A 57,671-nucleotide genomic window follows, 5' to 3' on the forward strand; every position below is an offset into this window, starting at 1 on the left:
GGACCAGGCAGTGGCGGATCTGTACCGCCGTTTCCGGATATAAGGAGGCGGTGTGTATGAGAAAATATCTGTCCTTTTTCAGAATCCGTTTCTCCATGGGCCTTCAGTACCGGGCAGCGGCGGCAGCGGGAATCGTGACGCAGTTTGTATGGGGTGGGATGGAGGTGCTGGTGTTTCGGGCCTTTTACCGGGCAGACCCGGGAGCATTTCCCATGACACTGCAGGCGACCTGTTCCTACATATGGCTTCAGCAGGCTTTTCTGGCCCTGTTCATGGCCTGGCTTATGGAGAATGAGATTTTTGACTGCATTAAAAACGGAAATGTGTCCTACGAAATGTGCCGTCCCATGGATATCTATACCATGTGGTTTACAAGGAGTGCTGCCAACCGGATATCCAAGGCGGTTCTGCGGTGTATGCCAATCCTTTTGGCTGCGGGATTCCTGCCTGCCCCTTATGGAATGACACTGCCGGTCTCCCCAAAAGCAGCGGTTCTGTTTTTGACGGGAATGCTTCTGGGCTTTTTGGTGGTTGTAGCTTTTTGTATGTTAGTCTATGTGGTCACATTTTTTACGATTTCACCGGACGGAGTACGGATGGTGGCTGTCTCCGCAGTAGAGCTGCTGGCGGGGAGCATCATTCCCCTTCCGTTTTTTCCTGACTCTGTGAGAACGGTTCTGGAGCTTCTGCCTTTTGCCTCCATGCAGAATGTGCCGCTGCGCATTTACAGCGGCGATCTGGCAGGCGAAGCCGCGGTTTTGGCGCTGGCGCTGCAGGTGTTCTGGCTGGCAGTTCTGGTCCTCTTAGGCAAACTTCTGATGCGCAGGGCAGAGAAGAAGATCACAGTGCAGGGAGGATGAGAGGATGGGATATCTACGGTTATATAAGAAGTATCTGCAGATTCAGATACAGAGTATGATGCAGTATAAAGCGTCCTTCTGCCTGACGGCTGTGGGGCAGTTTCTGGTGTCCTTTAATGTGTTTCTGGGCGTGTATTTTATGTTTCAGAGGTTTCATGAGGTGGAGGGATTTACATACAGTCAGGTGCTTCTGTGCTTTGCTGTCACACTGATGGAATTTTCCCTGGCGGAGGCATTTGCCAGAGGGTTTGATACGTTTTCTTCTATTATCAGCAATGGGGAATTTGACAGGATCATGGTGCGTCCGAGGAATGAAATATTTCAGGTGCTGGCAAGTAAGATCGAGCTTACCAGAATCGGAAGAATGCTGCAGGCTGTGGTGATGTTTGCCTATGGAATTGCCAAAAGCCATGTGGAATGGACCTGGGATAAAGTGCTGACTGTGGTGTTTATGCTGCTTGGCGGAACGGCTGTCTTTACAGGGATTTTTCTGATATATGCTGCGATCTGCTTTTTTACCATTGAAGGGCTGGAATTCATGAATGTGCTTACGGACGGGGCGCGTGAGTATGGGAAATATCCGGTTGCCATTTATGGGAAAAGGGTGCTGCAGTTCTGTACTTTTGTTGTGCCCTATGCACTGATTCAGTATTATCCGATCTGCTATATCCTTGACAAGGACAGCAGGGGATTTTACATGTTTCTGCCGCTTTTGGGAGGCGTATTTTTGCTGCCGTGCTTCGGGCTGTGGAAACTGGGGGTGAGGCATTATAAATCGGTTGGAAGCTGAGAATAAAACGAACCCCTCCCGGCAGCATGGGATGCTGTGCCAGGAGGGGCAGTGATGCAGCTTACATATCTCCGACGATATCCTGCAGCGCCTCTAAAAAGCGAAGCGCCAGCTTGCTGATCATCATATGTTCATTGCGTATCTGTCCCACAGTAAGTTTTTCCTGGCCGTATATGGGAATATAGACCCAGCTCTCATCATGCAGGGTGCCAGGATAAGGGCCTGCTGTGATACAGTAGGCGTCACTGTTAAGCATCAGACTGGTGGCGCTGGACCGGTCTGACACGATCAGATGTTTTTTGATGTGAAAGGGCTCCAGTATAATTTCCGACATGGAATAAGTATTACTGTGGCTCTGATTATAGGAAAGAAAAGGATACGGAGCCAGATCCGGCAGGGTAAGGCCCGTCCTCTTTCCCAGGGGATGATCTCTCCGCATACAGGCATAAGGCAATGTTTCAAATATGGGTTCAAAGATCAGATGCGCCTCTTTGAGGACACGTCTTATGACCGTGCTGTTTAACGGGCTCAGATACAAAAGCCCCACCTCACTTTTCAATGAATGTACATTATCAATGATGTCCTGAGTCTGTGTCTCAATGTACATAAATTCATATAATTCGTCTTTTACGGAATCAACTACCTTTGAAAACGCCTCAGAGGCAAAGGGATAGTGCTGGGAACTGACCGTAAAATAGTGTTTGTTCACACTTCCGATCTCGTATCTCTTTTCCAATGTATCCATCTGCTGAAGTACCTGTCTGGCATAAGCCAGAAACTCAGTGCCTTCGTCTGTAAACAATACACCCCGGGGTGTGCGGACAAATAATGATTTTTGAATTTCTTTCTCCAATTCGGCAATGGCCTTTGAGAGGCTGGGCTGGGCAATATATAATTCCCGGGCGGCTTTGCTCAGCGAGCCGCATTCGGCTATAGAAGCCACATATCTTAATTGTTGTAGTGTCATAGAAACCTTCCTTCAGCATATCGCTGATAATATCACGAAAAATACACACTCTAAACACAAGATGACTGTAAACTTGATGGATTGGAAATTAGTTTGAATCATTCTATCATAGAGTACCTATAGTTTCAAGTTATGGCTGGTAAATCCTTTTAACTATTTGAATTTTTGCTAGTTTCATTTTATCATAAGTTTAATCAGAAAAACATAAAACTATTTCAAAAAACAAAAAAATATTTCATAGAATTACAAAAGTGAAACAAAGTTCTTATGAAAGAAGGGTGTCCGGAAACTTTTCTATTATGAGAATGGAAAAGTTTATGTTTTTTTGCGCCGGTTGGGTAAACAGAATCACAATGTTATATCAGCGCTGATATAGTATAACGGCAAGGGCTCACCGTGAAGGTGTTTGACAAAAGTAGGGAGGTAAAAGATGAAGAATGTAGAAACAAAAAAACACAAAAAGGGTTCGATCAACAGTCTGGCGTTCTGGCCCGCTTTTGCAGGCTTAATACTATTACTGCTTATAGGAATCTTTTTTAAAGAACAGTTAGCTTCTGTTCTGAATACCATGCTGTACAGTATGGCGGATAAAATAGGGTGGGTCATTAACCTGTTCGCCCTGGTATGTTTTTTGATCGTCATGTATATCATGATAAGTAAATTTGGCGATATCAAGATCGGAGGAAAAGACGCGAAGCCGGAATTTACCAAATTTCACTGGATCGCCATGACTATCTGCGGAAGCATTGGCACAGGGCTGTTGTTCTGGGCCATGGGAGAACCGCTTTATAACTTTTTTGAGCCGCCGGCATATGCCGGCTGCCAGCCTGGAACTCGTGATGCTGCGATCTTCTCGATCTCTCAGGTTATGTGGCAGTGGTCTTTTGTTGAATTTGCGCTGTATGGAGCCTGTTCTGTGGCCTTTACGGTTGCTGTTTATAACCGCCGTAAAAAACTTCAGTTCAACTCCGTATTAGACCCGGTTTTCGGCCGCCGTCAATGGCTGGAGACACTGATTCATGGAGTCATGATATTTGCCATGGTCGGAGGATGCGCTAACTCCATGGGTGTTGGTCTGATGCAGATCGGTGCCGGACTGGAATCTGCATTTGGAATCAGCCAGTCAAATTTTGTGTATTTTTTAGTAGCTGCCTTTATCGGTGTGATGTTTGTCATTATGAGTGTTTCCGGTATTCATAAAGGACTGAAATATGTATCTACAATCACATTTTTCATTTTCTGCGCCCTGCTGGTTTATGTATTTATCTGTGGTGATACTGCATTTATCGGCAAACTTACCACAGAGTCCTTTGGTAAGATACTGGATAACTGGGGGTCTAAGACGTTAGTCAACAATACCCTTTCAGATGATACCTGGTATGCCAACTGGATCGTCCAGTATTGGTCTTCTTTTATTTTGTACTGCCCGGTATTTGGTATGTTTTTCTGCAGGATGGCAAAAGGACGTACCCTTCGGGAGTTCCTGGTAGTCAATGTTATTATCCCTGCGATCTTCTGTATCACCTGGATAGGTATCTTCGGCGGACAGACCATCAGTCTGCAGACCAGCGGTACCATGGATGTATGGGGAATGGTGCAGGATTACGGAATGCAGGCAACGGTATTCCAGATCATCAAGTCACTGCCGATTGGAAATATCGTGCAGATTGTATTTATCATAGCGATCATTGGTTCCTTCACAACAATGGCAGACCCCATTGCTTCCGTGCTTGCCACCATGTCTGTACATAATCTGACCGTGGATGATGAAGCACCGAAAAAATTCAAGATCATCATGGGTCTGCTGATCACAGCTACCGCCTATACGACCGTTGCAACAGATGGTGTCAATGCGGTAAAAGCCATGTATGTTATCCTGGGGGCGCCGATTATGCTGATTGTGGGAATCTGTATTTTTTCCTTCTTTAAGCAGGCAAAAGAGATCCAAAAATATCCCAATGACATGCTGCCGGAATCAGAAAAAAGTGATGAAGAATAAAAATAGTATGAGAAAAGAGAGGTATTCCTATGAAATTAACACCATATGAACAGGACATGCTGGATGGAAAATTCGGCCGTTTTAAACAAATCGCATTGGAAAATGTTTTAAAATATGCCCGTGTCGTGGGCGCGGAAGAACTGGTTGAGATTACAAAATCCACACTGTATTTCGGGGCACATTCCTATCTGGAGACCTGCGATGCAGATACATATGATGAGATATTTGCCAAAATGTATCTCTGTACAGATGAAAAAGTGGAATTAGGCGAATTTGAGAAGACCTGTTACTGTCAGACCTGTGTTGCGCCCTGCGATCAATATGATTATAAAGTGACACATCTTCCGAAAGAATTGTTTGACAGAAATACAGAATATTTAGGACGTACACTGAAGGCAGGCTGCTGCATCGCCGGTTCCTGCACGCCGTATCTGAACGGCTGGGTGCCGTTATTCGGAGAACATGTGGTGACATCTGAATCCAGCAATATCACCATGAGCAATTCTGCATTCGGCGCAAGATGCAACGCAGACGGAGAAGAGGCGATCACATGGATATCCATCTGCGGCCGTGCTCCTAAATGGGGATTTTATCTTCAGGAAAACCGTTACGCGGATACGGTATACCACATTGAGTGTAAATCAGAGACAAGATTTGACTGGGATATCATTGGCTACACAGTAGGGCGTATGCTGCCCTCCGCCGGAGTTCCTGTTTTGACCGGAGATTTCCACAGACCTACCCTGACCATGTTGAAACAGTGCTTTACCGCAATGGCTACTACGAGCGCATGTGAAATGTGCCATATTGTCGGTGTGACTCCCGAGGCGCGTTCCCTGGAAGATGCCCGAGGAAACAAACCGCTCAGAGGCGAATTTACCATCACACAGGAGGATTATGAGGAATCCCGCCGCCAGATCTGCAGTGCGGGAGAAGGCAAGATCAACTTTGTACTGATGGGATGCCCGCACTACAGCCTGGAGGATATCCAGCAGGTAGCAAATTATATAGAAGGGAAAAAGGTAGCGGAAGGTGTAGAACTCCATGTCTGGACAGATATGTCTACGCTTGCCATGGCAAAAGCAAGCGGTTTTGTAAAAACAATTGAGGAGGCAGGCGGAAATGTATTGTCAAGCAGCTGTGCTATGGTCATGGATCCTGCAGCTTTTGCGCATGTCACTGCCATGGTGACGGATTCCGGTAAACAGGGACATTATATGCACTCCTGCTTTGGAGCAGGCAAGCATGTCCCGATCTATTATGGCGATATCTATCAATGTATTGACGCCGCTGCAGCAGGCTATTGGAAAGGAGAAGCATAATGGAAAATACGATGATCAAAGGACGCGGAGCCTATGAAGGAGTCATGGAAGGAGAAGCGCTTGTTCTTCCTGACAGTGTACAGGGATGGGCCGGTTTAGATGAAAAAACGGGTATCATCATAGAGGAAGCAAACAGCAAATTCGGCGCGTATATCGGGGGAAAGATCCTGATCCTTCCCTGTGCTAAGGGAAGCAACGGGTGGGCCAGCCATTTTTATTCTGCCTCTGTGGCAGGCCACAAGCCCATCGCATGGGTCATTGAAAAACTGGATTCCCGCTGTGCTGCCTGTATTGTGGAACTGGGAATACCCGCAGTTGTGGAGACTGAAACAGAGGCCTGCAAGATCATTCATGACGGAGACTACATTCGCGTGGACGGCAACAAGGGAACCGTAGAAATATTAAAACGGGCAGAATAAAATTTTTAACTTTCTGAATATTTAAAGAAAGACATCCATAACCTTATGATGAATGAAATAATGAATAAAGTATTTCATGCATTGGAGGGATTATGGATGTTTTTTTATTATGATGCCACATATCTTCTGGTCTTAGCAGGTGTAATACTCTGTGTCATAGCATCTGCAAATGTGAACCAGACCTACAAAAAGTACAGTACCGTGGGAAATGCCCGGCACATGACAGCGGAACAGGCAGCCAGGACCATACTGGACCGTGCGGGAATCAGCCAGGTGAAGATTGAGAGGGTCGGCGGAAATCTCACAGACCATTATGATCCCAGAAGCAAAGTACTGCGGCTGTCTGAAACCGTCTACGGCTCAGAGTCCGTGGCAGCCATCGGCGTGGCGGCCCACGAGTGCGGCCATGCGATCCAGGATGATGTGGGGTATGTACCGATCAAGATCAGAGGCGCGATCGTTCCGGTCGTAAGTCTTGGTTCTGCCCTCTGCTGGCCGCTGTTCCTCATCGGCCTTCTCATGGGAGCACCGGGTCTTGTAAACGCGGGTATTATTTTATTTTCTCTGGTGGTGGCCTTTCAGCTTGTTACCCTGCCTGTGGAATTCAACGCGTCCGGCAGAGCACTCAGGATTCTGGACGGTGCCGGAATCCTGGAGGGAAATGAACTGCAGGGGGCCGGGAAAGTTCTGCGCGCAGCAGCACTGACCTATGTGGCCTCGGCACTCTCATCTATCCTGCAGCTTTTACGTCTGGTACTGCTTTCCGGCAGACGGAGAAATTAGGCCGCTGCTGTTTACAGCCGTTGTCCCGCAGGGGGAGTTATGCACATACGCATAAAAATACCGAGTTTACTTTTTCTCCCTCCGGCAGTAGAATAAAGACAAGAGGAATAGTCCGGAGGAAGCATATGGCAGAGGGATACGAACATTCAGAGGAAAAAGATTACCTGGAAGAGATGCTTGACAATTTCGCAAAGGCAACAGAGCTGGGAATCATAGCAGTGAACACTTACGGGGAGGTCTTCCTTGCCAGTAAAGACTACTACGAGTGCGCATACTGCCGTCAGGTGCAGGACACGGAGGTGGGAAGAGCACGCTGCAGGCGTACCTATAAAAAGGCCTGCAGGCAGGCATTCCTGTGGAAAGAACCGTATTTTTTTGCCTGTCATGCCGGCCTTGTCATGTGGGCAGTCCCCATCTATGCGGATGGAACAGAAGTGGGAGCTGTCATGTGCGGACAAGTCCTTCTGTGGGAGCCGGATCATGTGTTCTGTCAGGACGCGGAAAAGTTCTGTCTGAGCGAAAAGGACCGCAGAGAGATGGAGCAGAAGGTAAAAAAGCTGCGCGTGATCTCCGCAGACCAGTGCCAGTCCTCTGCCAACCTTCTCCAGGTCATGATGCAGTATCTCTCAAAGACGCAGAACGCCATTTTCATGGACCAGAAGAATCTCATGAGCTGGCGTGATGCCATGACCACCAGGATCGAAGAGAGAAAGAAGACACTGAAAAATGAAAAATTCGACTGGTCTGTCTATCTGAAAAGGGAAAAACGGTATCTCCAGTACGTCCGTATGGCGGACAAAGAAAAGATACAGAACATGCTGGAAATGTTGTTCACGGATATCGAGATCTTGTGTTCCTACGACAAGGCTCTTGTGAAGTCAGCCCTGCACGATTTCATGGCTGTGACCGCCAGAGCCATCGTGGAGGCAGGGGCGGACAGCGAAGTCGTCATGAATGGTGTAAAACATTACAGGCAGGACATGAAGCATGTGGAAAACATTGAGGAAATGATGGAGATCACCTACCGGATGCTGAACCGGTGGTTTGACAGTATTTACCTTCTGGGGACAGATGACCATATCAGTGTCATGAAAAATGTCAGGGATTACATAGAAGAGAATTACAATAGGAAGATTACCCTGGATGACATCTGCAGCCACGTATTTTTGAGCAGGTCTTATCTCTGTACCTTATTCCGTCAGAAGACCGGAGGAACCATCAGCGATTATATCCTGAGGGTCAGGATCGAAAAGTCCATAGAGCTGATGGGGAACAGGGAACTGAGCCTGAAGGAGATCATGGAACAGTGTGGGTTTGAAAGCCAGAGCTACTATACAAAGACATTCCGAAGGCTGATAGGAGTCAATCCGGGACAGTACAGGAACAAATTCTTATAGGAGATGCAGAATGGATATATATGAAGAAATCAGGCGGAACCTTCTGGGCGGGAAGGCGGATGAGGTGGTAAATCTGATCAGAAAAGCCATTGCTGTCTGCTATCCTCCGGAGTCAGTGCTCAAAGAGGGACTGATTCTGGGCGTGGATACACTGGCGTACAAGTTCCGCAACAGTGAGGTCTGCGTGCCGGAGGCGCTGCGTGTGGCCCGTGCCTTAAATGCCGGCCTCAGATGTCTGACTCCCTATCTGGATCAAGGGGGTGCCAGGCAGTGCACTGCGGTCATCGGTACCGTGGAGGGGGATGTCCATGACATCGGAAAGAATCTGGTCAAGATATACCTCTCCACTCTGAATATAGATATGGTGGATCTGGGGGTGGATGTCAGCAAAGAGGAGTTTGTGGAGGCAGCAGTGGAACATGACGCCAGGCTTGTCATGGCGTCTGCACTTCTGCCCACAACGGTCTGTGAATTGAAGGGTGTCATAGAGGAGCTTAAGAAGGCAGGCATAAGGGACAAGGTCATTGTCTTCGTGGGAGGCCTGTCTGTCAGCAAAGAGTATGCGGAAGAGATAGGAGCGGATTATTATACCAGGGATGCCATTGAACTGCGGGACTTCCTGAACAAGAATCTGTCCAAACTCCTGAAAGAAATATAGAGCAATAAATAGCAAAATACAGCAAAAGTAACAGACCCTGTTCTGTGGTATTCTTGATGTATCAAAAGAAGATACGTATCGGGAATGCAACAGAACAGGGTTTTTTATGGAGGAGGTAAAACATGAGACCATCGATCAAGTATTTAAGCGACGCGGAAGTAGTACGGGTACATGAAAAAGCATTGGAGATGCTGGAAGATCTGGGAATGAAATTTGAGGGGGCAGAGGCAAGAGAATACTTTGCAAAAGCAGGGGCAGAAGTGTCCGGACAAATCGTGAAAATACCGCGCAGCATCATCGAGGAAGGATTAAAGACGGTTCCAAAGCGAGAGGAATTCGTTTTATATGGAAGGACACCGGATAAAGATGTGCATGTGAAAGACAGGGTGCCGTCACTGGCTGCCATGACCATGGCTACCCATGTGCTGGACCCGGAGACAGGACTGCGCAGGAAAGCTACAGACAGAGACCTTGCCCTGATCACAAGGATCATGGAAAAACTGGACACCGTGACCATTGCCAGTGCACTGGTCACACCCCAGGATGTGCCCATGGCGGCATCCGACTGGTATACCTGGGCGACTTCCATTAAAAATACCACAAAACACATCACCGGCGGAGCTGTAGGAAAAGAGGGTGTGCGGGATGCCATCAAGATGGCCAGTCTGGCAGTGGGAAGCGAAGAAGAATTCCTGAAACGTCCTTTCATCTCCTTCTGGGTCCTGACTATGCCGCCGCTCCGAGTGGATGAAAATACATCCAATGTATTGATGGAGGCAGCCGTGCATAAGGTACCGTCAGTGATCAGCTCCGGCGGAATCCTGGGCATGACATCCCCCATGTCCGTGGAGAGTGCACTGGTGCATACCCATGCGGAGACATTAGCCTGCATCGCACTGTCCCAGCTTGTCAATCCGGGGGCGCCTGTGATCTATTCCAGCTATGTGCGCAGCATGGATATGAAGACCATGTGCATCAATATGTCCTCACCGGAGAGTATTATCATGAAGGTAGGCATGTCACAGATGGGAGATTATGTTGGGCTGCCGACCAAGATGCCGGCCAATCTGCGGGACGGCAAGGTGCTGGATGCACAGGCCGGATTTGAGACCGGTATGGGCGGACTCGCCGGAGCACTGAGCTGTGATTTCATCGTTTCTATGCAGCTTGACATGGACCTTATGGTGGACTTTGCGGATATGATCTATTCCGATGAGTGCATGCAGATCCTGCAGAGAATGGCCCGTCCGCTCAGCTTTGACGATGAGACACTGGCCTATGACAATATGGAGGAAGTCGGCCCCGGCAACACATTCCTGGAGACTGACCACACCTTTGAACATTTCAAGGATGAAATATGGATGCCGAGATATATGGAGAGAGGCACCTGGGAGAACTGGGAGGCGAACGGAAGCCGTGATATCCGTGATATCTGTGCGGAAAAAGTGAAGGATATGCTGGAAGAGCTGCGTGACTATGAGATCCTGCCAAAAGATGTGAGGGATGCCATAGACGCTGTCGCTGCCGGTTCCTCGGAGAAGGCGAAGAACATCAAGCGTTAGAGGGGAGAGGATGCTTATGGATAAGACAAAAGGCAAGACCATAGGGCTGCTGGCCATGGTGGTAGTCGTCACGATTTACGGTGTGTCTTATATTTCCAGGGCTGTAATCAGTGAATACCTTCCTACGGTAGTGATTCTGGTCATTCAGATGGCAGTCATGACGATTTTGTTTACCGGATTTAATCTCGTGACCGGAAAGAATATGAAAGTGAAGAAAAAGGATTGGGGCATTATCATCCTGTCCGGCCTGGTCGGTACGACATTCTTCCATGGGTTCACTATTTTAAGTGTTACATCCATAGGGGCTACGGTTTCCTCCCTGCTTTTTGGATTTGCCGCTGTCTTTGCGCTGATCATGGAAATCGTTCTGTTTCACAGGAAGAAGACAAAGCTGGGAATCCTGGGTATATTGATCTCTCTTGTCGGTGTGTATATTCTGATGGGAGTGAAGATCGGGGATCTGATGGCAACCAATTTCAAGGGATATGCGCTGTGTCTTTTGAGCATCATTTCCTGGGTAGTCTATTGTTTCCTGACAGACAAGATATCGGATGGATATGAGAAGACCGTATTGCTGAACTACCAGGCACTTGTGGGGGCTGTCACTACGCTGCCGTTTTTATTCTTCTATCATGTGGAGCCGTCCGTCCTTGCAAAGCCGTCGGTGTTCATGAACCTGATCGTGCTGGGAGTATTTAATTCTACGATTGCTTATTTTTTGAATATATTTGCGATCAAAAGGATCGGTGTACTGCTGTCAAATCTGATGATGGATTTTCTGCCGGTAGTGACCATCGTGATTTCACTGGTACTATACAGTACAATACCTACTGCGAACCAGATCATCGGTGGAATCATCATTCTGGTCTCTGTGTTTATGCTGGATAAAGACCAGAGGAATCTGGACGCGCAGGCGTAAAAAGAGAAGGCGGCAGGTTTTCCCTGCGGTGTAAAACAAAAAAGGATCCTTATCCCATACATCCGGATAAGGATCCTTTTTTTGCTGCCTGCTGATGAAATAATATGCTACCGCATGACATATCCAAGAGTCGCGGACAGCCTTCTTACAGCAGCGATAAGTGTTTCACTTATTGCATGCTCCTCCTCCTCGGTGAGCGTGGTGCCGCTGATACTGATCGCACCCAACGGCGTATTGGTATAATTCATTACAAGAGCGCCCACACAGAAGATGTTATATTCATTTTCTTCCCTATCCAGCGCATAATGCCGCTGTTTCACTTCACTGATATCCTGAAGTAAAGCGTGGACATCCGTAATGGTGTGTTCTGTGAGACGCTTTACATTAAATTTTTCCCATTTCTCAATAATCTCATGGTTTGAATATGTGGACAAAATCGCCTTGCCGGCACTTGTGCAGTACAGAGGAGAACGCCGTCCAACGTTTGTATAGACGGAGAAGGAAGGTGCAGTCTGTCCAATGCTCTGTACACATAAAAGCTGATTGTTATCCTCAACAGAGAATTGTGCAACCCGCCCTGTCTCTCGGCTCAAATCGGCAAGTGTGGAGTTGATCAGTGAAATCTGATCCAGATTCTGTACGGCGTTGATACCCACTTCATATGCCTTTAATGTGAGACTGTATTCATTGTTCGGTCTCTTCTCAATATAACCATTTTCCACCAGCGTATATACTAAACGTGACAGGGAAGCCTTGCTGATGTTCATCTTTTCATGTAATTCAGCTAATGTCATATTGCCTGAACGGGATATTGTTTCGAGAATTTGGAAAGCACGGTCTATAGCCTGAATCGTTTCCATTTTCTGTATTGCCTTGCTCAAAGTATATCCTCCTTATCCTGATTTCTGAAATTAATAATTTATTTCATTATACATTTATATGAATGAGTGTGCAAGAGAGATTTTGAACATTAACTTAATATAATGATTTATTGCGCAGAAAACAGAATATTAATTTATAAAAATGAAATAAATTATGAGTAGTACAATGTGCATAAAAGCAGATAAAAAACATTATGCATAATTTTATAATATTATATTTGTAAAATGAATTATAATATAGTAAAATGAAATAAATAATAAAAATAGAAACTTAAAATAAAATTATGAAATAAAGGAGAAGGAAAATGGAAGAAATGAGAAGAGTATCGCTGTCCATGTTCAGCGATAAGGATCTGCAGAGAGTTCACGATTACTCTATGAAGCTTCTGGCAGAGAACGGTGTCAATATCACCAGTGACAGAGCACTTGAACTTTTTAAGAAACATGGTTTCCGTGTAGACGGCACACAGGTTTACATGACAGAGTCGCAGGTCAGGGATGCGCTGGAGAAAGCTCCTTCGCAGTTTGTGATGCATGGACTTGATTCCAAGAAGAGCATTAACCTGGGCGGAGGCGATTATGGCGTACCGGGTCCCATCGGACCGGTGAATGTAACCGATCTGGACAATGGCATCCGCCGCGGTACGCTTCAGGACGTGATAAATCTGGTCAAGATCTACCAGGGCAGCAAAGTCATGACCATGAACTCCAACAATGGTGTAGAGGCCAACGATGTGGACCCGGTCAACCGCCATCTTGAGATCATGCGTGCTCTTTTGAACCATACGGATAAACCCTTCTATACCAAGCTGTTTTCTTATGAAGAAATGCATCAGGCTATTGATATGGTAGAGATCGCTGCAGGTGAGAAGTTAGAGCCGGGTGGAAAAGTATATCTGGCACCGGGGTCTGCGCCTTCTATGAGTCCGATGTCCTATAGCCGTGAGGTGGCTGACAATATCATTGCGCTGGCTGAGCGCGGACAGGCTGTTACCATGGGGACTGCCACAAGTACAGGGGTGACCGGTCCTATCCGTATCTTTGGCACGATCACCATGCAGAATGCGGAGATCCTGGCAGGCATTGTTCTGACACAGCTTGTGAATCCAGGCAATCCTGTAGGCTACGGAGTGGGTGCCTGCCCCGGCAATATGAAGGGTGCGACTTACTGCTGCGGTTCTCCGGGACGTGTGATGCTTCAGATCGGTTCCATGGAGATGGGCAAAAGGTTCTATAACCTGCCGTCCAGAACGATACCCTACAGCACAGATGCCCTGAACTGTGATATCCAGTGCGGTATTGAATCTTATGAAGGTACCATGGCGAATATCCTTTCGGGTGCAGATTACCAGTTATCTGAGATTGGAACCCTTGACAGCCTTATGACTACTTCCTATGAAAAAACCATTATCGATGAGGAGATTACCAGCCGTCTGCTCTATATCAGAAACGGTATCGACGTATCGGAGGAGGCTGCTTCCTTAGAGTCCATCATGGAAGAGGGCAGCGGCGGACAGTTCATTACCAGTGACGATACTCTTGATTATATGTATAGCGCATGGTACCCGGATTATACGGACTGGGACAGTAATTATAAGAAGAGGCCAATGGAGGATTATACCTATGTACTCCGCCGTGCCAATGAGGAATGGAAGCGCCGTCTGGAAGAGGCACCGGAAACTTTACTTGATAAGAGTACAGCCGAAGAAATCGATGCATATGTAGCAAAGCACAGCAGATAACAGGGCATGACATTTTAAGAGAGCTGTGCGTGTTCTTTCGGCCAGAGCAATTTTCAAATACGCTCTGCTATGCAGCAGGAGATACAGATTACATGAAACTGAGATATGGGCAGGGGTCCTGAACTGAAGGATATATGGTACAGGAACCTGTCCATATTATGCAAATGGAGTCGGAAATCAAATATTAAAAAAATAAATGAAATATACCGAAAGGAGATTGAATCATGGCAAAAGCAAAAGCAACTGCGGACACCAGCTTATGCAAGGGCTGCCGCCTGTGTGTAGGGGTATGTCCGGTGAAAGCCATTGAGCCTCTCACTGAGATCAACAAAAAAGGATACGAGATCATCAGAATCGATGAAGAAACCTGTATCGGATGCGGACAGTGCTATAAGATCTGTCCCGATTATGTATTTACCATTGAGTAGAAGGAGGCAGAGAAGATGAGTAAAGGATTTCAATTAATGAAAGGCAATGAGGCGATCGCTGAGGCCGCTCTCCGTGCAGGATGCCGCTTCTATGCAGGTTACCCTATCACGCCCCAGAGTGAGATACTGGAATACATGTCAGCCAACATGGCGGACCGCGGGGGCGTCTTCATCCAGGGGGAAAGCGAGATTGCAAGTATGAGTATGCTGTGGGGAGCTGCAGCATGCGGTGAGCGTGTAATGACAAGCTCTTCCGGTCCGGGGTATGATCTGAAGCAGGAAGGGATCTCCTATCTTTCCTCCTACAATCTTCCGGCGGTCATCATAGATGTCATGCGCTACGGTGTAGGCGACGGTGAGATCACAGAGGGTCAGGATTCCTACTGGCTGGCGACCAGGGGCGGCGGCCATGGAGATTCCAGGCAGCTTGTCCTCACACCGGGTTCCGTGCAGGAATGCGCAGAGCTTACATACGAAGCTTTTGACCTGGCTGAAAAATACCGCACTGTGGTGATCATCTTAAGCGATGGCGGAATCAGCCAGATGATAGAAAAGGTAGTCCTTCCCGAACCGAAGGAACACGACAGAAGTAAATTTGACTGGGCGATCAAGGGTGAGAAGAAAAAAGATGAACCGAAAGTAAAGGTCACCAATCTGGACCGTTCCATGGATTACAGTGCATACGATGCGATGGTACGGAAAAAATTCTCCGATATGTATCACAATGAGCAGCGCTGGGAGAATTTCATGACAGAGGATGCCGAGCTTATCCTTGTTGCCTATGGAATCTCTTCGAGAATATGCAAGTCAGCAGTGAGAAGAGCCAGAGAAGCAGGCATGAAACTGGGCCTCATCCGTCCCATCACGGCATGGCCTTATCCGAAAAAAGCCTTTGAAAATCTCCCGGAGGGATTAAAAGGGCTGGTAACTGTTGAGATGAGCCTCTCCTCCCAGATGGGACTGGATATCCGTCTGGCCACAGAGTATAAGGTTCCCCTCTACGGTTATCTGACATCAAAATATGTTCCCACAACTCAGGGAATCGTAGACTTCTGCAAAGGGGTACTGGCAGGAGATGTTAAGGAACTGGAGGTATATTGATATGGCAGCTAAAATGACAAAACCGGAAATGATCAACCAGCAGGTGGGATGGTGTCCCGGCTGCGGCCATGGTATCATACAGCGCCTGATCGCAGAGTGCTGCGAGGAACTGGGGCTTTGTGAAAAGACCATCCAGGTCGTGGATATTGCCTGTGCTTACTGGTCTATTGACACTCTGAACTGTGACGGCATCGCAGGTCCTCACGGGCGCTGCGCGGCAGTGGCCACAGCAATCAAAAAGGTTTATCCGGATTCCAATGTCTACGTCCATGCAGGGGATGGGTGCTCTTATGTGATCGGCCTTTCCGAGACCTGCTACGCGGCCCAGAGGAATGTTCCAATAACTATGATCGTGGTAAATAACGGAATATTCGGCATGACCGGCGGTCAGATGTGCCCGGCGACCACTCTGGTGGGAGACAAGACAGTCAGCAGTAAAAAAGGAAGAGATGACAAGGTGGCAGGAGAGCCGTTCGATATGCTGAACATCCTTCAGAATTATAAAATCGCATATGCGGCTAGAGGTTCCCTGTGTGATCCTAAACACATTGATCAGACGAAGAAGATGTTAAAGAAAGGCTTTGAGAACCAGAGGGACAAGAAAGGATTTTCCATTATAGAGATCCTTTCCCCATGTCCGACTAACTGGAAATTATCGCCGGCAGATGCCATGAAGAAGATGAAAGAGGAAAATGAAAAGGTATTCCCGGTGAAAGTATATGTAGATAATGGGGGTGACGAATAATGGCTGATATTATGTTTGCAGGTATCGGTGGTCAGGGCGTATTGACAGCCGGAAAGATCCTGATCGAGATCGCGGCAGAGCACGGCAAAAATGTGAGCTGGACCAGCGAGTATTCTGCGGAGATGCGCGGAGGCATTGCCCTCTGCCGTGTGGTGGTATCCGATGAGGAGATAGGAAGTCCTTACCCGGATTACCTGGATGTGCTGTGCTGCATGAATGAGGACGCGTATGACAAATATGTGTCTGATATGCGGGAAGGAGGCTGCGTGATCATCAACCGCTCCGTATTCGGAGAAAAGCAGTTCCCGGAAAATGTGAAGGTATATGGTGTGGATGCTATGGAAATTGCCTCAGAACTGGAGAACCAGAGAGGCCTGAACCTGGTAGTCCTGGGGGCCATGATCAGGGCTACCGGCATGATGGATGTAAATGAGTTTGCAGATACACTGGAAGCTTATTTCAATAAAAAAGGCAAAGCAAGTGACAAAAACGTGCAGTGCTTTATGATGGGATATGAAAAAGCGGAGAAGATGCAGTGAGGGCTGATATATGGATTTGAGAAAATTATTGAAACCAAGGACAGTTGCCATCGTAGGTGCCAGTGAAAAAGCGGGATTCGGCGGTGATACCACCCGCAATTACCTCAAATTCTCCGGGAATCTGGATCATCTGTATCTGGTGAATCCGGGAAGAGAGGAGATCTTCGGCCACAAGGCATACCACTCCCTGTCAGAGATAGAGGGAGATGTAGACCTGGTCATTCTGTGTACCCCCCAGAAGACTATACTTTCCTTATTACGGGAAGCGGCAGGGAAGAACTGCGGCGGAGCCGTGGTCTTTGCCAGCGGATACAGTGAGACGGGAGCGGAGGGGAAAGAGCTTCAAAGAGAGCTGGTCCGGGAAGCCGACCGCCTGGGAATCGCGGTCATGGGGCCGAACTGTGCGGGGTTTGCCAATTTCATTGACGGTATCTTTGCGTTTGCCTTTTTGGTGGAGGAACGGGACCGTTCCGGCAATATCGGTATGATTTCCCAAAGCGGACAGATCGTGCTTGGAGGGCTGGACAGTCCAAATATGGGATTCTCCCATGTGATCTCCTCCGGCAACTCCTGTAATGTGAAGGTGGAAGATTATCTGGACTTTCTGGTGGAGGATGAGGATACAAAAGTCGTGGCTGCATACATAGAGGGCGTGTCAAAACCGGAGAAGCTGGTGGAGACATTCCGCAAAGCGGCAATAAAGAAAAAACCGGTTGTGGTATTGAAGACAGGCCGTTCCGGCAAAGCGCAGGAGCTGGCAAAATCCCACACAGGCTCCCTTTCCGGGGCAGATAAAGTCTTGAGAGCTGTATTTAAGCGGTACGGTGTCATAGAGGCCAGGGATCTGGAAGAATTATGCGGTCTGGCTGCTGCATTTTCCTGGCTGGAAGAGCTTCCTAAGGGGGAGAGATGCGTATTCATGAATGTTTCCGGCGGCGAAGCCGGAGTCATGGCAGACCTGACAGACGAGTTCGGAATCCGCCTGGCAGAATATCATCCGGAGACGAAAGCATATCTTCAGACTCTTGTTCCGGATTATGGTTCCGTAAATAATCCTTTTGATATGACAGCGGGAATCGGATACAACACCCCGGTCATGGTTCGGGCCATGGAGGCCATCTCAAAAGACGATCATGTGGATGCCATCTGTATTGCCTATACCATCACGCCGGAGATCTGGGATGACACTATCTCCCACATGGTGGAGGCGGTATCCATTGCCAAAGAGAATCCGGATATGAAACCGGTATTCTGGATTCCGTTCATTGAGCACACAAGGCATCAGGCGAGTGCGGATATCCTGCAAAAAGCAGGCGTGCCTCTGCTCCCGTCAGGGCGCTACGGATGCCGAATCTTAAAGCAGGTGCTGGATTTTGCCAATTTTGAATACCAGGATACAGAAGCGGCGGTTCCCGAAAGAACACATGGGCCTTCCCAAGGACTCAGCGAGTACGAGAGCCTGAATTACCTGAAAGCACACGGCGTTACGATTCCGCCCCAGGCTGTGGCTGCCACAGCAGATGAGGCGGTAAAGGCAGCCGGGAATCTGGGATATCCCCTGTCCGTGAAGATACATTCTGCTGATATTCAGCATAAGTCTGATGTGGGCGGTGTGAAATTAAATATCAGGGATGAGGCAGAGCTTCGCCTGGCATTTGAGACGGTGATGGATAACTGCAGGAAAAACGCGCCGGATGCGAAGCTGGAAGGTGTACTGCTAAAACCCATGCTCAAAGCCGGAGTGGAGATGATCATCGGTGTGAACAACGATAAGGATTTTGGCCCTATGATCATGGTGGGAATGGGCGGTGTGTTCGTGGAGCTGTTCAAGGACGTGCAGCTCGCACCGGCGCCGCTCACCAGGGAGCAGGCAAAAAAAATGTTGGAGAGCCTGAACTCTTATCCCCTGCTGAATGGCTACCGCGGTAATCCGGTATGTGATAAGGAAGCGCTGGCGGATATGCTGGTGAGCATCAGCGAGATGGCAGCTAAGGGAAAGGACAGCATAAAAGAACTGGATATAAACCCGGTGTTTGTGACGGAAGAGGGCGTAGCCATTGCAGACGCACTGCTTGTACAGTATATAGATTGATAAAAAATAAGCGGAGGAAAGAATATGGAACTGAAAGAATTAGTGAGCATGGAAGCATCCCCGGCACTGGGGCCTTACTGTCACGGAAGAAAATACGGCAATATGATCATTACCTCAGGCCAGATTCCTCTTACAAAAGACGGGGAATATGTATATGAGATCAAAGCGGCCACAACGCTGGTGCTGAACAACCTGCTCAGCATTGTAGAAGCGGGCGGCGGATGCAGGGAAAGTGTGGCCCGTGTTGACGTGTACATCAACAGTCTGGACGATTTTGCTGCCATCAATGAGGCCTATGCGGAGTTTTTCGGCAGCCACAGACCCACCAGAGTGTGCGTACAGGTGGAGGCGCTCCCGGAAAATGTCCCTCTGGAAGCATCCATGATCGCTTTTGCTGAGGAATAGATCTGTATACACATTCCAGAGAACATAAAGGAGATTGATAATGAATAGAATCGCATTAAAGGGCGGCCTGCTCATTGACGGCACAGGGGCCGCGGCAGTAAAGGACAGCCTGGTGCTGGTGGACAACGGTAAGATCACATATGCCGGCCCGGGAAAAGCGGTACCTAAGGGATATCATATAACAGATATTTCCGGTAAGACAGTGATGCCGGGATTGATCGATGCACATCTGCATTTTTCCGGCAATCTCACAGACAATGACAGTGACTGGGTGCTGGAGGACAATATCCAGAAAGCGGTGGTGGCTGTACAGCAGTCACATGAGTGCCTGGAAACAGGTCTGACGACCGTGGGGGAAATCTCAAGATTCGGCATCCATATCCGGAATATGATAGAGGCGGGTGTCATGAAGGGGCCGAGAGTAGTGGCCTCAGGCCTTGGATTCTGCGCCACATGCAGCCACGGGGATTCTCATAAGGTATCTATAGAGATGAACAGAGAATCTCATCCGTGGGCAGAGTGTGTGGACGGGCCTTGGGATCTTCGCAAAGCCGTGCGTCGGCGTCTCAGGGAAAACCCGGATGCTATAAAAATCTGGGCTACGGGAGGCGGTATCTGGCGCTGGGAGACGGCTATGGACCAGCATTATACCATGGAGGAAGTGCAGGCAGTTGTGGATGAGTGTAATATGCGTCACATTCCTGTCTGGTCCCATTGTTTTGGAAGCGCGTACAATTCTGCTAAGGCAGGAGTTCATTTGATTATACATGGACAGTCACTGGATGACGAGACACTGGATATTATGGCGGAAAAAAATATTGCTTTTTGTCCAACCATCAACTTTATGCCAGCATGGTTTGATACGTTCCCTCCAAAATACGATCCAAAGCTCCACGACAAATATCCGGGAAATTCAGTGAAAGAGAAAGAATTAAACCGTATTTATGATAATTTGAGAAAAGCCAGCGCCAAGGGTATTATTCTCACAATCGGTTCGGATTCTTTTAACTCTCAGATGACGCCTTATGGAGAGACGACTGTCGGGGAATTGTACGCATTCGTAGAGAAAGCGGGAATCAGCGAGATGGATGCCATTGTGGCCGCTACCATCAACGGTGCAAGAGCCCTTCGTGTGGGAGATATTACAGGCTCTCTGGAGGAGGGCAAAAGCGCTGACCTGCTGGTTATAGACGGCAATCCCCTGGAAGATATCAGGACCATAGCGGCAGAGCATATGGATGTGATCATGAAAGAAGGAGATTTTGTAAAAAACCGCCTGGAAAAGTAAATATAGAATAGAAGCAGACCGGCAGGGAATGTATCATTCCGCTGCCGGTTTTTTGTCACTGCATTTCCCTGAAAAGAACATAATTTTACCATATAAAATACAAATTCTCCCCCATATTTTCCAAAGCCGTTTTTTGTTACAATAAATCCATCAAGAAAAGAGGTAACAAACCGCGGAAACTGTTACAAGATGATGGAGGATAAGAAAAAATGGAGAATTTTGTTGCATCACCGGAGCGGCTGATCATCGGCGCCCTTCTGGGATTTGCCGTGCTGCTGTTCATGATCATTAAGCTGAAGGTACAGCCGTTCCTGTCAATTATGCTGTCTGCCCTGATTATCGGCCTGGCAGTAGGTATGCCTTTTACCATGATTACAGATACTTTATCTGAGGGTGTGGGAACCACGCTTCAGACCATAGCCGTATTGATCGGACTGGGTTCCATGTTCGGAGCAATCCTGCAGGTGTCCGGCGGTGTGGAGGTGATCGCCCAGACACTGCTTGATAAGTTCGGAGAGAAAAAGGCTGCCTGGGCGTTAGGCGTCACGGGCCTTATTGTGGGAATGCCGGTATTTTTTGAGTCAGGCCTTCTGATCCTCATTCCCATTGCGTTTGGAATTGCGAAAAAAACCAACCGTTCCATTTTCCACTATGCCATTCCCCTGCTGGCCGGACTTGCCATAGGGCATGCCTTTATACCGCCCACACCGGGTCCTGTGCTGGTGGCAGAGATGCTGAATGTAGAATTGAGCTATGTGATCATCCTGGGCATCATCATCGGGATTCCGGCCATGATCCTGGCCGGCCCTGTGTTCGGAAAATTCGCAGGGGACCGATATAACTTTCCGGTGCCGTCCTCCTTTGAGCAGAATGAGAAGAAGATGGTGGAGGGAAAACTTCCGTCCTTCGGCACCGTGGTGGCCATTATACTGCTTCCGCTGTTTCTGATCATTCTGAATACCCTGTCATCCGTGATTCCGTTTATGAAGCCGCTGAATCCGGTACTGACCTTTTTGGGAACCCCTGTGATCGCCCTTCTGCTGTCCACGATCACGGCCATGGTGCTGCTGGGAATGCGCCACGGCTACACCAGGGAGGAGCTGACAAAGATCATGACAGAATCCCTGTCATCCGCCGGAAATATCATTCTGCTGATTGCAGGCGGCGGTATGCTGCGCTTCATTCTCCAGAATTCCGGTATCGGTGAAGCCTTCGGAAATTTCGTGGGAGGCCTTCCCCTGCCGCTGGTACTTGTGGCATTTTTGATCGCTGCTGTGGTGAGAATCTCCGTTGGTTCTGCCACGGTATCCATGACAATGGCTGCCGGGATCATGGCATCCATGCCGGCCATTGCGGATCTGTCACAGATTCAGCTCGCCACTATCACCATTGCCGTGGCAGCAGGCGCTACTGCCTTCAGCCATGTAAATGACTCCGGGTTCTGGCTCTCCAAATCCCTCTTTGAGGTGGATGAGAAGACAAATCTGAAGACCTGGACCGTGATGGAAACGATCATAGGCATCGTCGGTGTCATAGGCGCCACGATCATCTGGTTTATTGTACAGTAAGATTAAAAAAATAAGAGAGGTAAAAAATTATGAAGTTATCATTTCGTTGGTATGGAAAAGAGGACAAGGTCACATTGGAAAATATCCGTCAGATTCCGGGTATGCACTCCATTGTGACTGCAGTCTATGATGTCCCTGTGGGAGAGGTCTGGAGCCGGGAGAGTATAGCGGAGCTTAAAAAGCAGACAGAGGAGGCTGGCCTTCACTTTGAAGTCATTGAGAGCGTTCCCGTACATGAGGATATCAAGCTGGGCAAGCCGGCAAGAGACCGCTATATTGCCAACTACTGTGAAAATATCAAAAGACTTGCAGAGGCAGGCATCAAATGTATCTGCTATAACTTTATGCCCGTCTTTGACTGGACCAGGACACAGCTTGACCATGTGCTGCCGGACGGCTCTACCTCCCTTGTATACTACCAGGAGCAGATAGACCAGGTAAATCCTCTTGCCAGTGACAGCGACCTGACACTTCCGGGCTGGGATGCCAGCTATACCAGGGAAGAACTGAAACAGGTGGTGGCTGAGTACAACAGCATGTCCGAGGAGAATCTGTGGGATAATCTGAAATACTTCCTGGAAGCAGTGATCCCCACAGCCGCATCCTGCGGTGTAAATATGGCGATCCATGAGGATGATCCCTGTTGGAGCATTTTCGGCCTTCCGAGGATCATCACCTGTGAGGAGAATCTGGACAAGTTCCTGAAATTAGTGGACGACCCGCACAATGGCATCACTCTCTGTACCGGTTCCCTGGGCTGCAGTGCAGAAAATGATGTGGTCAAAATGGCCGGAAAATACGCCGCCATGGGAAGGATTCACTTTGTCCATGCCAGAAATGTGGCCGTCCTGGAGGACAACAGAGGATTTGAGGAGAGGGCACATCTGTCAGCATGCGGAAGTCTGGACATGTTTGCCATCCTGAAGGCCCTTCATGACAATGGATTTGACGGTTACATCCGTCCGGATCACGGCCGCATGATCTGGGGAGAGACAGGCAGAGCGGGATACGGCCTGTACGACAGGGCACTGGGAGCCACATACTTAAACGGTATCTGGGAAGCCCTGGATAAAATAAACAGATAGAGAATACGGACCGGCATATGGGGAACAGAATGATTTCTCATGGGCCGGTCTGTTTTCCTGTTCCCAAAACCTGTGGTATGATAAAATAGAAAATGGAAACGGAGGGAGCAATATGAGAAAAATACGATTTCTATCTGCTGTCCTCCTGCTGGCATTGGCCCTTACAACAAGCGGATGCGGCAGCAGGGATACAGAACGGGAAGAACCTTCAGAGACAAACACCATGCAGACAAATGACCGGAAAGTGGCATTTGTACAGAAAAGCATGAACACATATTTTCATCGTCTGTTAGACGCCTCTCTCAGAAATGATACCCAGGAAGCGGGATGGGAATTCCGGGAGGCAGTGGCGGATTACGACCAGACACGGCAGAACCAGCAGATGCTGAACTTCTGCGCCGGTAACCCGGATGTGATCGTGGCGGCGTCTATCGACAAGGACGGTATCAACTCTGCTATTGAGCAGATAAATGAAAAAGGCGTTCCCGTTGTTCTGGTAGATACGGAATCCACAGGCGGACAGGTCAGTCTTACCATAAATTTTGACAACTATAAAGCCGGAAAAATGGCGGCACAGGAGATCGTCAGGCTTCTCACAGAGAAATACGGGGAGCCAAAAGGCATTGTCTGCCATGGCTACGGCAGTGAGGAGAGCAGCGCCTGGAAAGCCAGAAAACAGGGATTCGAGGAGGAAATCGGAAAATACGAAGAGATCCGGTGTATCTCCGCTGATCTGAAAGGCGACCCGGAGGAGGCCAGGTCATGGCTTACTGGTGTTCTGGCGGATGGCACGCAGATAGACGCAGTCCACTGTTCCAGTGACCATCCGGCAAGAGGTCTTGTGCAGGCTCTTAAGGAGGCGGGAATGTGGAAAAAGATAGGGGAGGCGGGACATATTATCTTTGTCACCATTGACGGGGACCCATTTGCCGGAAAACAGATCCGCGGAGGGTATTACGACGGCAGTGTAGTGCAGGATGCCCTGGCGTACGGGGATGTGCTGGTGCAGATGCTGGATGGTTACATTTTTTCCGGAAAAGCGGTGCCTGTGGGGGAATATGCCCTGGCGGATACCTGGTTCAATACCTATGAAGTGCAGGAGGATGAGCGGGGAAGACACGCGGTCATACCGCCGTATTATATGAACCGGGACAACGTGGAAGACGGGCGGCACTGGTATAAAAAAGCAGAGGAGCAGTGGGGCTATGCATACAATGATTCGCCGGATACGGAAACTGAAAATTGAAAAACGCCTGAGGACCTTCTTCTTCCTGGCATCCATTGTACCTGTCCTGATCCTGGGAATCTGCAGTGCTGTACGTTCCTATGAGGAAATGAAGGGTATGGCTGTGGAATATTCTGCCGCCATGGCAGACATTTCTTCCGGAAACATGGAGCAGCATTTCTCAAAATACATCAGCCAGATAGAGGCCGTGGAGGAGAACGAGACGCTTCTGCGGCAGCTTTCAGTCTACAGCAGCGCGGACTGGGATGAGAAAAAGAGGACGGAGAACGAAATGCGCCTTCTGATAAACAGTATTTTCGGGCAGAACCAGGAGGTAGATACTGTGGAGATCAGCAGTGCCGACGGGGCGAAGTTTTATTATCCATCGCCGGTCACGCAAAAGGAATCCCCCCTGCTTGCCAGGACAAAAGCCTCGGAGGGGCCGCTGTGGAGCTTTATCCCGAAAGAAATCGGTACAGACCGGGAGAATTATATTGTGATCTCCAAGACAATGGAACCCTACGGTAATATTGTCCTGGCCCTGAAAAAGGATTATGCGGAGACGCTGTGCCAAAACGCAGGGGCGGGAAAGCAGTGGAAAACAGCCATATTTGACGGAAGCGGCGTGCTGGTGGCAGGGGAGGATGCCTTTGACCGGATGTCCGGGGAGAAGGGGAACATCACTTCCACGGACCAGGGAAGGATGTTCACCTCCGGCCATGTGATCACAGCCATGCAGTGGAAGATCGTAAACGGAGTGCCCTATTCTTATCTGCTGGGTGGTGTCTATCAGCAGACTGCTGTTCTGGTGGTTTTGCTGGCAGCAGGACTTCTGGTGGTATTCTTTCTCTCGAGGATCATGACAGCCAGTATCACGGAACCTCTCGGAAGGCTGACGAGAGCTATGGAACGTGACGGGTGGAGTGAACTTCTGACAGACGGAGGAAGGGATGAATACCATGAACTGATCCGGGGCTTCAACCGGATGAATGAGCGCCTGGGGCATATGGGAAATGAAGTGCTGCAGATGGAACTCAAAGAGAGCCGTCTGGAACGCATTAAAAAAGAGACGGAGCTTTCCGCTCTGCAGAAACAGATCAATCCCCATTTTCTCTACAATACCCTGGAGACAATCTATTGGAACGGGCAGTATGAGGGAGCAGAGGAAATCAGTGATGTGGTGATCGCGGTGGGGAATTATTTCCGCACCATTATCAGCAAAGGGCAGGAGTACACAACGGTAGGGCAGGAGGCTAAGAGCGTGGAGAACTATCTGTTTCTTCAGAACCTGCGCTTTGGGGACAGGATCAAAATCTCCTGGAAAATCCAGGAGGGAATAGAGGACTGTCAGGTAATGAAACTGATCCTTCAGCCGGTCATGGAGGACATGATCAATGAGGCACTGGAAGAACGGGCAAAGGAAATTCAATTTTATGTGGAGGGAAAGCGGGAAGAGGACAGGATACGTTTTTTTGTAGGCGGTGTGCCGCAGACCACTGCACAGCATTTTCAGGAAAAACAGGATTTGCCCGGCTGTGACAATGTGGATCAGCGCCTGAAGCTTTATTTCGGAGAGGCTTATGGGATAGCAATAGAAGAAAGCGGGATCAACATTCTGGTGCCCATAAAGGAGGGGGATGTATGACGGAAATATTGAGAAAACTATCCATAAAACGCAGGATGGTCCTCTTCTTTTGCCTCCTCTGCCTTTTCCCTATACTGCTTCTCCTCTGCTTTTCCGGGTGGAGCGGCCGGTATCAGGCGGAAAATGGTAAGCAGCGGTTTACGAACATGTATCTGGAACAGGGGCAGAACCAGTTAAATGCCTATCTGGAAGAGTATGAGCAGAAAGTCAGATATCTGATAGAAAACCCGGATCTGCTGGCTGATGTCTATCTGTATCATGAAAACAGCGGTTATCGGGAGGAAACCACTGCGTCCAGAATAGAGAGTATCCTGTACCATGCCTGCAGGGAGGAGGCATTCTTTGACTATGGGATTATTTTATCAGAGGACGGCAGTGTGTTCTTAAAAGGTCAGGATATGGAGGCGGAGGCTAGTTATTTTCAGAAGCTTATGGAATCCGAAGGGGAGAAAATAACTGCGAATAAGCCGGTTTTCCTTACAGGGGAAGACGGAAATGTGTATCTGGCAGGTCTTTTGAGGCCCGGTCTGGAGCCGAAACAGATTACGTGTTATCTGATCCTCAGATGTAATATGGATGCGTTCGGGGAAATAGTTGCACTGCTGAAACGGACACAGGAGCAGAGATTCAGCCTGATGGGGGAAGAGGGACAGGTATTATTTAGTGATGCGGAGGCTGCTGTTGAGGCAGAGGCTGCTGATGATGCAGAGGCTACAGATGAGGCAGAGGCTGCAAATGATGCGGAGGCTGCCGATGATGCAGAGCTTTCGGATGAGACAAAGACCTCGGTGGATGCAGCGGCCCCGGAGGCGGTGGATACCATACGCTTGAGAAATGGCTGGAAACTTACCATTTCCGGTGATACCATCTCTTCAAAAAATCCTTTTGGTATTCAAGGACTGCTGGCCCTCATCCTTCTTCTTTTTTCAGCGGCCTGCATGTATCTGCTGGCAAAAAGCCTGACAATCCCTCTTGGGCAGATCATGGAAAAAATGTACCGCGCAGGTCTGAAAGGGGATACACAGGAAGCCACAGAAGAGAAAAGTACAGCAGTTCCGTCCGGCGATGAGCATCACATGCTGGAACAAAAACTGACAGAGATGATCGGAAAACAGCGGGAACTGCGCGATAAGATGTATATGAGCAGAATCGGTGAGGAGAAGATTCAGATGCGCATCAAAGAGCTGGAACTAAATGCCATGCAGCAGCAGATCAATCCTCACTTTCTTTTGAATGTGCTGGAAACCATTTACTGGATGGCTGAGGAAAAAGGATATGAACAGACAGAGGAGATGATCGCCGTCCTGGGTGATTATTTCAAACTCTGTGTCTCAACTGCCGGGGAGTTTGTGACCATCCGGGAGGAGATAGAAAATGCAAAAAGTTACCTGCAGATACTTGCCATATTATATGAAAAGAATTTTGAAGTCCAATGGGAGACAGACCCGGATATCCTGGACGCCAGGACCATCAAACTGATCCTCCAGCCTGTCATAGAGAACGCCTTTGAACACGGGATACGCAGTATGAAACAGGGCGGCCGCATTAGGATCACGGGCCGCCGCACGGAACACGGAGTAGAATTCTGGGTCGAGGACAACGGAAGAGGCATGACAGAAGAACGCCTGAAGGAAGTGACAGATTATATGAAGGACAGCAATTATGATCCGGCCAGAAGCGTTGGCACCAAGAACGTGAATCTGCGGATCCGTCTCTATTACGGGGAAGCATACGGTCTTTCCTATGAGTCAAAAGAAGGTATGGGGACTCGGGCTGTCATAAGGATTCCCTGGGAGACCGGGGCCCGTACACAGGGAGAAAATGTCATCAGAAGCTGATATGGGAGCAGAAAAGGAGGCTTGAAATCATGTATAAGATCATGTTGGTGGAAGATGAAGCCATCATCCGCCGGGGAATCAAAAGAGGTGTCAAATGGGAGGAAAACGGATTTGAGATAGCAGCAGAGGCAGAAGACGGGGAGGAAGCGCTGAAGCTTTTGGAGGAGACCGGCGTGGATGTGATACTCACGGATGTAAAAATGCCGGGAATGAATGGCGTGGAGCTGTCCAAAAAGGTGAAAGAACAGTATCCGCAGATAGAAATCGTCATTCTGAGCGGCTTTGCCGAGTTTGAATATGCGAAGGCGGCTGTCTCCTTCGGGGCCTTTGAATATATGGTAAAACCTGTGAGAAAACAGGAGATTGAAGCGGTCTTCGGCAGACTGAAAGAAAAGCTGGACCGGCGCTCCCGTGAGGAGGCAGAGGAACAGCGCCGCATGCTGGTGTTAAATGAGGGCATGGAAAAGCTGAGAGAGACACTTCTTCTGGAACTTCTGGAGGGGGAGAGGAAAGCCTATACAAACCTGGAGGAAGAGATCATGCGTCTGGAGCTGGAGCTGTCCACCCGGAATGTACAGGCGGCTGTCATACGGACTGCAGTCTCTCAGGACGCTGAGACAGAAGAAATCAAACAGGCGTATCGGAAAATCTTACGGGAGTATGTCCCGGACGGGGTTTCTGTGATACGCAGTGCACAGGAGATGGTGCTGGTCTTTTCTGATTTGGAGATGCAGAAAGAAAATCTGCTCGCTGTCAATCTGAAGAGGGCAGCAGAAAAGATGAAAGAGGAATGCTTCGGTGAGGCCAGACCTGAAGTGCGTGTTGGAATCGGAATGATATACCCCTCCATCACCCATCTGTACAAGTCCTATGCCCAGGCGAAAAAAGCCATAGATTCCAATTTCCATGAGGCAGGCCAGATTGTAAATCTTTTCCGGGACGGAATTGAATATGAGTTTGAAAAACAGTGGATTCAGGAATACCCCAGAGAGATAAGCAGTATCACGGAGCTGGTACTGGCAGGAAAAGAGGAAGAGGTAAGGTCTTCCATCGAAAAAATGTTCGCGGAGTTCGAGCACAAGAAAATGAATCCGGAGCTTATAAAAAACTATTGCTATGTCCTGGGAATCATGCTGAAAAATGCGGTCTACGGCATTCTGAAACCTGCACAGGAGCAGAGTTACCCGGACGGCTCTTTTGAGACAAGGGTGAAGAATGTCTTTTCCATGGAAGAATTAAAAGAGATCATGCAGCGGGCAGCCGGAGGCATGGTGCTTATGATGAAGGAAAACGGCGTGGAGGAACCGGCCAGGGACAGGCTTGTAATCGGCCAGGCAAAGGCTTATATAGCCGAGAACTACAGCAAAAAGATATCACTGGACGAAATATGCCGGAATCTGTATCTGTCAACGACCTATTTTTCTTTTATCTTCAAAAAGGAGACGGGACAGAATTATATGGAATATCTGACCGGTATCCGGATGGAAAAGGCAAAAGAACTGCTTGGTACCACCACAAAAAAGGTCTATGAAATTGCCGGGGATGTGGGATACAGTGATTACAAATATTTCACGGCACAGTTCAAGAAATATACAGGGATGTCTCCGAAGGATTACAGACTGGGTGACAGGGCGGGACGGTAACAACAGAGTATCATTAAAAAATCCAGGGCAATGCATTTGGCGGCATTGCTCTGGATTTTTTGTTTTTTCTGTCTTTCCCCAATTCTTAATATTTGAACCGTTAATTTTCGAATTTATAAGACTAAAATATACATAAACATGGATTCTTGGCGTTTGAGTTATAACACAACTGTTGACAACATGCTATAATAAATGGAAACTGTCGAATTTTGTAATTAGAGAGGTAACATTTATGGTAAGAAGTATAAAAAAGCAGATAGGAGTCAGAGGAAAGATATTGTTGTCATGTCTGGGATTGATATTATGTGCTTTGTTACTGCAAACACTGGTTTTCCAGTATCAGTCATCCAGGTTAATATATAAACAGACATTGGAAATCAGCGAGAATGCCATCAATAATATGAAAGAAGAGATGAATAATACATTTGATGTTCTGCACAATATGATGATGCAGATATATAATTACAGAGACTATATCAATGAGGTTTCGGAACCACACGATTATAAAAAAATGCAGTTAAAATATGCAGATTTAGCACATGATTTTGCGAGTGAAACGTTTGACACCTCTTACAGACTCAGGATGTTATATCTGTATGATGCAGGCAATCAATTGATAAGCCGTTATAAGTATGCATCCAGTAGCCATCTTTCCTATCCGATTGATATATATAAAGAAGATGCCGGGAATAATGTGCAGACCGTCCGGGAGTATATAGATTCTGATGATAAGGGCCTGTTGATTTCCAGTTATTATGATGAAAGACAGAAGAGAGATATTCTGCGTACAGTAATGAAGATTTTTACAGATAATGGGAGGACATGTACCGGATATATTGTCTGTGATTTTGAAGAACATTTTATGGAAAAGATGATGAATAAATATCGGTTATTTGATGAGCAGATGATGTGGATACAGCCAATTGGGGACAGGCCCACCGTTGTTTATGACACGGTGATGAAGGAAGGCAGAGAATTTTTTGAACAGGTATCAGAGGACACTAAAAAAGGACTGGATATAGAAAATAAAGAGTATTCATTTTCTTATATGACATTATTTAGTGTAGACTCGGCAAAATACAATCTGCGTATTATATCCCTGGTACCGGATGCTTTGCTAAAAGAAAGTCAGAAAATTATGAATCAGGATTTATTTATCACTGCTGTACTTGTGACAGCGCTATTTGTCTGTATATCGGTAGGTATTTCGCGTCTGATATCAAAACCGCTGGTATATATGACGGGAATGATGCGGCGCATTAGTGAAGGGGAAAAGGAACTTCGTCTTTCTGTAAAAACAGATGATGAATTTGGGGAGTTGGGAAAAGCTGTGAATGAAATGTTGGACCAGATTGAAAAATTGAATTATCAGGAGTATTCATCCAAGATTTTACTGAACCAGGCTCGTTATAAAGCACTTCAGGCACAGGTAAATCCCCATTTTTTATATAATACGTTAAATACCATGGGAGGTATTGCAAAAGCGAAGAAATGTCCTGAGATATCAACTATGTGCAGGGCTTTGTCGAATATATTCCGTTACAGTCTCGGGATGAAAGAGCTGCAGGTTGCCCTTGAGGAAGAAATACGTTATGTGAAGAATTATATGTATATAATGGATATTCGTAATCAGAACGAAATTGATTTTCAAATAGATATAGAGGAACAGCTTCTTGGGAAAAAAATACCCAAAATGTCACTGCAGCCGTTAATTGAAAATTCCATCCTGCACGGACTGAAGAATAAAGAAGGAGATAAAAAGATAATATTGGGTGGTGAACCAAGAGAGAATTATATGGTGATTACAGTTTACGATAACGGAATCGGAATGGACACTGAAGAGATGAATAAAATGCTTTGGAATAAGGAGTATGATGCATTAAGCCAGGATAGTACTGTAGGACTGGCAAATATACATCACAGAATACAGCTGCTATATGGAAATGTATTTGGAATTAGATTTAAAAAGGCAGAAGACGGCGGAACACTGGCTGAATTATGGCTGCCAAAAAACATGGAGGAGAACCAGTAGAGGCAGATATAGGGGGATGGAGAATGGATAAATATACAGTTTTGATTGCAGACGATGAATTTTGGATTCGTGACAGTCTGAAAAAGATGCTGGAGGAGAGCAAATTTGATTTTTATGTGCCGGAGCCGGCAAAAGATGGATTAGAGGCAGTAAAAAGAGCAGAGGAAGAAAAACCGGATATTATTTTGACAGATATCAACATGCCCGGAATAAATGGAATCCAGTTGATACAAATGTTAAAGGAGAAGTCTTCGGATATAGAAATTATTGTAATAAGTGGATATCAGGATTTTGAATACGTCAGAGATGCGTTGGTATTCGGAGCCATAGACTATCTTTTAAAGCCCATAAATCTGGCATCTCTGGAGGCTGTGCTGGAAAAGGCAGCTATGAATATTCTTCACAGAGATGAAGATAATCAAAAAAAGAGCGTCAGGCAAAAGGATATGCTGCGTTATTCTTCTTATCTGCAGGATCAGGAATACAGTTTAATGGTCTCCCATTATGACAGTTTCGCAGTGATAGAAAATCAGATATCCGAATTGGAACTGGATTATGTGGGATATTGTCTGGTTCTTGTTAATTTAAGCGGTTTTACACGTTTGTGCAGAAACAGTGAGGGGAAGGAGCTGCACGAAGAAATATATAAGATAAAGGAGTACATCAGAAAAAAACTGTCAGGCAGTATGGGAATTGTATTTCATAATATCTATGTGTCGGATGAGTTTGTGATTATCTGTGATTCTTCTCAGAATGAGATGCATAGGCTGGGAGAAGAACTGGCCAGAGAACTTCCTGTCAGGGAAAAATGTTACTGCACAGTGGGAATCAGCAGGTATACTTTTTCATGGAAGAAGATCAAGGAGGTTTATCTCTCCACAAAAGTAGCACTGCTATCAAAAGAATACAGAAATTATAATTATGTGGGCATAGTTGATGAGGAGGAAAAAACAGAGGGAAGAAAAAGGATTTCTCCGGAACAAGAGCGAAATTTGATACAGTCTGTCAGAATAAAAAATAGAAAAGAGATATTGTCTATATTGGAGGATATACATTTAGCGGACTGCGGAAAGGAAAAGTGGAGTTTTCTGGAGGTGAAACAGACAGTTAATAAAATCGCCTGGATTTTTATGGAGGATGAGGAGGTTATGAAAAACCAGCAGAAAAAGATAGAAATGGAATATTTATTTGAATATTTAAATATGGTGCTGGAGAATTATAATATCCATATCGTCTTTCAGGTGCTGGAAGAGATGGCAGACAAATTACTGGAGCAAAGTCAGGATATACAGGACGAGAGCGAATCTATACAAGATATAGTTTTTCAATGTCAGGAATATATTAAAAATCATTTTTATGAAGATTTATCGCTTTCCGGATTGTCTGAAAAATATCATGTGAGTGCACCGTATTTTTCAAAAGCATTTAAACAGGTTTCAGGCGAAAATCTTATGTCTTATATTTCCAGAGTGAGAATGGAGAAAGCGATTCAATATATGGAACAGGGGATTTCACTGACAGACATTGCCGAACGGGTGGGATATGACGATTATTCTTATTTTAACAGAGTGTTTCGGAAAATTACGGGAAAGGGACCCAGAGAATATAAAGCGGCATGGGAAAGTGCAGCACATGAACGTGCCAGCACTCTGGAAGGATAAAAAAGTACCAGTATTCTGGATAAAATAATCCTAATAATAGAATACAGAATATTGATAAGATAATCCTATCAGAAAATTAAAGGAGGATTGTTTTATGAAGTGGAGAAAAATGACAGGTCTGCTGATGACCGGAAGTATTGCTGCCGGGATGCTTTTTGGCTGTGGGGGAAAAGATGAAGGAAATACTACTGACACCAAAGGCGAAGAAGTTCAGGAAAGTACCGCAAAGGATGAGAAAGAACCTGTAACACTTAGAATTTTGCTGGCGGCAGGTTCAGGTACCGGGATGGATGAAATAATTGATGAAGCTTTGGCAGAGAACTATCCGGAGATTCAGGTGGAATGGGAGATGATAAACTGGAATGACCTGAATACAAAAATGCAGACATATATTCAGTCTGGCCTTCCGGATATAATTGTAGGAAAAGCAACAGATGCAGTAACATACGGTAAGATGGGGATTTTAGGTGATTTAGCAGGTAAGCCGTATCTGGACAATGTTAATGAAGTGGGAACAGAAAGTGTTACGGTAGACGGTAAGGTATATGGGCTTGCATTTGATGCTATGTATCAGGGGATTATCTATAACCGGAAAGTATTTGAAGAGAATCATGTTGAGATACCCACTACTTATGAAGAATTGGACGCTGCGATCCAGACATTTAAGGATGCGGGAATCACACCTTTTGCCACACATTTCGTGGATACTTGGAGTATAGGCAATCTGGCCATGCAGTTTGCCATGGGTGATGTTTTCAGCAAAGATCCACTTTGGGGTGACAAGTTTAGAAGCGGAGAAGTCTCCTTTGTGGACTCACCGGAATATCGGCAGGCATATGAAAATATTAAAAAAATATATGACAATACATGGCAGGACGAAACATTTTCCATCGAAGAGACAGCAAGTGATGCAAAATTTATCGAAGGAGAGGCGGCAATGAAAGCACCCGGATTTTGTCCAACAGACACGTTATACACTCTTGATGAGAATTTTGATTACGGTCTATTTCCTTATCCTAATGCAACAGGGGATGCTAAACTATTGTTCCAGGCAGATACTACATTTATGAAAAATGAAAATAGTGATGAGGCTGTAAATGAGGCTGTGGATAAGGTGTTTACACTGCTTACAGAAAATAAAGAAATGGTTGGGGAAATCTGTGATATTACTATGAAAGCTCCTATGATCAAAGATGTGGAGACTACATATCCGGATCCAAGCAGAAATGATATAGAGAAGTATGCAGATGCAAATGAAATCGTGAATGTGGATATAGGAAATAACCAGCTTCAATGGGGCGGTTTCCAGGATGAGAATGCCAAGGCTATCGCTGAGTGGCTGCAGGGTGACATCACAATTGACGCGGCACTCAAGGCTGCAGATGACAGAAAAGATAACAGTCTGCAATAGGTAGCGGCTTGCAGAAAGGAGGTCGCACCATTGAGAAAAAGGACATTGAACCAGCGCATGGCAGGACAATATGCAATACTTGTACTTCCGGGCCTGATATTATTTACCCTGGGTATGATGATACCCTTGTGTATGGCTTTTTCCTATTCCTTTACCAGTTGGAACGGGTTGGATGCCACTAAGAAATGGGTAGGGTTGGATAATTATATAAAACTGTTTCAGGATAAATATGTAAGAGATGCGTGGCTGTTTACTATAAAATTTACTGTTCTTAACACAGTGATACAGAATATAGCTGCACTGCTCCTTGCGCTTCTTCTGGACAGTACCATAAAAGCAAAGTCCCTGTTCCGCACTATTATTTTTATTCCGTGTCTGATAAGTGCTATTATCGCAGGCTTTGTATGGCTCCGTATCTATGGAAGTGTACTTCCGGCCCTGAATGAGATACTGGGTACAGATATAAATTTCATGTTATTTGGCAGTAAAGAGACAGTACTCACCGGGCTTGTGATCGCAAACAACTGGCAGTGGGTGGGATATTGGATGCTGATCTATTTGGCAGGACTGCAGTCTGTGCCTCATGAGCTTCTGGAGGCGGCGAAGGTAGACGGTGCCAATGCAGTACAGAAATTTCTAAAAATCACTTTGCCGATGCTGGCACCAGCTATTACAATCTGCGTGGTGGGAATTACCACAGGATCACTGAAAGTCTATGATTTATTGGTAAGCTCCACAAAAGGTGGGCCGGGATATGCGTCCACATCCATTATCATGCAGATTTATAACACTGCTATAGCTGGCAGACAGTATGGATATGGATCCGCTATGTCCATCACTTTGATTGCTGTACTGCTGTTGATCGCAGTAATACAACTGAAGTGGCTGAAAAAACGGGAGGTACAGATGTAATGAAACAAAAGAAACGGGGAAAGACAATTCTTTTACAGCTGCTGACCATTGGGGCATCACTATTTTTTTTACTCCCAGTCCTTTTGGTAGTCAGCTATTCCTTTAAGACAAAGAAGGAAATGCTGATGGGCTCTCCATTTTCCCTTCCGTCTGAGTTTATGCTTGAGAATTACAGAAATGCAGTGCATAAGCTGGATTTGGTGCATACATTTTCCAATACTCTTTTATATACAGCAGCCGCAGTGTGCATTTTAGCACTCCTGTGCGGCGCCGGGGCCTGGGCCATTGCCAGGAGGAGAGAAAAGTTTTTTAAATTTGCGTACATATATTTTATCATAGGAATACTGGTACCAGCTCAAGCATTATTTATACAGATTTTTCTTGTTGGAAATACACTGCATCTGATCAATAGCAGAATCGGTGTTATATGTATGTATATTGTATCGGGGATATCATTTGGCATGTTTATGATGAACAGCTTTATGAATACGGTTCCTGTAGAACTGGAAGAAGCAGCACGGATTGATGGATGTTCTGTTTTCCGCACCTTTTTCAATGTGGTGGTACCGGTGTTAAAGCCGGCATACGCAACACTGATAATTATGCAGTCATTTCAAATCTGGAATGAATATCTGATGTCAAGTCTTTTTATAAGTAAAAAAGAATTGCGGACTATTGTCATCAGTACACAGGTATTGTTTTCCACACTCAAAAATGATTACAGTACAGCTATGGCGGCAATTGTTATCTCTGCGCTGCCAATTACAGTTTTGTTCGTGTGTCTTCAAAAATATTTTATAAAAGGGATGACCATTGGGGCAGTGAAAGGATAGAAACTTATGGAAGCGATTACAGTAAAAGAAAGAGAATATCTGAGAGATTTGGCAAAAAAACAGCAGGAGTATGCAGAGGAAGAAAGGAATCTGCAGGCTATAAAATTATGGAAACAACATAATAGCTTCTGCGGCTCAAGACCTCCCGTTGTCATTGAGGAAATTGGTTTTTGGGAACAGATCCGTCCGCGGTTTTACTGCAGCAGTGAAATGGGACAATTCATGGAAAATAAACTTCTGCAGGCGACAGTTCCTATCTCGTTGATTAGGGATGACAGGATTATAGAAGACTATTTTTCTATAGATGCGCCAATCAGTTCAGATACATATGGAATTGTGATGGAACGGAAAAAGGCGGGAGGAGTTGAAAATGTAGGGTATCGTGATGTCTATGCGATAGAAGATCTGGAAACGGATCTGGATGGTCTTCGAGCATCAAAATTTTATTTTGATGAGGAAAAGATGAAAAGACAGATAGATATATGCAGCGATATTCTGGATGGTATTCTGCCTGTCAGAGTTGAAAACCGTACACTTGACTGGAGTGGTATAGCAGAGCGCATGATACATCTTATGAGTATGGAAAATCTCTGTATTGCAATGTATGATTGTCCAAATAAAGTACATGAATTTGTGAAGTTTGTTACAGATGATTTGCTGAATTTTGCAAAATGGCAGGAAGAGCAGGGGATTCTTACCCCGAACTGGAATCTGCAGCGTTGCTGCGGCGTCAGCTATGGAATTACGGACGAGCTTCCTCAAGGGAAAAGAAAGAATACAGAACTTGAAAAGGGACGGACAGATATCAGACTTAAGGACCTTTGGATAAACACCAATGCACAGGAGACTGTGGTTATATCAAAGGATATGTATATAGAATTTTTCCTTTCCCATTATCAAAGACTTACACAGGAATTTGGATTGGTATATTATGGCTGCTGTGAGCCGGTACATACAGTATTTGAAAATGGACTTGACCAGATTGAAAACTTAAGAAAGCTCTCAATCTCTCCCTGGTGTAATGAAGAAATGATTGCAGAACAGCTTCAAGGCAAAAAGATAATATATTCAAGAAAAATCAGTCCTAATTATTTAGGAGTAGGACATAATTTGGATGAACAAGCATTCCGGAAGCATATCAGGAAAACACTGGATACAGCTAAAGGGCTTGAAATTGAAATTTTAAGCAGAGATGTTTATATGCTGGACGGAAACATTAAAAAACTGGCAAGGGCGACAGAAATCATCAGAGAGGAAATAGAACGTTAGAAAAAGGCGATGCGCATATCAGCAGTCTAATTTAGCAGATGCCTGATATGCGCATTTTTTACAGATTCCCAATCAAAACAGTAACGGTAAACCGATCATCCGTATAAGCAATATCCAGATTCCCTGCATATTTATCCACCACATCACGGACATTCTGCACCCCAAATCCATGGGAACTCTTGTCTTTTTTCTCTGTTACAAAGCGGTCCTTTTTTACTGTGACGGGATTCGCCTTGGAATTAGAAATCTCATAGCTGAGGAATCCCTTATCATACCTCGCCTTCAGCGATATCTGCCGTTTGGAGATGTCCTGTATTTTTTCACATGCTTCGATGGCATTGTCAAGAGTATTGGAGAACAGGGAACAGAGGCTTACATCATCGATTCCCAGCAGTCCGTCAATGGAAATATTGAAAAAGCAGTCTATCTTTTTATCCAGTGCGGCACTGTATTTACTGTTCAGTACAGCGTTAACAATACTGTTTTTACAGAAAATACGGTTATTCACTGTCAGCTCTCCTGAAAGCTCCCGAAAATATTTCGCAGCGCCTTCAAAATCTCGGTTCTGGATAAAAGAATAGATGACACTCAGATGATTCTTCATGTCATGGCGTATTTTCCTGACGGTTTTCTGGTTTTCCTCCAATTCCTCGTAATAAGACTGCTGGTACTTCAGGTTCTGTATTTCAAACTCGTTTCGGATGGTCTTTGCTACATAGGAAGTCAGATAGAGACATCCTATACTGGTCAGAATGCAGGCGATACAGGCGGGATATGTGGTATGGGCTCCCTCCTGGGGAGAGTTATAGATAAAAGTAATAAGACCAATCGCCGAAGCGAGGCAGATGATATCTATGACCAGCCACATACGTTCTGTCAGCTCTCTGGCCCTGGGGACCCATCTGCGGCAAAGCAGCCAGATCAGAAACCAGGCAGGGATACGAAGATAGGTGGTAAAAGAATGCAGGGCAGTCTGTGCCAATGGGGACATATCCCTATTGGCCAGCCAGATCTGGAAACCAATATTTTCAGTTATAAAATTAAGAGTCACCAGTATTGGATACAATACTATACAAACAGAAACACGCTCCAGTATTTTCCCTTTAAAGAATATCAGCAGATACAACAGAAAGAGGAAAAGAACCGAAATGGTTCCGGTCAGCTCCTCCGGATATATGATGGGTCCGGATAAGGTGGTCAGCATCAGAAAGGATGCCAGGATAAAAAGCTTCCTTTCACTTCGGAGTATGAGAAAACGGCGAATCAGAAGGTAAAGGAAAAATACATAGGCAATGGTACCTGTGAAATTGACGATGTATTCCAGCCAATAGATTAGTTGAGATGTCATTTTATCCTCCTAAGCTTGTATAAAATAATGGCGGCTTTACATGGACAGCCGCGGCAGCTCACAGTTCTGTATACTGCAGCATTAATCCAAGCGCAATCTTCATTCCTGTCGGAATGGAATCCAGGTCCACCCATTCTTCTCTGGTATGGGCATTTTTTCCGGCAATGGTTCCGATGGTGTTGGCTGAAATACCCAGGGAGAGAGGGATATTGGAGTCCGTGGAAGCAGCATTGTAGTCGATCTCTCCGGGACAGAACATTTGGATGATCTCAGCATTTTTTTCTGTGAAGGCTTTTAATGCCTCTGCGGAAATGTCCCCATTTCCGGGACGTACGCCCATAAGCTCAGTTTCAATGGTAAATGCACCTTTCATGTCTTCAAGGATATCGTCAAAGTTTTGCTGCATGATCTTCAGGCATTTTTGGCTGGTGGAGCGGAATTCATATAATACGGATGCCTCCTGTGCAATGGAATTGACGGTAGTGCCGCCCTGGATATAGCCCACATTATAGGTGGTCCTGGCTTCTGTGGGAACCTGCACACGGTATAATCTTTCAACTAACCTGCACAGGATCTCAATGGCGTTGGGAGTGCCGAAATCTGACCAGGAATGTCCGCCTGCTGTTTTTACGGTGATTTTGTACCGGTAAGAGCCCACTGCTTCACAGGTGCAGTTGGACAGGCTGCCGTCAAAGGAATAAAATGCCCGTATCTGACTGCCATAAGTGCGGAAGATCTCTTTACATCCGTCCAGATTACCCAGACCTTCTTCGCAGGCGTTGGCGACGATGAGGAATCCGGTATTCATTTTCGGTTTATTCTGCAGAAGAAATTTGGCTGCCATGAGAAGATTGACCAGATTGGCAGTGTCATCCCCGATTCCGGGTGCATACAGTCTTCTGCCTTCCTGTTTCATAGTCAGAGGTTCAAGGTCAGGAAATACGATATCCATATGTGCCATAAATACAATAAGATTCGTATCTTTTTTTACACCAATTTTACACACCACATTTTTAGCAGCGTCAATCGTAACATCTTCGGCTCCCTGGGAGAGAAGCCAGTCCCGGCAGAATACGGCACGTTTGTCTTCCCGGTGACTGGGGGCCGGGATTTTTCCAAGCTCCATGAGAAGCGTTTCAGCTGTTTGTGTCTGGGAGGCGGCGTATTCTTCTATGATCATTTTTGTTTTTTCATTCATTTTTCTTGCTCCTTTTCTGCTTAGTTCAGCATATATTTTGCAAAAGCAATCGCCAGATCCTGTTTGCAGGAACGGCTCACCGGAAGTTCTTCCCCAGCCATTTGAACGGAATTTCCCTGTATGGACTGTACATATTTCAGATTCACAAGGTAACGGTTATGGATCCGCACGAAATTTTCAGGCAGTTCTGTCTCCAGTTCGGAAAGCTTTCCGTAAAAGGTATGGGTCTCCTCTGCTGTGACAGCGTTTACGGACCGCCGGTCACTGAAGAAATATTTTATCCGGCTTAAGGGAAGGCGCAGGGTCTGTCCCCTGGATTCCACCATATAATATTTTTCAGAATCCCTGCCCAGGCGTTCCAGGGCGGTATGCAGGACAGAGATGATTTTCTCTTTCTGATATGGTTTCAATATGTAATTGAGGGCCTGTACCTCATATCCCTGGAATACAAAGTCAGGATAGGAGGTAACAAAAATAATCTCCGGTGCGGAAGTCCTTTTCCTTATCTCCCTTGCGGTTGCAACGCCGTCCAGATCCTTCATCTCTATATCCAGAAATATAATATCAAACACAGAGTCGTTAAGCGCACGGACAAGTGATTCTCCGCAGTCAAATTCCGCAATCTTAAATGTCTGCCCGCACAGTTCTAGCTCTGTTTCCAATACTTTTCTCAAATCATTCCGCAGTGTCCGCTCATCATCGCAGATTACCAGATTCAGCATAGGTCAGTAATCCTTTCAGTGTTAATGTATATTTAAGAATTATATTATAAGATTATAACTTATTCGGGGTGGAGGTTACAATAGTATTTTGGCAGATTAAGGGTGAAAGGATAGCAGAAATCCATGTTACGCCATATGTAGCATCTGAATAATGAGGAGAGAAAATATGCAGAGAAGAATTGCAATTTCAAATTTAATTGGTAGCATAAAACGAGCTGTGAAGTAAAAATTTACAGAGTTGGAAGTGTGAAATTATTTATTGAGAAGTTATTGTACAAAACAGTAAAATAAAAGTAATCTGAAAGAAAAACATACCCCCCACTTGTTTTTCCTTCAGATTACGACATTTTAACCTTTTATGATTTTTGACTTTTTTTCATCCGGCAGAGAATAATAACAGCAACCAATATCCCCAGAGCAATTTTATGTGAGAACAGAAACCCAATCACCCATATTAAGATGAATAATAAAAATAATAAAAGCACCAGAATCTTCATCTATTTTTTCTCCCCTCTGCGAAACGCAGGAATGTATTTATGATTTCGATAAGAACATCAATTATCACAAAAAGTATGCAGACAGGCACCAGCAATAAACAGGAGAGCGCACAGCCAAGCCATATAATTCCGGATGAAACAGTTTTTCCAAAAGGATTTTTATTCCTCATTCTACTTTTAGTGACAGGCTGCCGGTAAAGTCATTGCCCTCCAAAACAATAAAATTATCCCCGGCGGTCATTGTAAATTCATAAACATCATCAGCAGTTGCTTTTGTAATCATATGAACCTCCTTATCTCCGGAAATGATATGGCTGTCAGGACTGCCCAGCCAATATAAGGCTGCAGTACCGGATTGGATCTTTAGTGAGTAAGCTGCTTTCAGTGCAGTGCCGAACTCACGTTTCAGCAAAGTACCACCGAAGATATACTCCTTTCCATTAAACTGTGTATAGGATGCTTCATAACTTCCGGCATATTCATCAACGCCAAGTTTTCGTTCACCCTTCAAATTTTTGTCTTTCGTTATGGCATAGTTGCTGGCAAAGCCCATCCATTCATTGATCTCAGCCTTCAAGCCATCTTTCAGTTCACTTTTTATCCCTTCCTGATTATCTTCTAACTCATTCAGTAAGCCGCGGCCAATATCGGAACATCCGGTGAGACAGAACATAAGCGTCACCACGAGCAGCAATGCAGGAATGAATCTGCGCTTTAACATAATTCCTCCTTACAGTTCATTTATAGTTTCCGTAACAACCATATTCCGCAGTCGTTTGGCGGGAGCATAGACAGCGGCGGCGGCAGAGACCAGAATAAACAAAATGATCACGCCCAGTAAGACTACCGGGAATTCCCATGGAATCCCGAAGAAATGTGTGAGCAGTCTGACATGCAGGAAACCGCTGAGCAAAAGTCCGATCACACAACCGACGATCAGGCCGGAAACCGCATAGGTAAAAGTCTCGGCGGCAATCATCCCGGTGAGCTGGTTTCCGTCCATGCCGACAGCCCGCATGGCACCGTACTGTTTTATCCTGGCGGTCACACTCATGGAAATACTGTTGATAATATTAAACAGCGTAATCATGGCAACCACTGCCAGAAAACCATAACCAATGAAACGCGTGGCCAGATAGGTAGCCTTGATTTCCTGATTACTTTGTCGGTTATCTGTAAAAATTACATCGTCTTGTGCAAGATCACTGATCTTCTGCACGGTTTTCTCCGTGGCATCTGTACCGAGCTGGATACAGATCAGATTATAATTTTGTTCCCCCATCAGCCGGTCAAAGGTTTCCTGGGAACATATTACGCCCATTTCGCTTGAATATAATCCGTCTGATACGGCGCAGGTGATCTTCATCTCATTTTCGCCAATCCGGATGGTATCGCCCACTTTCATTGGATTGTCCTTATTGCGGATGATCATGACACAATTGCTGTCACCATAGATTGTGGAAATATCGCCCTGAACGACTCTGTCTTTTGAGCCATCCAGCAGATAGTCAGTATAGGAAACCAGATTAATATTCTCAATGCCCTCCCGTGAGGAGGTCACCGGAACCTTATTGATGTAGGAACTGCCGAATACATGTGAAACACCAGGTATCTGACTGATTTCATCACTGAGCTGCCGGTCAAGTACCAGAGAATTGGCATAACCGTTCAGACTGATATCCGGCTGCCAGGAACGAAAAGACGGAAGAAGCTGGCCTGCAAAATCGATTCCTACAAAAAAGCAGAGAAACAGAATGATACTGAGGGAAAAGGACGCTGTCATCATAAGCCAGTTTCTTTTGGAAGCTATGGCATGATGAACACCTAATGTCCACTCGATTTTGCCGAACCCTGATTTAACCGCATGTTTTACAGAGGGCTTTGTCTCCCCATTGCCTGAGACTGCTGCCATCGGAGAAACCTTGGCAGCGCGTTTTGCCGGGGAACGAGCCGCCAGAAGCACAGTTACCACACCAACCACCGCACCGCTTATGAGTCCGACAGGACTGAGTGCAAATACCGGCATCACGGAAAATTCACCGCCAATGCCATAGTGCAGTATCGCGCAAAGTACCCAACTGACTGCTGTGCCCAGAACCATGCCTACAGGCACGGCGGTTTTACACCAGCTCAGAGCCTCCAGCCGGACAAAACGAATGATTTGGCTGCGGCTTGCACCGATACAGCGCATCATACCAAAGAATTTTGTCCGCTGGGCCACGTTGCTGTTCATACTGCTGGAAATCATCAATACCCCTGCTGACAACACCAGTACAAATAAAACAGCCGCTATCCCGTAGAAACTCATTATGGACGTATTCTTACTTTTTCCTGCAATCCCCATGACCGCCGTATTTTCAGAGATACTTTCCTTCGGAAGCTGATATTGTTCCTGCAAATCCGACATGGATTTTTCAGCCTTGCCGGCATCCTGATACTGGATATAACAGAATGGATTGTTTTTTATGCCATTTTGTTCCATGATTCCGGTAAAAGCATTCCGTGTCATGTATACGGCCACCAGATAGGTCTGTCCCTGATAATACTCTTTCTCATCAGAGCCAAAACCGGACACAATAAAGTCTGTATCACCGGCAGGGGTGCGTAAGGTTATACTTTCGCCAATCTGTGCATGGAGAGCAATCTTTGCATTGCTGCTGAGGAGGACCTCGTTATCCTTCTGCGGAAAACTGCCTTCCTCAAGTCCATCTGTAAGCCGGGTCATATAGGTTTCATCGGTGCCGCACAGGACTGCTTTTTTTTCACCGATGTAATAAGGCAGTTCTGCGTCATCATTAAATTTTTCTGACCATCCCACGGCGGTAACATCAGGGCGCCTGATGATCTTATCTGCGGCTTCCTTTGGCGGATTTTCTAACTGAATATGCCAGCTGCCATGCTTTTTCTGCAAAAAGATACTTTCTGTCCGGATCATCATATCCGCTCCGCTGAAAATAGTTGTCACCAGCAGTACGGATATGATGATGCATAATATTGTCATCCGATTCTGCCGTTTATGCACTTTCGCTGAAATGGGAACAAGGTTCAGATAGCTTTTCATTCATGGCACCTCCCCAGATCGGTCAGTACGCCATCCGTTACCTGCAATACACGGTCAGCCGTCTGTGCGATACTCCGATTGTGTGTGATCATGATAATGGTCTGCTCATATTTTTTCGATGCTTCTTTCAAGAGCGCGATAACTTCACTGCTGTTTTGAGAGTCCAGGTTTCCGGTAGGCTCATCCGCCAGGATGAGGGAAGGCCGGGTGATCAATGCACGCCCTATGGCGACTCGCTGCTGCTGGCCGCCGGATAACTGACTGGGAAGGTGATGGCGGCGTTTTTCCAGATTGAGCACATGAAGAAGCTCCTCCAGATATTTTTTGTTGGGCTTCTGATAGTCAAGAAGCACAGGGAAAATGATATTTTGCTCCACTGTCAGTTCCGGAATCAGGTTAAACGCCTGGAAGATAAAGCCGATATTCCGGCGCCGGAAAACCGTAAGGTTATGCTCTTTCATGGAAAAAGTATCCTTACCGTCGATAATGACCTTGCCGGAGGTTGGGGTGTCCAGGGCGCCCAGCATGTTGAGAAGTGTACTTTTGCCGGAACCTGACTCACCGACCACTGCCACAAATTCGCCTTTTGGTATGGAAAAGCTGACTTTTTTCAAAGCGTGTACGGCTGTTTCGCCGCTGCCATAAGTTTTTGAAATGGATTTGACTTCCAATAAGTCCATAATGAAACACCTCTTTCTTTCTTGATAAGGAAAGTCTACCATGTGAACCTTACTGGCAGATGACAATAAGCCTACAATTTTGTAGGAATTAAGAAACTGAGTGTAAATGTGGTACCTGCTCCCAGTTCACTGTCAACCTCAATGGTTCCGCTGTGTGCTTCCACAATAGCCTTTGCAAGAGACAGCCCAAGTCCGATACCCTGGGTATCTTTGGAGAAGCGGCTTCGGTAAAATCTTTTAAATATATAATGTAAATCCTCCGGGTGAATGCCGCTTCCGTTATCCTTCACTATGATCTGGACAACCGATGCGGACTGTTTCCATTCAACCGATATTGTATTTCCCTTTTCCGTATGGTCAAAAGCATTTTTTACTATATTACTGACTGCTTCCATCATCCAGGTATGGTCACACAATAATGTGACGGTGTCATCACCAAAAAGAGAGAAGTTCTTTTCTTCCTGTTCTGCACGGTAGGAAAAGTGGCTTTCAATCTTGCTCATCATCTCGGATATATTTTCTGCCTTTTTTTCCAGCACGATTGTACCGGAATCCAGTTTTGTGATCTTCAACAGGTTCTGTACAAGAGTTTCTATTCTGTCCAGCTCCTGTTCCGAAAAATCCACAAATTCTTTGATCGTGGGGTATTCCACTGCCTCTTCCTGTAATATCCCATTGTAGATATTAAGGGCAGCGAGCGGTGTTTTTAGCTGATGGGAAATATCGGATATTATGTTTTTTAAAAATTTCTTTGTTGCCTTTTCGTTGTCAACATGAGCATTCAGGATGGCTGCCAGCGCATTGACCTCGTGGAATAACCGGTATAATTCGCCTTCGTCGTTACATTCAATACGCGCATTTTCATTTCCGGACACATATTCTTTCATCTGTGTGACCGCATCTTCCATGATCTTATTTTGGTCATTGAAATACCAATACCCAACTGCCAGTATAAAGAGAACCATGCACAGAGATAGGGCCAGCACATATATAGCTGCATGTTTCACGTTCAAACAGATCAAGAGAACAGAAAGCAGGGAAAAGATTATGACAGACAGAACGGACAGGGAAAAAAATAATTTGATTTTTCTATTCACAAGTATTTTCACTTTGCACCTCCACGTTTTAATCCACAGTATTCCATTTGTATCCCATACGCCGGACGGTCACGATCTTCTTCGGCTGGCTGGGGTTATCTTCAATCTTTGTGCGGAGCCTGCGGATATAAACGGTAAGCGTGTTGCTGTCAATGTACTTTTCGTCACAATCCCAGAGTTTACTTAAAATCTGTTCAGGCGAAAGGACAATGTCCGGGTTTTGCATAAACAAACACAAGAGTTTATATTCACTTGCCGTTACGTCAAGCAGTTCATTATCTTTATAGACTTCGCCCTTTAAGAGCTGAACTTTTATTCCGTTGGAATCAAGCTCGGCATCGGCCCGGTTAAAATTGTCACTCCTGCGGAGCAGGGCATTGATTCGGGACAGGAACACAGCAAGCTTGAAGGGCTTTGTGATGTAATCGTCACCGCCGATATCAAGTCCCATGATGATATCCGTCTCCTCGTCAGCCGCGGTGAGAAAGATGATCGGCACTTTTGATGTTTTGCGGATATTTTTACATAAATCATAGCCGGAACCATCGGGGAGAGAGACATCTAAAATGACTAAGTCATATTTACCGTTTATCCACATTTTCTCCGCTTCAAGATATGTGCGGGCTATGTCTGTTTCGTATCCCTGCTTTTTGATGGCAAAAGACAGACCATTGATCAAACTCAAATCATCTTCTACAAAAAATATACGTTTCATTTATTTACACCGTCCTTTTCCGCTTTTCCTGTATTGTTTGGTACTGTCTTAATCTTCTCACATATATGGGGAATCTGCAACTGTAGGTAAAAAACTGACAGTTTTTAAATTATCTATTGTTCCGGAAACTATGAGTAAAATGTTGGTTGACCGGGAACTGGAAACAGATATGTGGTATTAGGTGTCAGCATTGATAAAGTAGGTAGAAAGGGTTATTATTGATATACAGAAAGAAGTGTTAATAGTTAATTTAAAATCTAATAGATTAAAAGATTTAGAGATTGGTGACTTCGTGTTTGTACCTGTTGGATAAGATTGTCACGAGGCAGGTGTTGAGGTGGTAAATATCGAATACTTTCTTGAAGACAATGTTATGTTTCTATTGAAAAGACGAAGCAAATTATTCGCAGAAGTGTTTCGGAGCAGAGAACAAAAAATGATATTCTTTGTTCCCCGCTTTCTTAATGAGAAAAATTACATATATTTCATTACAGGCAATGCAGCCGCCTCTGTACATCAGTATATCTGATAAGCCATCACTTTAACTTTCAGATTTTAAATTTTCTGACACACAATAAACCTTCCGAAACTGCGAGGGAGACATATAACAGAATCTTTTAAATACCGTAGCAAAATACTGGCTTGAGGAAAATCCATATTCAAATGCTATTTCTGTAATGGAAAGTCTGGTTGAAAGCAGTAGTTCTTTTGATTTCTTGATTTTCTCCTGCAATATATATTCTCCTGGCGGAATACCAGCTATTCGGACAAAATTTTTCTTAAATGCAGATAGGGACATATTTTCCATCTGTGCAAGTTCTGAAACATAAATCACCTCTTTTAAATGATTTTGTATGTAGGACATACTGTTCTCAATCTCCCCGTTATGTGAATCCTTGCCGGGGATAAATGGGGTCGAAAGGGAAATCAATACTTCGGATAATGCATTTCGTATATGTGTATCAAAATGCATATCCGGTATTATAAAAATTTCCAGCAATCGTCTCAAGGCTGTGGTAAGATGTGGCGACGGTTTGAAAATACGTGATCCAATATTTCTGAAATAATTGTCCATCTTTGTGTATTCATTTTCGGATATAAAAATATCTAATTCAGAGATTAAACACAGGTCTACGATAAGATAATACAGGACAGATATCTCTTCCGGCAGGATTCCCGTGCTGTGAGGCTCATTAGGCTGTGTAAAAAATACCTCCCCCTGATGGACAGTGTATATCTCATCTATGGTCTGATAGCTCTGCGTTCCTTTTTCAAGAAAAACAAATTCCGTCATATTGCCATGTTCATGAAGCGGTATCGGAGGCTGGGCTTTCTGATAGCGTTTATGACCAAGACGGAAAAGAAAATGATTATGGTAATAATAATCATATATTTGTGCGTATTCTCTTCCCATTGAACTCTCCTTTCTGCTGCAAAATCCGGGGGAATGGAAATGTTTGAAAATGTATTTTAGCTAATGTTATAAGACAAAATTATACAGATTTATTATACTTAATATATCATTTATTTATTAAGAAAGGAAGAGAAATACTATGTATGACAGAGATAATGTTCTAAAAGCCATACGCTTTGAAACTCCAAAATACATACCCATGAAATTTGTTATAAACGATTCCTGCTGGAATGCATATCCACAGAAAGAACTGTTTGACCTGATGGAAGAGCATCCATTCTTGTTTCCGGATTTTGAGAGAAAAGAGATTCCCTACGTGCCTGATTATTCCAATGTAGCACAAAAAAATCACCCCTATATGGATGATTGGGGATGTCTATGGGAGACAACAGACGATGGTATTACTGGTTCCGTAAAGCAGCACCCACTGGCTGATTGGGAAAATTATGATTCGTATCAGTTTCCTGACCCTGAAAAATGTATGGGGATTGGAAAAATAAATTGGCAGTCAGAACAGAAAAGGATACAGGAACGGCAAAAAAAAGGACTTTTGACCATGGAAGGACTGCGGCATGGACATACTTTTTTACAGCTTTGTGATATCAGAGGGTATCAGGAGACGATTTTTGACATGGAGGATGAAGAGCAGAAATTCAGCGATCTGCTGGATAAAATTGTAGCGTTTAACACTTATATTATTGAGCGCTATGCAGGAATGAATGTGGATATTATGACTTATGCGGAGGACTTGGGTATGCAGGTGGGACCTATGCTGTCTCCGGAAAATTTTGAACGTTATATACTGCCATGTTATGAAAAGATGATGAAACCGGCAAAGGAAAAAGATATTTTAATCCATATGCATTCAGATGGTGATATACGTACTCTGATTCCATTTCTCCTTAAAAGTGGAATACACGTTATAAATTTACAGGATTTGGTAAATGGTATTGACTGGATCAAGGAAAATTTAAAAGGAAAAGTTTGTATTGACCTTGATATTGACAGGCAGAGGATAACACCATACGGAACGGAGCAGGATATTGATGATCTGATATTGAAGGAGGTGAAAGAACTGGGTTCGGCAAAGGGAGGGCTTATGATGATTTATGGGCTTTATCCGGGAGTACCGCTGAAAAATATCAAAGCTTTGATGGATGCAATGGAAAAATATGCGTTTTACTACAATTAAACAGTTATCATATGGATACCAGGTGGGGTTGTTTCAAAATGGAGGATTAAACTATGGCAAGGAAAAAAGTTATAGCAGTTATAATATCATCGGTATTGATGGCAGCTATATTCTCAGGATGTGGAAGTGTAGAGGGGGATAACGCAGGGAATAAGAGTAATTCTGAAACAAAAAAAGAGGACGAAGGTATAGTGCTAAGTGTATTTGACGCACAGGCATACGGATTGGAAGAGTATGCGAAGGTAGTGGAAGCTTTTGAAAAGGAGCATCCGGGAGTTACTGTAGAAGTACAGCATGCTGCAAATGACAGCACCACTATATTACAGTCACGCATCAATTCCAATAATATTCCAGATGTATTTGCAGTAGAAACGGGAACATCCGCAAAGCTTTATTATGAGTATGCGTATGATTGGAGTGAAGATAATGATGTGACTGGTCTGTTCCTGGAAGATGCGTTAAAAACAGGGATGGATCAAGAAGGGAATATTAAATCGCTGCCATGGTCCTATGCTAATATGGGTTTACTATATAACAAAGAATGTTTTGAGAAAGCGGGAATTACGGAACTACCTGTTAATATGGATGAGCTGGAAGCGGCATGTGAGAAATTAAAGGCCTCCGGAATAACTCCTATTTCTCTGGCTGCGAAGGAAAGCTGGGTTCTCGGGCAATTGGCAACACATTTTATGATAGACAAGGATCTGGATGCAGAGGGAACAAATGATGCTTTAATGTCAGGTAAATTAACATTTGCAGACCTGCCAAATTGGGATAATCTTTTTCGCTTTTTGGATTTGGCTGTGAAATACGGAACGAATAAACCGCTGGAAATAGACTGGGAGCAATCGGAAAATATGCTGGCAAACGGGGATGCTGCTATCATTCATATGGGAGACTGGTGTCAGTCCACATTAGATTCCTTTAATCCTGATGCAGACCTTGCGTTTCTTCCTGTTCCGGTGGGAGAAACAGAGGAGGATGCAACGGTTCTCTCCTGCTGTAACTGGACATATATAGTAAATAAAAATTCCGAGAATCTTGAGCTGGCAAAAGAATACACAGAATATATATTAACCTCTGAAATGGGACAAGAATGGACATGTGACGGAGTCGGTGCAGCACCAGCGGTGAAGACTGACAGAGAGGTAAAAGGGTTGCTGGCAAATGATGCAAATAAATATATTACTGCAGGCAAGACAAATGGCTGGATTCACCCAATTGCTCCCAAGAGTTATTCAGAGACTTGCGGACCGTATTTACAGGCTTATATGACAGGCGAAATGAGTCAGGACGAAGTAACAGAACTTTTTCAGGAATTTTTCACAAACTAATATATAAAACCATAATATTGAAAGGATGCTAGAAAAACATCCTGATTAAAAGAGGAAATTCAACTTGATTTAATGAGCTGAATTTCCTCTTTTTATGATGTAATGGAAGTCCGTTATCTGTACGTATCCTGTTCTAAAGCCTAATCATGAAGGAAAATCTTCGAGATTTGCAGTTTGGAGGTATGCTGATACTAAAAGAATAGCATATAGTTAAAATACACTAAACCCAACCTTAAAAATTTTAATGTTCATAGAAAAATATTCTATGTTTTCTTTCTCTTACATCAGATATACTGTCAATATCAACAAAAACAAAGAACACGGAAAAAAGTGTCAAAGGAAAGGGAGAGAATAAGTATATGAAGAAAAAAATTGTTTTGATCACAATGGCGGTACTTTTTGGACTTTCAGCTACAGCATGCGGCTCTGGCGGTTCTTCGTCAGAAAAGACAGACACAACAAAAAAGACAGAAACAGAGGAACCGGCAGCCGAGACATCAGACGTGGCAAACAAAGACAAACCTTTAGTATGGTTTAACCGCCAGCCGTCCAACAGTTCTACCGGGGCACTTGATATGACAGCACTTTCATATAATGACAATACATATTATGTCGGATTCGATGCAAACCAGGGCGCTGAGCTTCAGGGCCAAATGGTAAAAGATTACATCGAGAAAAATATTGATAAAATCGACCGCAACGGTGACGGCGTGATCGGATACGTTCTGGCGATCGGTGATATCGGACATAATGATTCCATTGCTCGTACAAGAGGTGTTCGGAAAGCCCTTGGCACAGGAATCGACAAGGACGGCGATATCAACAGTGAACCGGTCGGAACAAATTCAGACGGATCAGCAGCAGCCGTACAGGATGGTTCCATAGAAGCAGGCGGCAAGACCTATACGATCCGTGAGCTGGCTTCCCAGGAGATGAAGAACTCCGCAGGTGCTACATGGGATGCGGCTACAGCAGGCAATGCAATCGGAACATGGGCATCCTCCTTTGGTGAGGAGATTGATGTTGTTGTTTCCAATAATGATGGTATGGGCATGTCCATGTTCAATGCATGGTCAAAGGACAACAAGGTTCCGACATTCGGATACGATGCAAACAACGACGCGGTAGCAGCTATCGCGGAAGGATACGGCGGAACGATTAGCCAGCATGCAGATGTTCAGGCATACCTGACCCTTCGTGTTCTGCGCAACGCCCTTGACGGAGCAGACATTGATACCGGTATCGGCACAGCGGATGAAGCAGGCAATGTTCTGGGCGATGACGTATATGTATACAAAGAGGACGAACGTTCCTACTACGCACTGAATGTAGCAGTTACTGCTGACAACTACCAGGACTTCACAGATTCCACAAAGGTTTATGAGCCGGTTTCCACTCAGCTTGAGGAAAGTTCACATCCTACAAAGAAGGTATGGCTTGACATCTACAATGCATCCGATAACTTCTTAAGCTCAACTTACCAGCCGCTTCTTCAGAACTATGATGGTCTTCTTAACCTGGATGTGGATTACATCGGCGGTGACGGACAGACAGAGTCCAATATCACAAACCGTCTCGGAAATCCAAGCCAGTACGATGCATTTGCCATCAACATGGTGAAGACAGACAATGCAGCTTCTTATACATCCTTGCTTAATCAGTAATATCCAGTAACTGTTCAGTCAGGTCTGCGCATTTACTGCGCTGACCGTGCAAAAGAGTAGTTACAATATCCATTGAAATGCAGACTATTAGGGAGAAGAAATTCTCCCTAATAATTTACGAAAATAGAAAGCCTGCGAAGCATGTTTTCTATTGTTTATGACTATAAAAATCATACAGGAGTAAAAATATATGGAAGATAAGAAAGATGATATCGTCTTATCCATACGCGGTATGAGCAAGTCCTTTGGCCGAAACAGAGTGCTGGACCATATCAACCTGGATGTGAAGCGCGGAACGGTCATGGGGCTTATGGGTGAGAACGGTGCCGGTAAGTCCACAATGATGAAGTGTCTTTTCGGTACCTATCAGAAGGATGAGGGCAATATCTTCCTTGAAGGCAGGGAAGTTAGCTTTTCCGGACCGAAAGATGCTCTTGAGAACGGTATCGCAATGGTTCATCAGGAATTGAACCAGTGTCTGGAACGAAATGTGATCGATAACCTGTTCCTCGGACGTTATCCCACCAATTCCATGGGAGTGATCGACGAGGGCAGAATGAAAAAAGAAGCCTCAGAGCTTTTCAGAAAACTGGGCATGACCGTAAACCTCACACAGTCCATGCGTCATATGTCTGTATCACAGAGACAGATGTGTGAGATCGCAAAAGCAATTTCCTATAACTCAAAAGTGATCGTTCTCGATGAGCCTACATCCTCACTGACAGTACAGGAGGTGGATAAGCTCTTTGAGATGATGAGAATGTTAAAAGAGCAGGGAATCTCCCTGATCTATATCTCTCATAAAATGGATGAGATCTTTGAAATCTGCGATGAGATATCCGTACTCCGTGACGGTAATCTGGTCATGACAAAGAGTTCCAAAGACACAGATATGAATGAACTTATTGCAGCTATGGTTGGGCGTTCTCTTGAAAACAGATTCCCGCCGGTTGACAATACGCCAAAGGATGTGATTCTGTCCATTCAGCATTTGTCCACAAAGTTTGAACCTCATTTACAGGATATTTCATTTGACGTAAGAGAAGGCGAGATTTTCGGGTTGTACGGCCTGGTTGGGGCAGGCAGGACAGAGCTTCTGGAAACCATCTTCGGTGTGCGCACCAGGGCGGCCGGGCGTGTTTATTTTAATAACCGTCTTATGAATTTCAGCAGCGCCAAGGAAGCCATGGAACATGGATTTGCCATGATAACAGAGGAGCGGAAAGCAAACGGCCTTTTTTTGAAAGGAGACCTTACGTTTAACACTACGATCGCCAACCTGGAACAGTATAAGTCGGGGGTGGCTCTCTCTGATTCAAAAATGATCAAGGCAACGGCAAACGAGATCAAAATCATGCATACCAAGTGCATGGGTCCGGATGATATGATCTCAAGTCTCTCCGGCGGCAATCAGCAGAAGGTCATTTTCGGAAAATGGCTGGAGCGCGGTCCCCAGATCTTCATGATGGACGAGCCGACGAGAGGAATTGACGTGGGTGCAAAATACGAAATTTACGAGCTGATCATCAATATGGCAAAACAGGGAAAGACCGTCATTGTTGTCTCTTCTGAAATGCCCGAGATTCTGGGAATCACGAACCGCATTGGAGTCATGTCAAACGGACACCTTTCCGGAATCGTGAACACAAAAGAGACAGATCAGGAAGAACTTTTAAGACTCAGCGCAAAATACCTATAATGAGGGAGATGGAAGGATATGGCGAAAGGAAACAGTAAGATTCTTACGGCTGAACAGGAAATACAGCTGCGTCAGCCAATCGAGGATTATGTCGGCAAGATTCAGGCAAAGATCGACAGCTTCAGAGTGGATGGAATAGACAAAGTGATCTCTCTTCAGAATAAAATCGACAGTATAAAGAGAGACCGTAATTTTACAAAAGAAGAGAAAGATGCCGAGATTGCCAAAATCCGGACAGAGATGGAGACGGCAAAGGCGGTCGAGGCAAAAAATAAAGATGAGGTTTCAAAACTGATATCCGATGCGGAGGCATATCTCAAAACGCATTTTGACAGGGATTATTATCAGCCGGTCAAAGAAAGCTGTGAGCAGGAAAAAGCAGCCGTCCAGGAAAAACACCGCAGAAGGATTGCGGAACTGGAAAAAGAGCATCAGCAGATCATGTCAAAACTTACGGATCATCAGGAGATAAAGGATGAAAAGTATGTTTATAAGAACCGGCTGTTTGACGCCAAAATGCAGTTGGAAAAGGACCTTCAGCAGGTAAAAGACAGAAGACATATGGCATATAACTACAAATATCATCTGATTGATATGCTTCGTATGTCAAAATTCACCTTTGTGGAGTCAAGAGCGCAGAAATGGGAAAATTATAAATATACATTCAACCGCAGAGCCTTTCTTCTGCAGAACGGATTGTATATTGCCATCATTCTGATCTTTATCATGCTGTGTGCGATCACACCTATGGTAAAAAATGTACCTCTGCTTACCTATAACAATGTATTGAACATTCTTCAGCAGGCTTCCCCCAGGATGTTCCTGGCGCTGGGCGTTGCCGGACTGATCCTCCTTACCGGTACGGACCTGTCCATTGGCCGTATGGTTGGTATGGGTATGACAACCGCAACGATCATCATGCATCAGGGCATTAATACAGGCGCGGTTTTCGGACATGTGTTTGACTTTACAGGTATGCCTATTGGTGTGAGAGTGATCCTGGCTCTGGTGGTTTGTATTGTGTTATGTACCTTCTTCACAGCGATCGCAGGCTTTTTTACAGCCAGATTTAAAATGCATCCGTTTATATCGACCATGGCGAACATGCTGGTCATCTTCGGACTTGTTACATACGCGACTAAAGGTGTATCCTTCGGTGCCATTGAGCCCACGATACCCAATATGATCATTCCTAAACTAAACGGTTTCCCCACCATCATTATCTGGGCAGTTGCAGCAATCGCAATTGTGTGGTTCATCTGGAACAAGACAACCTTCGGCAAAAACCTGTACGCAGTGGGCGGCAACCCGGAGGCAGCGGCAGTTTCGGGTATTTCTGTATTCGGTGTAACGGTCGGGGCTTTCATTCTGGCAGGTATTCTTTACGGATTCGGTTCCTGGCTTGAATGCGCACGAATGGTTGGCTCCGGTTCTGCAGCCTATGGTCAGGGCTGGGAGATGGATGCGATCGCAGCCTGTGTTGTGGGCGGTGTATCCTTTACCGGTGGTATCGGTAAGATCTCAGGCGTGGTAGTTGGTGTTATGATCTTCACAGCGCTTACCTATTCCCTTACCATTCTCGGTATTGATACGAACCTTCAGTTTGTATTTGAAGGTATCATCATCATTGCGGCTGTAACACTTGACTGTCTGAAATATGTGCAGAAGAAATAAATAGATATACTTGCCAAAAGGGTCAGAGATTGTTCTGACCCTTTTGGTCGATTTTGGAAAGGCTGACGTTTACATTTATTTTTGGATTTGCTATACTATTACAATACAAGGCGGATATACACGCACATGGAGACAAAAGATATGGATACATACGCAGTGCTTTTGGTAGATGATGAGGAAGAAGTGATTCAGGTCATCATGAAAAAAATCAACTGGGAAGGCCTGGGCTTCTCAGTCATCGGATATGCCAACAATGGCATGAAAGCCCTGGAAATGATGGAGGAATTCCAGCCCGATGTGGTGATGACCGATATTAAAATGCCCTACATGGACGGCATGGAGCTGTCCAACCGCATTAAAACAGAATATCCGGCAACCAAAATCCTGATCTTTACGGGATTTGATGAATTTGAATATGCGAAAGAGGCTGTCCACCTGGAAGTGGAGGAGTATATTCTGAAACCGGTCAATTCCATAGAACTGACCAATGTGCTCACCCAGCTCAAAATAAAACTGGATCAGGAGATCAGTGAAAAACGAAATGTGGAAATCCTGCAGAAATGTTATATGGAGTCCCTGCCTCTTCTGCAGGCGAACTTTTACTCCACGCTGGTGGAGGGAAGGATTCATGAAGATGAGATTCCGAAGTATCTCACAGATTATCAGATTTCTTTTCCGGGACCATGTTTCTGCTGTCTTGTCATACATACATCATCCAGTCAGGTGCCGAAGGATATGAATCCTTTGCTGCTGTCCACGTCTGTCCATAACCAGGCCAGGGAACGTCTGGGCGAAAAGTGGCAGGCAAAATGCTTTTCTTATCTGGGAAATACCATTCTGATCGCACAGCTTAAAAATGAATATGAAGTCTCGGAACTGACCGATGAATGTGACAGGTTCTGTAGATATGCACATCGTATCATCGGCGCTGTGGTCACAGTGGGAATCGGCCAGGTCTGCAGAAATATCATGGATCTGCCCCAGTCTTACAGCGGTGCCAGGGAGGCGGTTTCCTACCGGGTGATCTATGGTGCCTCCAGGGCGATCAATATGAAGGAGATCGCTCCCCAGGAGATGAGCACAACGGATTTCGCCAGCGACGCGGAACTGTCTGAACTGTTTAAAATGATCCGTTTAAAGTCAGCCGATGATGTTGTCCGGGCAGTCAATCAGTATCTGGATCATATCTCTTTTCCTGCAAAATCCCTGCAGCAGCACCACATTGATATCATGGAACTGGTAAGTGCTCTGTACCGATTTTCTGCAAATAATGATATTGCGCCGGAGGATTTTTCGGGGGATATGCGGACACTGTATGGCAGCCTTCTTGATCTGGGGCCTGATGCGCTGCGGAAAT

At 45.5% G+C, this 57,671-nt stretch carries 48 protein-coding genes and 1 pseudogene (2 of these 49 only partly in view); 37 read left to right on the plus strand and 12 right to left on the minus strand.

Features of this window, described 5'->3' with window-relative positions:
* The 3 genes in view from LC508_RS25270 to LC508_RS25280 are tightly spaced (at most 13 nt apart) and all read left to right on the plus strand, a layout consistent with a single transcriptional unit that may run on beyond the window.
* Window positions 1-43, plus strand: partial view of an ABC transporter ATP-binding protein gene (locus LC508_RS25270; RefSeq protein ID WP_054350845.1) — the final stretch only. 746 nt of this gene lie to the left of the window's left edge; 43 of the gene's 789 nt are visible here — the last part of the coding sequence; the start codon falls outside the window, past its left edge; it ends in the stop codon at window positions 41-43.
* 13 nt (window positions 44-56) lie between these two features.
* On the plus strand, window positions 57-860 hold the full coding sequence (locus LC508_RS25275) for an ABC transporter permease (protein WP_103732835.1): 804 nt from the start codon (window positions 57-59) through the stop codon (window positions 858-860).
* A 4-nt stretch (window positions 861-864) separates the two neighbouring features.
* On the plus strand, window positions 865-1,650 hold the full coding sequence (locus LC508_RS25280; protein WP_103732834.1) for an ABC transporter permease: 786 nt from the start codon (window positions 865-867) through the stop codon (window positions 1,648-1,650).
* A gap of 61 nt (window positions 1,651-1,711) precedes the next feature.
* Here LC508_RS25280 and LC508_RS25285 read toward each other — a convergent pair whose 3' ends face one another.
* Window positions 1,712-2,617 carry a LysR family transcriptional regulator gene (locus LC508_RS25285; protein ID WP_103732833.1) on the minus strand — a complete coding sequence of 302 codons (906 nt, stop codon included), beginning with the start codon at window positions 2,615-2,617 and terminating at the stop codon, window positions 1,712-1,714.
* Window positions 2,618-3,047: 430 nt separating this feature from the next.
* Here LC508_RS25285 and LC508_RS25290 point away from each other — a divergent pair, with 430 nt between their 5' ends.
* From LC508_RS25290 to LC508_RS25325, 8 genes are all read left to right on the plus strand, one after another.
* The gene (locus LC508_RS25290; protein ID WP_052099565.1) at window positions 3,048-4,616 is read left to right on the plus strand and encodes a BCCT family transporter; all 1,569 of its coding nucleotides are present in this window, start codon (window positions 3,048-3,050) and stop codon (window positions 4,614-4,616) included.
* A 29-nt stretch (window positions 4,617-4,645) separates the two neighbouring features.
* Window positions 4,646-5,938, plus strand: coding sequence for an aconitase X (locus LC508_RS25295; RefSeq protein WP_054350848.1), 1,293 nt, complete (start codon window positions 4,646-4,648; stop codon window positions 5,936-5,938).
* Window positions 5,938-6,357, plus strand: coding sequence for an aconitase X swivel domain-containing protein (locus LC508_RS25300; protein WP_033142184.1), 420 nt, complete (start codon window positions 5,938-5,940; stop codon window positions 6,355-6,357). Before LC508_RS25295 ends, LC508_RS25300 begins: the two co-directional genes overlap by 1 nt.
* A gap of 96 nt (window positions 6,358-6,453) precedes the next feature.
* Window positions 6,454-7,140 carry a zinc metallopeptidase gene (locus tag LC508_RS25305; RefSeq protein ID WP_103732496.1) on the plus strand — a complete coding sequence of 229 codons (687 nt, stop codon included), beginning with the start codon at window positions 6,454-6,456 and terminating at the stop codon, window positions 7,138-7,140.
* Between the two features lie 125 nt (window positions 7,141-7,265).
* Window positions 7,266-8,537 (plus strand): PocR ligand-binding domain-containing protein, encoded by a 1,272-nt coding sequence (locus LC508_RS25310; protein WP_054350849.1) that lies wholly within the window; start codon window positions 7,266-7,268, stop codon window positions 8,535-8,537.
* Window positions 8,538-8,547: 10 nt separating this feature from the next.
* Entirely contained in the window at window positions 8,548-9,195 is a 648-nt protein-coding gene (locus LC508_RS25315) for a cobalamin-dependent protein (RefSeq protein ID WP_033142181.1), read from the plus strand.
* A gap of 122 nt (window positions 9,196-9,317) precedes the next feature.
* On the plus strand, window positions 9,318-10,757 hold the full coding sequence (locus LC508_RS25320) for a trimethylamine methyltransferase family protein (protein ID WP_033142180.1): 1,440 nt from the start codon (window positions 9,318-9,320) through the stop codon (window positions 10,755-10,757).
* A 16-nt stretch (window positions 10,758-10,773) separates the two neighbouring features.
* The gene (locus LC508_RS25325; protein ID WP_054351058.1) at window positions 10,774-11,676 is read left to right on the plus strand and encodes a DMT family transporter; all 903 of its coding nucleotides are present in this window, start codon (window positions 10,774-10,776) and stop codon (window positions 11,674-11,676) included.
* 107 nt (window positions 11,677-11,783) lie between these two features.
* Here LC508_RS25325 and LC508_RS25330 read toward each other — a convergent pair whose 3' ends face one another.
* A complete protein-coding gene (locus tag LC508_RS25330) occupies window positions 11,784-12,557 on the minus strand; it encodes an IclR family transcriptional regulator (protein ID WP_081960433.1) in 774 nt (257 codons plus the stop codon).
* 305 nt (window positions 12,558-12,862) lie between these two features.
* On the opposite strand from LC508_RS25330, the gene LC508_RS25335 reads away from it, so the two are divergent.
* The 20 genes from LC508_RS25335 (at window position 12,863) to LC508_RS25430 (ending at window position 38,019) form a co-directional block, all read left to right on the plus strand.
* Window positions 12,863-14,299 carry a trimethylamine methyltransferase family protein gene (locus LC508_RS25335; RefSeq protein ID WP_033142178.1) on the plus strand — a complete coding sequence of 479 codons (1,437 nt, stop codon included), beginning with the start codon at window positions 12,863-12,865 and terminating at the stop codon, window positions 14,297-14,299.
* A gap of 224 nt (window positions 14,300-14,523) precedes the next feature.
* Window positions 14,524-14,727 (plus strand): 4Fe-4S binding protein, encoded by a 204-nt coding sequence (locus LC508_RS25340; protein ID WP_033142177.1) that lies wholly within the window; start codon window positions 14,524-14,526, stop codon window positions 14,725-14,727.
* A gap of 15 nt (window positions 14,728-14,742) precedes the next feature.
* Window positions 14,743-15,828: a 3-methyl-2-oxobutanoate dehydrogenase subunit VorB gene (gene vorB, locus LC508_RS25345; RefSeq protein WP_103731415.1), complete on the plus strand. Its 1,086-nt coding sequence runs from the start codon at window positions 14,743-14,745 to the stop codon at window positions 15,826-15,828.
* A gap of 1 nt (window position 15,829) precedes the next feature.
* Window positions 15,830-16,573 (plus strand): thiamine pyrophosphate-dependent enzyme, encoded by a 744-nt coding sequence (locus LC508_RS25350; protein ID WP_033142175.1) that lies wholly within the window; start codon window positions 15,830-15,832, stop codon window positions 16,571-16,573.
* Window positions 16,573-17,112, plus strand: a complete 540-nt coding sequence (locus LC508_RS25355) for a 2-oxoacid:acceptor oxidoreductase family protein (RefSeq protein WP_054350855.1) — start codon at window positions 16,573-16,575, stop codon at window positions 17,110-17,112. The genes LC508_RS25350 and LC508_RS25355 overlap by 1 nt, the downstream gene beginning before the upstream one ends.
* Window positions 17,113-17,122: 10 nt before the next feature.
* On the plus strand, window positions 17,123-19,204 hold the full coding sequence (locus tag LC508_RS25360) for an acetate--CoA ligase family protein (RefSeq protein WP_103731416.1): 2,082 nt from the start codon (window positions 17,123-17,125) through the stop codon (window positions 19,202-19,204).
* Window positions 19,205-19,228: 24 nt separating this feature from the next.
* Complete coding sequence (locus LC508_RS25365) at window positions 19,229-19,609, plus strand: RidA family protein (RefSeq protein WP_054350856.1); 381 nt, start codon at window positions 19,229-19,231, stop codon at window positions 19,607-19,609.
* A gap of 40 nt (window positions 19,610-19,649) precedes the next feature.
* A complete protein-coding gene (locus LC508_RS25370) occupies window positions 19,650-20,897 on the plus strand; it encodes a metal-dependent hydrolase family protein (RefSeq protein ID WP_103731417.1) in 1,248 nt (415 codons plus the stop codon).
* Window positions 20,898-21,106: 209 nt separating this feature from the next.
* The gene (locus LC508_RS25375; protein ID WP_103731418.1) at window positions 21,107-22,465 is read left to right on the plus strand and encodes a GntP family permease; all 1,359 of its coding nucleotides are present in this window, start codon (window positions 21,107-21,109) and stop codon (window positions 22,463-22,465) included.
* Window positions 22,466-22,494: 29 nt separating this feature from the next.
* A complete protein-coding gene (gene uxuA / locus LC508_RS25380; protein WP_054350857.1) occupies window positions 22,495-23,550 on the plus strand; it encodes a mannonate dehydratase in 1,056 nt (351 codons plus the stop codon).
* Between the two features lie 112 nt (window positions 23,551-23,662).
* A complete protein-coding gene (locus tag LC508_RS25385) occupies window positions 23,663-24,796 on the plus strand; it encodes a sugar ABC transporter substrate-binding protein (protein WP_103731419.1) in 1,134 nt (377 codons plus the stop codon).
* Entirely contained in the window at window positions 24,756-26,420 is a 1,665-nt protein-coding gene (locus LC508_RS25390; RefSeq protein ID WP_103731420.1) for a sensor histidine kinase, read from the plus strand. The genes LC508_RS25385 and LC508_RS25390 overlap by 41 nt, the downstream gene beginning before the upstream one ends.
* Entirely contained in the window at window positions 26,417-28,258 is a 1,842-nt protein-coding gene (locus LC508_RS25395) for a cache domain-containing sensor histidine kinase (RefSeq protein WP_146051670.1), read from the plus strand. The genes LC508_RS25390 and LC508_RS25395 overlap by 4 nt, the downstream gene beginning before the upstream one ends.
* Window positions 28,259-28,287: 29 nt before the next feature.
* Complete coding sequence (locus LC508_RS25400; protein ID WP_033142166.1) at window positions 28,288-29,901, plus strand: response regulator; 1,614 nt, start codon at window positions 28,288-28,290, stop codon at window positions 29,899-29,901.
* A 232-nt stretch (window positions 29,902-30,133) separates the two neighbouring features.
* Complete coding sequence (locus LC508_RS25405; RefSeq protein ID WP_103731421.1) at window positions 30,134-31,933, plus strand: cache domain-containing sensor histidine kinase; 1,800 nt, start codon at window positions 30,134-30,136, stop codon at window positions 31,931-31,933.
* Between the two features lie 23 nt (window positions 31,934-31,956).
* Window positions 31,957-33,594: a response regulator transcription factor gene (locus LC508_RS25410; RefSeq protein WP_033142164.1), complete on the plus strand. Its 1,638-nt coding sequence runs from the start codon at window positions 31,957-31,959 to the stop codon at window positions 33,592-33,594.
* A 94-nt stretch (window positions 33,595-33,688) separates the two neighbouring features.
* Window positions 33,689-35,005 carry an ABC transporter substrate-binding protein gene (locus LC508_RS25415; RefSeq protein ID WP_033142163.1) on the plus strand — a complete coding sequence of 439 codons (1,317 nt, stop codon included), beginning with the start codon at window positions 33,689-33,691 and terminating at the stop codon, window positions 35,003-35,005.
* A gap of 30 nt (window positions 35,006-35,035) precedes the next feature.
* Entirely contained in the window at window positions 35,036-35,917 is an 882-nt protein-coding gene (locus LC508_RS25420; RefSeq protein WP_052099563.1) for a carbohydrate ABC transporter permease, read from the plus strand.
* Entirely contained in the window at window positions 35,917-36,750 is an 834-nt protein-coding gene (locus LC508_RS25425) for a carbohydrate ABC transporter permease (RefSeq protein WP_033142162.1), read from the plus strand. The genes LC508_RS25420 and LC508_RS25425 overlap by 1 nt, the downstream gene beginning before the upstream one ends.
* Window positions 36,751-36,756: 6 nt before the next feature.
* A complete protein-coding gene (locus tag LC508_RS25430) occupies window positions 36,757-38,019 on the plus strand; it encodes a hypothetical protein (protein ID WP_033142161.1) in 1,263 nt (420 codons plus the stop codon).
* A 58-nt stretch (window positions 38,020-38,077) separates the two neighbouring features.
* Here the strand turns inward: LC508_RS25430 and LC508_RS25435 are convergent, their stop codons facing one another.
* The 10 genes and pseudogenes from LC508_RS25435 to LC508_RS28820 form a co-directional block, all read right to left on the minus strand.
* Entirely contained in the window at window positions 38,078-39,367 is a 1,290-nt protein-coding gene (locus LC508_RS25435) for a sensor histidine kinase (RefSeq protein WP_033142160.1), read from the minus strand.
* A gap of 58 nt (window positions 39,368-39,425) precedes the next feature.
* Entirely contained in the window at window positions 39,426-40,565 is a 1,140-nt protein-coding gene (locus LC508_RS25440) for a M20/M25/M40 family metallo-hydrolase (protein WP_103732633.1), read from the minus strand.
* A 20-nt stretch (window positions 40,566-40,585) separates the two neighbouring features.
* On the minus strand, window positions 40,586-41,287 hold the full coding sequence (locus tag LC508_RS25445; protein WP_103732632.1) for a LytR/AlgR family response regulator transcription factor: 702 nt from the start codon (window positions 41,285-41,287) through the stop codon (window positions 40,586-40,588).
* A 663-nt stretch (window positions 41,288-41,950) separates the two neighbouring features.
* Window positions 41,951-42,505 carry a hypothetical protein gene (locus LC508_RS25450; RefSeq protein WP_054350878.1) on the minus strand — a complete coding sequence of 185 codons (555 nt, stop codon included), beginning with the start codon at window positions 42,503-42,505 and terminating at the stop codon, window positions 41,951-41,953.
* 9 nt (window positions 42,506-42,514) lie between these two features.
* Entirely contained in the window at window positions 42,515-44,845 is a 2,331-nt protein-coding gene (locus LC508_RS25455; RefSeq protein ID WP_103732983.1) for an ABC transporter permease, read from the minus strand.
* Entirely contained in the window at window positions 44,842-45,525 is a 684-nt protein-coding gene (locus LC508_RS25460; protein WP_033143818.1) for an ABC transporter ATP-binding protein, read from the minus strand. Before LC508_RS25460 ends, LC508_RS25455 begins: the two co-directional genes overlap by 4 nt.
* 71 nt (window positions 45,526-45,596) lie before the next feature.
* Complete coding sequence (locus tag LC508_RS25465; RefSeq protein ID WP_118593826.1) at window positions 45,597-46,634, minus strand: sensor histidine kinase; 1,038 nt, start codon at window positions 46,632-46,634, stop codon at window positions 45,597-45,599.
* Between the two features lie 16 nt (window positions 46,635-46,650).
* Complete coding sequence (locus tag LC508_RS25470) at window positions 46,651-47,337, minus strand: response regulator transcription factor (protein WP_033143816.1); 687 nt, start codon at window positions 47,335-47,337, stop codon at window positions 46,651-46,653.
* Window positions 47,338-47,878: 541 nt separating this feature from the next.
* Window positions 47,879-48,202: a helix-turn-helix domain-containing protein gene (locus tag LC508_RS25475; RefSeq protein ID WP_225305409.1), complete on the minus strand. Its 324-nt coding sequence runs from the start codon at window positions 48,200-48,202 to the stop codon at window positions 47,879-47,881.
* A gap of 135 nt (window positions 48,203-48,337) precedes the next feature.
* Window positions 48,338-48,751 (minus strand): annotated as a pseudogene (locus LC508_RS28820) (cupin domain-containing protein); the annotation flags it as partial.
* 139 nt (window positions 48,752-48,890) lie between these two features.
* Between LC508_RS28820 and LC508_RS25485 the strand changes: the two are divergent.
* The 6 genes from LC508_RS25485 to LC508_RS25510 form a co-directional block, all read left to right on the plus strand.
* A complete protein-coding gene (locus tag LC508_RS25485) occupies window positions 48,891-49,943 on the plus strand; it encodes a uroporphyrinogen decarboxylase family protein (protein ID WP_103733010.1) in 1,053 nt (350 codons plus the stop codon).
* A 53-nt stretch (window positions 49,944-49,996) separates the two neighbouring features.
* The gene (locus LC508_RS25490; RefSeq protein ID WP_054350887.1) at window positions 49,997-51,277 is read left to right on the plus strand and encodes an ABC transporter substrate-binding protein; all 1,281 of its coding nucleotides are present in this window, start codon (window positions 49,997-49,999) and stop codon (window positions 51,275-51,277) included.
* A gap of 359 nt (window positions 51,278-51,636) precedes the next feature.
* Window positions 51,637-52,941: a substrate-binding domain-containing protein gene (locus tag LC508_RS25495; RefSeq protein WP_033143815.1), complete on the plus strand. Its 1,305-nt coding sequence runs from the start codon at window positions 51,637-51,639 to the stop codon at window positions 52,939-52,941.
* A 190-nt stretch (window positions 52,942-53,131) separates the two neighbouring features.
* Complete coding sequence (locus LC508_RS25500; protein ID WP_033143814.1) at window positions 53,132-54,640, plus strand: sugar ABC transporter ATP-binding protein; 1,509 nt, start codon at window positions 53,132-53,134, stop codon at window positions 54,638-54,640.
* Window positions 54,641-54,658: 18 nt separating this feature from the next.
* Window positions 54,659-56,314, plus strand: a complete 1,656-nt coding sequence (locus LC508_RS25505; protein WP_103731734.1) for an ABC transporter permease subunit — start codon at window positions 54,659-54,661, stop codon at window positions 56,312-56,314.
* Between the two features lie 141 nt (window positions 56,315-56,455).
* Window positions 56,456-57,671, plus strand: partial view of a response regulator gene (locus tag LC508_RS25510; RefSeq protein ID WP_033143824.1) — the 5' portion only. Its footprint extends 395 nt past the window's final position; only the first 1,216 of its 1,611 coding nucleotides appear in the window; it begins with the start codon at window positions 56,456-56,458; the stop codon falls past the right edge of the window.

It is taken from the genome of Blautia parvula (assembly GCF_020215665.1).
Classification (GTDB): Bacteria; Bacillota; Clostridia; order Lachnospirales; family Lachnospiraceae; genus Blautia; species Blautia celeris.

What these genes read in the sequence shown, in the direction of transcription:
- LC508_RS25275 (WP_103732835.1), top strand. Translation starts at nt 57, where the DNA reads ATGAGAAAATATCTGTCCTTTTTCAGAATCCGTTTCTCCATGGGCCTT.
- LC508_RS25280 (WP_103732834.1), top strand. Translation starts at nt 865, where the DNA reads ATGGGATATCTACGGTTATATAAGAAGTATCTGCAGATTCAGATACAG.
- LC508_RS25285 (WP_103732833.1), bottom strand. Translation starts at nt 2,617, where the DNA reads ATGACACTACAACAATTAAGATATGTGGCTTCTATAGCCGAATGCGGC.
- LC508_RS25290 (WP_052099565.1), top strand. Translation starts at nt 3,048, where the DNA reads ATGAAGAATGTAGAAACAAAAAAACACAAAAAGGGTTCGATCAACAGT.
- LC508_RS25295 (WP_054350848.1), top strand. Translation starts at nt 4,646, where the DNA reads ATGAAATTAACACCATATGAACAGGACATGCTGGATGGAAAATTCGGC.
- LC508_RS25300 (WP_033142184.1), top strand. Translation starts at nt 5,938, where the DNA reads ATGGAAAATACGATGATCAAAGGACGCGGAGCCTATGAAGGAGTCATG.
- LC508_RS25305 (WP_103732496.1), top strand. Translation starts at nt 6,454, where the DNA reads ATGTTTTTTTATTATGATGCCACATATCTTCTGGTCTTAGCAGGTGTA.
- LC508_RS25310 (WP_054350849.1), top strand. Translation starts at nt 7,266, where the DNA reads ATGGCAGAGGGATACGAACATTCAGAGGAAAAAGATTACCTGGAAGAG.
- LC508_RS25315 (WP_033142181.1), top strand. Translation starts at nt 8,548, where the DNA reads ATGGATATATATGAAGAAATCAGGCGGAACCTTCTGGGCGGGAAGGCG.
- LC508_RS25320 (WP_033142180.1), top strand. Translation starts at nt 9,318, where the DNA reads ATGAGACCATCGATCAAGTATTTAAGCGACGCGGAAGTAGTACGGGTA.
- LC508_RS25325 (WP_054351058.1), top strand. Translation starts at nt 10,774, where the DNA reads ATGGATAAGACAAAAGGCAAGACCATAGGGCTGCTGGCCATGGTGGTA.
- LC508_RS25335 (WP_033142178.1), top strand. Translation starts at nt 12,863, where the DNA reads ATGGAAGAAATGAGAAGAGTATCGCTGTCCATGTTCAGCGATAAGGAT.
- LC508_RS25340 (WP_033142177.1), top strand. Translation starts at nt 14,524, where the DNA reads ATGGCAAAAGCAAAAGCAACTGCGGACACCAGCTTATGCAAGGGCTGC.
- vorB (WP_103731415.1), top strand. Translation starts at nt 14,743, where the DNA reads ATGAGTAAAGGATTTCAATTAATGAAAGGCAATGAGGCGATCGCTGAG.
- LC508_RS25350 (WP_033142175.1), top strand. Translation starts at nt 15,830, where the DNA reads ATGGCAGCTAAAATGACAAAACCGGAAATGATCAACCAGCAGGTGGGA.
- LC508_RS25355 (WP_054350855.1), top strand. Translation starts at nt 16,573, where the DNA reads ATGGCTGATATTATGTTTGCAGGTATCGGTGGTCAGGGCGTATTGACA.
- LC508_RS25360 (WP_103731416.1), top strand. Translation starts at nt 17,123, where the DNA reads ATGGATTTGAGAAAATTATTGAAACCAAGGACAGTTGCCATCGTAGGT.
- LC508_RS25365 (WP_054350856.1), top strand. Translation starts at nt 19,229, where the DNA reads ATGGAACTGAAAGAATTAGTGAGCATGGAAGCATCCCCGGCACTGGGG.
- LC508_RS25370 (WP_103731417.1), top strand. Translation starts at nt 19,650, where the DNA reads ATGAATAGAATCGCATTAAAGGGCGGCCTGCTCATTGACGGCACAGGG.
- LC508_RS25375 (WP_103731418.1), top strand. Translation starts at nt 21,107, where the DNA reads ATGGAGAATTTTGTTGCATCACCGGAGCGGCTGATCATCGGCGCCCTT.
- uxuA (WP_054350857.1), top strand. Translation starts at nt 22,495, where the DNA reads ATGAAGTTATCATTTCGTTGGTATGGAAAAGAGGACAAGGTCACATTG.
- LC508_RS25385 (WP_103731419.1), top strand. Translation starts at nt 23,663, where the DNA reads ATGAGAAAAATACGATTTCTATCTGCTGTCCTCCTGCTGGCATTGGCC.
- LC508_RS25390 (WP_103731420.1), top strand. Translation starts at nt 24,756, where the DNA reads ATGCATACAATGATTCGCCGGATACGGAAACTGAAAATTGAAAAACGC.
- LC508_RS25395 (WP_146051670.1), top strand. Translation starts at nt 26,417, where the DNA reads ATGACGGAAATATTGAGAAAACTATCCATAAAACGCAGGATGGTCCTC.
- LC508_RS25400 (WP_033142166.1), top strand. Translation starts at nt 28,288, where the DNA reads ATGTATAAGATCATGTTGGTGGAAGATGAAGCCATCATCCGCCGGGGA.
- LC508_RS25405 (WP_103731421.1), top strand. Translation starts at nt 30,134, where the DNA reads ATGGTAAGAAGTATAAAAAAGCAGATAGGAGTCAGAGGAAAGATATTG.
- LC508_RS25410 (WP_033142164.1), top strand. Translation starts at nt 31,957, where the DNA reads ATGGATAAATATACAGTTTTGATTGCAGACGATGAATTTTGGATTCGT.
- LC508_RS25415 (WP_033142163.1), top strand. Translation starts at nt 33,689, where the DNA reads ATGAAGTGGAGAAAAATGACAGGTCTGCTGATGACCGGAAGTATTGCT.
- LC508_RS25425 (WP_033142162.1), top strand. Translation starts at nt 35,917, where the DNA reads ATGAAACAAAAGAAACGGGGAAAGACAATTCTTTTACAGCTGCTGACC.
- LC508_RS25430 (WP_033142161.1), top strand. Translation starts at nt 36,757, where the DNA reads ATGGAAGCGATTACAGTAAAAGAAAGAGAATATCTGAGAGATTTGGCA.
- LC508_RS25435 (WP_033142160.1), bottom strand. Translation starts at nt 39,367, where the DNA reads ATGACATCTCAACTAATCTATTGGCTGGAATACATCGTCAATTTCACA.
- LC508_RS25440 (WP_103732633.1), bottom strand. Translation starts at nt 40,565, where the DNA reads ATGAATGAAAAAACAAAAATGATCATAGAAGAATACGCCGCCTCCCAG.
- LC508_RS25445 (WP_103732632.1), bottom strand. Translation starts at nt 41,287, where the DNA reads ATGCTGAATCTGGTAATCTGCGATGATGAGCGGACACTGCGGAATGAT.
- LC508_RS25450 (WP_054350878.1), bottom strand. Translation starts at nt 42,505, where the DNA reads ATGTTAAAGCGCAGATTCATTCCTGCATTGCTGCTCGTGGTGACGCTT.
- LC508_RS25455 (WP_103732983.1), bottom strand. Translation starts at nt 44,845, where the DNA reads ATGAAAAGCTATCTGAACCTTGTTCCCATTTCAGCGAAAGTGCATAAA.
- LC508_RS25460 (WP_033143818.1), bottom strand. Translation starts at nt 45,525, where the DNA reads ATGGACTTATTGGAAGTCAAATCCATTTCAAAAACTTATGGCAGCGGC.
- LC508_RS25470 (WP_033143816.1), bottom strand. Translation starts at nt 47,337, where the DNA reads ATGAAACGTATATTTTTTGTAGAAGATGATTTGAGTTTGATCAATGGT.
- LC508_RS25475 (WP_225305409.1), bottom strand. Translation starts at nt 48,202, where the DNA reads ATGTCCTACATACAAAATCATTTAAAAGAGGTGATTTATGTTTCAGAA.
- LC508_RS25485 (WP_103733010.1), top strand. Translation starts at nt 48,891, where the DNA reads ATGTATGACAGAGATAATGTTCTAAAAGCCATACGCTTTGAAACTCCA.
- LC508_RS25490 (WP_054350887.1), top strand. Translation starts at nt 49,997, where the DNA reads ATGGCAAGGAAAAAAGTTATAGCAGTTATAATATCATCGGTATTGATG.
- LC508_RS25495 (WP_033143815.1), top strand. Translation starts at nt 51,637, where the DNA reads ATGAAGAAAAAAATTGTTTTGATCACAATGGCGGTACTTTTTGGACTT.
- LC508_RS25500 (WP_033143814.1), top strand. Translation starts at nt 53,132, where the DNA reads ATGGAAGATAAGAAAGATGATATCGTCTTATCCATACGCGGTATGAGC.
- LC508_RS25505 (WP_103731734.1), top strand. Translation starts at nt 54,659, where the DNA reads ATGGCGAAAGGAAACAGTAAGATTCTTACGGCTGAACAGGAAATACAG.